The sequence below is a fragment of the Pseudomonas sp. YQ_5 genome, assembly GCF_043103305.1.
GTDB classification, from domain to species: Bacteria; Pseudomonadota; Gammaproteobacteria; order Pseudomonadales; family Pseudomonadaceae; genus Aquipseudomonas; species Aquipseudomonas putida_Y.
Window position 1 is genome coordinate 1 of record NZ_JBICJS010000029.1, and the last position, 46,190, is coordinate 46,190.

The 46,190-nt window shown below is 62.0% G+C and carries 42 protein-coding genes; 18 read left to right on the top strand and 24 right to left on the bottom strand.

All coding sequences use genetic code 11. From position 1 onward, the window contains the following. Positions 1–101: 101 nt before the first annotated feature. The 10 genes from ACF8EA_RS05200 to ACF8EA_RS05245 all read right to left on the bottom strand — a co-directional run bounded on the left by ACF8EA_RS05200 (position 102) and on the right by ACF8EA_RS05245 (position 9,842). The gene (locus ACF8EA_RS05200) at positions 102–590 is read right to left on the bottom strand and encodes an RDD family protein (protein ID WP_392521226.1); all 489 of its coding nucleotides are present in this window, start codon (positions 588–590) and stop codon (positions 102–104) included. An 89-nt stretch (positions 591–679) separates the two neighbouring features. Next, positions 680–889, bottom strand: coding sequence for a cold-shock protein (locus ACF8EA_RS05205; RefSeq protein WP_014589840.1), 210 nt, complete (start codon positions 887–889; stop codon positions 680–682). 357 nt (positions 890–1,246) lie between these two features. Beyond that, the gene (gene gcvT / locus ACF8EA_RS05210; RefSeq protein ID WP_392521227.1) at positions 1,247–2,368 is read right to left on the bottom strand and encodes a glycine cleavage system aminomethyltransferase GcvT; all 1,122 of its coding nucleotides are present in this window, start codon (positions 2,366–2,368) and stop codon (positions 1,247–1,249) included. A gap of 27 nt (positions 2,369–2,395) precedes the next feature. Continuing rightward, a complete protein-coding gene (locus ACF8EA_RS05215) occupies positions 2,396–3,772 on the bottom strand; it encodes an L-serine ammonia-lyase (protein WP_392521228.1) in 1,377 nt (458 codons plus the stop codon). Between the two features lie 149 nt (positions 3,773–3,921). Beyond that, positions 3,922–6,777: an aminomethyl-transferring glycine dehydrogenase gene (gene gcvP, locus ACF8EA_RS05220; protein WP_392521229.1), complete on the bottom strand. Its 2,856-nt coding sequence runs from the start codon at positions 6,775–6,777 to the stop codon at positions 3,922–3,924. 11 nt (positions 6,778–6,788) lie between these two features. After that, positions 6,789–7,172 carry a glycine cleavage system protein GcvH gene (gene gcvH / locus ACF8EA_RS05225; protein WP_003255087.1) on the bottom strand — a complete coding sequence of 128 codons (384 nt, stop codon included), beginning with the start codon at positions 7,170–7,172 and terminating at the stop codon, positions 6,789–6,791. 302 nt (positions 7,173–7,474) lie between these two features. Further along, complete coding sequence (locus ACF8EA_RS05230; RefSeq protein ID WP_392521230.1) at positions 7,475–7,942, bottom strand: DoxX family protein; 468 nt, start codon at positions 7,940–7,942, stop codon at positions 7,475–7,477. Continuing rightward, on the bottom strand, positions 7,935–8,708 hold the full coding sequence (locus ACF8EA_RS05235) for a DNA-binding domain-containing protein (RefSeq protein ID WP_028698092.1): 774 nt from the start codon (positions 8,706–8,708) through the stop codon (positions 7,935–7,937). The genes ACF8EA_RS05230 and ACF8EA_RS05235 overlap by 8 nt, the downstream gene beginning before the upstream one ends. Continuing rightward, a complete protein-coding gene (locus ACF8EA_RS05240; protein WP_181005337.1) occupies positions 8,705–9,538 on the bottom strand; it encodes a DUF692 domain-containing protein in 834 nt (277 codons plus the stop codon). The genes ACF8EA_RS05235 and ACF8EA_RS05240 overlap by 4 nt, the downstream gene beginning before the upstream one ends. A 16-nt stretch (positions 9,539–9,554) precedes the next feature. Continuing rightward, positions 9,555–9,842 carry a DUF2282 domain-containing protein gene (locus tag ACF8EA_RS05245; protein ID WP_021781885.1) on the bottom strand — a complete coding sequence of 96 codons (288 nt, stop codon included), beginning with the start codon at positions 9,840–9,842 and terminating at the stop codon, positions 9,555–9,557. Between the two features lie 224 nt (positions 9,843–10,066). Between ACF8EA_RS05245 and ACF8EA_RS05250 the strand changes: the two genes are divergently transcribed. Then, positions 10,067–10,651 carry a sigma-70 family RNA polymerase sigma factor gene (locus ACF8EA_RS05250; protein WP_021781886.1) on the top strand — a complete coding sequence of 195 codons (585 nt, stop codon included), beginning with the start codon at positions 10,067–10,069 and terminating at the stop codon, positions 10,649–10,651. Then, positions 10,641–11,282: a DUF1109 domain-containing protein gene (locus tag ACF8EA_RS05255; RefSeq protein WP_021781887.1), complete on the top strand. Its 642-nt coding sequence runs from the start codon at positions 10,641–10,643 to the stop codon at positions 11,280–11,282. Before ACF8EA_RS05250 ends, ACF8EA_RS05255 begins: the two co-directional genes overlap by 11 nt. 58 nt (positions 11,283–11,340) lie before the next feature. Here ACF8EA_RS05255 and gltS read toward each other — a convergent pair whose 3' ends face one another. From gltS to arcD (ACF8EA_RS05290), 7 genes are all read right to left on the bottom strand, one after another. Continuing rightward, the gene (gltS, locus tag ACF8EA_RS05260; RefSeq protein WP_021781888.1) at positions 11,341–12,546 is read right to left on the bottom strand and encodes a sodium/glutamate symporter; all 1,206 of its coding nucleotides are present in this window, start codon (positions 12,544–12,546) and stop codon (positions 11,341–11,343) included. Between the two features lie 127 nt (positions 12,547–12,673). Then, complete coding sequence (locus tag ACF8EA_RS05265) at positions 12,674–14,182, bottom strand: sigma-54-dependent transcriptional regulator (protein WP_003255078.1); 1,509 nt, start codon at positions 14,180–14,182, stop codon at positions 12,674–12,676. Positions 14,183–14,322: 140 nt separating this feature from the next. Then, the gene (locus ACF8EA_RS05270) at positions 14,323–14,691 is read right to left on the bottom strand and encodes a DUF5064 family protein (RefSeq protein ID WP_103470112.1); all 369 of its coding nucleotides are present in this window, start codon (positions 14,689–14,691) and stop codon (positions 14,323–14,325) included. A gap of 55 nt (positions 14,692–14,746) precedes the next feature. Next, a complete protein-coding gene (gene arcC, locus ACF8EA_RS05275) occupies positions 14,747–15,676 on the bottom strand; it encodes a carbamate kinase (protein ID WP_028698087.1) in 930 nt (309 codons plus the stop codon). A 164-nt stretch (positions 15,677–15,840) separates the two neighbouring features. Continuing rightward, the gene (locus ACF8EA_RS05280) at positions 15,841–16,851 is read right to left on the bottom strand and encodes an ornithine carbamoyltransferase (RefSeq protein ID WP_003255074.1); all 1,011 of its coding nucleotides are present in this window, start codon (positions 16,849–16,851) and stop codon (positions 15,841–15,843) included. Positions 16,852–16,920: 69 nt separating this feature from the next. Beyond that, entirely contained in the window at positions 16,921–18,174 is a 1,254-nt protein-coding gene (gene arcA / locus ACF8EA_RS05285) for an arginine deiminase (RefSeq protein ID WP_021781892.1), read from the bottom strand. Positions 18,175–18,207: 33 nt separating this feature from the next. Continuing rightward, on the bottom strand, positions 18,208–19,635 hold the full coding sequence (gene arcD / locus ACF8EA_RS05290) for an arginine-ornithine antiporter (protein ID WP_021781893.1): 1,428 nt from the start codon (positions 19,633–19,635) through the stop codon (positions 18,208–18,210). A 434-nt stretch (positions 19,636–20,069) separates the two neighbouring features. Here arcD (ACF8EA_RS05290) and arcD (ACF8EA_RS05295) point away from each other — a divergent pair, with 434 nt between their 5' ends. Further along, the gene (arcD, locus tag ACF8EA_RS05295) at positions 20,070–21,497 is read left to right on the top strand and encodes an arginine-ornithine antiporter (RefSeq protein ID WP_392521231.1); all 1,428 of its coding nucleotides are present in this window, start codon (positions 20,070–20,072) and stop codon (positions 21,495–21,497) included. Here the strand turns inward: arcD (ACF8EA_RS05295) and ACF8EA_RS05300 are convergent. From ACF8EA_RS05300 to gap, 6 genes are all read right to left on the bottom strand, one after another. Then, complete coding sequence (locus ACF8EA_RS05300; protein ID WP_021781895.1) at positions 21,477–21,890, bottom strand: YbaN family protein; 414 nt, start codon at positions 21,888–21,890, stop codon at positions 21,477–21,479. The two genes, arcD (ACF8EA_RS05295) and ACF8EA_RS05300, sit on opposite strands and share 21 nt — an antisense overlap. Before the next feature lie 54 nt (positions 21,891–21,944). Further along, a complete protein-coding gene (locus tag ACF8EA_RS05305) occupies positions 21,945–22,538 on the bottom strand; it encodes a biliverdin-producing heme oxygenase (RefSeq protein ID WP_392521232.1) in 594 nt (197 codons plus the stop codon). A gap of 349 nt (positions 22,539–22,887) precedes the next feature. Then, positions 22,888–25,476: a TonB-dependent receptor gene (locus ACF8EA_RS05310; RefSeq protein WP_392521233.1), complete on the bottom strand. Its 2,589-nt coding sequence runs from the start codon at positions 25,474–25,476 to the stop codon at positions 22,888–22,890. A gap of 125 nt (positions 25,477–25,601) precedes the next feature. Continuing rightward, entirely contained in the window at positions 25,602–26,564 is a 963-nt protein-coding gene (locus ACF8EA_RS05315; RefSeq protein WP_392521234.1) for a FecR family protein, read from the bottom strand. A gap of 89 nt (positions 26,565–26,653) precedes the next feature. Next, positions 26,654–27,166 (bottom strand): RNA polymerase sigma factor, encoded by a 513-nt coding sequence (locus ACF8EA_RS05320; protein ID WP_003255059.1) that lies wholly within the window; start codon positions 27,164–27,166, stop codon positions 26,654–26,656. Positions 27,167–27,549: 383 nt separating this feature from the next. Further along, entirely contained in the window at positions 27,550–28,551 is a 1,002-nt protein-coding gene (gap, locus tag ACF8EA_RS05325; protein ID WP_019750573.1) for a type I glyceraldehyde-3-phosphate dehydrogenase, read from the bottom strand. On the opposite strand from gap, the gene ACF8EA_RS05330 reads away from it, so the two are divergent. The 12 genes from ACF8EA_RS05330 to ACF8EA_RS05385 all read left to right on the top strand — a co-directional run bounded on the left by ACF8EA_RS05330 (position 28,550) and on the right by ACF8EA_RS05385 (position 42,101). Further along, a complete protein-coding gene (locus tag ACF8EA_RS05330; protein WP_392521235.1) occupies positions 28,550–28,744 on the top strand; it encodes a hypothetical protein in 195 nt (64 codons plus the stop codon). The genes gap and ACF8EA_RS05330 overlap by 2 nt on opposite strands. Before the next feature lie 71 nt (positions 28,745–28,815). Further along, positions 28,816–30,642 (top strand): phosphogluconate dehydratase, encoded by a 1,827-nt coding sequence (gene edd, locus ACF8EA_RS05335; RefSeq protein WP_103443545.1) that lies wholly within the window; start codon positions 28,816–28,818, stop codon positions 30,640–30,642. Further along, complete coding sequence (locus ACF8EA_RS05340; RefSeq protein WP_021781902.1) at positions 30,639–31,598, top strand: glucokinase; 960 nt, start codon at positions 30,639–30,641, stop codon at positions 31,596–31,598. The genes edd and ACF8EA_RS05340 overlap by 4 nt, the downstream gene beginning before the upstream one ends. Before the next feature lie 78 nt (positions 31,599–31,676). After that, positions 31,677–32,402 (top strand): two-component system response regulator GltR, encoded by a 726-nt coding sequence (gene gltR, locus ACF8EA_RS05345; protein ID WP_392521236.1) that lies wholly within the window; start codon positions 31,677–31,679, stop codon positions 32,400–32,402. Then, positions 32,383–33,837 (top strand): ATP-binding protein, encoded by a 1,455-nt coding sequence (locus tag ACF8EA_RS05350; RefSeq protein ID WP_392521237.1) that lies wholly within the window; start codon positions 32,383–32,385, stop codon positions 33,835–33,837. Before gltR ends, ACF8EA_RS05350 begins: the two co-directional genes overlap by 20 nt. Before the next feature lie 228 nt (positions 33,838–34,065). Next, positions 34,066–35,316 carry an AGE family epimerase/isomerase gene (locus ACF8EA_RS05355; RefSeq protein WP_392521238.1) on the top strand — a complete coding sequence of 417 codons (1,251 nt, stop codon included), beginning with the start codon at positions 34,066–34,068 and terminating at the stop codon, positions 35,314–35,316. Between the two features lie 104 nt (positions 35,317–35,420). Beyond that, positions 35,421–36,707 carry an ABC transporter substrate-binding protein gene (locus ACF8EA_RS05360; RefSeq protein WP_392471394.1) on the top strand — a complete coding sequence of 429 codons (1,287 nt, stop codon included), beginning with the start codon at positions 35,421–35,423 and terminating at the stop codon, positions 36,705–36,707. A 133-nt stretch (positions 36,708–36,840) separates the two neighbouring features. Continuing rightward, positions 36,841–37,749 (top strand): carbohydrate ABC transporter permease, encoded by a 909-nt coding sequence (locus tag ACF8EA_RS05365; RefSeq protein WP_021781907.1) that lies wholly within the window; start codon positions 36,841–36,843, stop codon positions 37,747–37,749. Continuing rightward, positions 37,742–38,587: a carbohydrate ABC transporter permease gene (locus ACF8EA_RS05370; RefSeq protein WP_021781908.1), complete on the top strand. Its 846-nt coding sequence runs from the start codon at positions 37,742–37,744 to the stop codon at positions 38,585–38,587. The genes ACF8EA_RS05365 and ACF8EA_RS05370 overlap by 8 nt, the downstream gene beginning before the upstream one ends. A 3-nt stretch (positions 38,588–38,590) precedes the next feature. Then, on the top strand, positions 38,591–39,745 hold the full coding sequence (locus ACF8EA_RS05375; RefSeq protein WP_103463203.1) for an ABC transporter ATP-binding protein: 1,155 nt from the start codon (positions 38,591–38,593) through the stop codon (positions 39,743–39,745). 40 nt (positions 39,746–39,785) lie between these two features. Then, on the top strand, positions 39,786–41,129 hold the full coding sequence (locus ACF8EA_RS05380) for a carbohydrate porin (RefSeq protein ID WP_021781910.1): 1,344 nt from the start codon (positions 39,786–39,788) through the stop codon (positions 41,127–41,129). 117 nt (positions 41,130–41,246) lie between these two features. Further along, positions 41,247–42,101, top strand: a complete 855-nt coding sequence (locus ACF8EA_RS05385; RefSeq protein WP_103463202.1) for a D-hexose-6-phosphate mutarotase — start codon at positions 41,247–41,249, stop codon at positions 42,099–42,101. Here ACF8EA_RS05385 and hexR read toward each other — a convergent pair. Next, positions 42,094–42,957 carry a DNA-binding transcriptional regulator HexR gene (hexR, locus tag ACF8EA_RS05390; RefSeq protein ID WP_169774905.1) on the bottom strand — a complete coding sequence of 288 codons (864 nt, stop codon included), beginning with the start codon at positions 42,955–42,957 and terminating at the stop codon, positions 42,094–42,096. The genes ACF8EA_RS05385 and hexR overlap by 8 nt on opposite strands. Before the next feature lie 211 nt (positions 42,958–43,168). On the opposite strand from hexR, the gene zwf reads away from it, so the two are divergent. Genes zwf through ACF8EA_RS05405 form a run of 3 tightly spaced genes read left to right on the top strand, consistent with a single transcriptional unit; the run spans position 43,169 to position 46,036 of the window. Next, positions 43,169–44,638: a glucose-6-phosphate dehydrogenase gene (gene zwf / locus ACF8EA_RS05395; protein WP_392521239.1), complete on the top strand. Its 1,470-nt coding sequence runs from the start codon at positions 43,169–43,171 to the stop codon at positions 44,636–44,638. After that, positions 44,625–45,338 (top strand): 6-phosphogluconolactonase, encoded by a 714-nt coding sequence (gene pgl, locus ACF8EA_RS05400; protein ID WP_392521240.1) that lies wholly within the window; start codon positions 44,625–44,627, stop codon positions 45,336–45,338. Before zwf ends, pgl begins: the two co-directional genes overlap by 14 nt. Positions 45,339–45,355: 17 nt before the next feature. Continuing rightward, positions 45,356–46,036, top strand: a complete 681-nt coding sequence (locus ACF8EA_RS05405) for a bifunctional 4-hydroxy-2-oxoglutarate aldolase/2-dehydro-3-deoxy-phosphogluconate aldolase (protein ID WP_003255037.1) — start codon at positions 45,356–45,358, stop codon at positions 46,034–46,036. Positions 46,037–46,190: the final 154 nt, after the last annotated feature.

Below are 46,190 nucleotides of genomic sequence, written 5' to 3' on the forward strand. Positions count from 1 at the left end.
CCACCGTGGCACTGTGATGCCTCGGCGGGGGCGAGTCCATCGATTACAGGTACCGCGCAGGCATCAAGAAAGGGCCGAACCGGCAACGCCAAGCTTGTGGCTTATTTTTTCTGTTTAGGCACCCGCACCAGCTGGCTTTCCGAATAGATGTCATGCCAACCACGCTTGCGATTGTCGATCAGCACCCAGAAAAAACCCAACCCCAGGCACAGCCACGAGGCGATCGACACGACGAACCGCAACAGCGCCTGCCACAGGCTGATGGCCGAGCCATCGGCATTCTGCACCCGGACGCCCCACACCTGCATACCTAGCGTCTGCCCGCCGTGGGTCCAGAACTTGGCAAAGAAGCCGAACAGGGCAAACAGCAATACCGTAGACAGCAGTGGGTCGCCATCCAGTGCGCCGGCCTCGGTCAGCTCGCGCATACGTGCTTCGCCGATGATCGACATCTGAATCATCTTGTAGGCGCCAGCGGTAACGATCAGCAGTGCGGTACACAGCAAAAAGTCATAGAACATTGCAGCCAGGCGCCGGCCCAGGCTGACCGGCGGAAAATCACCCTGGGGTGTGAGTAGAGGCTTGGACATGCAGGACGCTCCAAAAGACGATCCCGCTATTCTACGGGCAAAAAAAAACCCCTGCACTTGGCAGGGGCTTTTCAAAGTCTGGCGCTGGATCAGACAGGTTGAACCTTGTCAGCCTGCATGCCCTTCTGGCCCTGGACTGCTTCGAAGGTGACTTGCTGGCCTTCTTTCAGGCTCTTGAAGCCGTTGCCTTCGATAGCGCGGAAGTGCACGAAGAGATCCGGACCGCTTTCTGGGGTAATGAAGCCGTAACCTTTTTCGTCATTGAACCACTTGACGGTACCCTTCTGACGCTCAGCCATTGTCTTATTTCCTATGAAACTTAAATTTTGATGACAGTTTCTTTCGCACTTTTTTGTAAGCGAAAGACTACTGGGCTGGGTTGCAGGAAGTAAGAGACGTCGAACGGGTTGTAGCAAATCTCGGCTACTGGCCCAGGTCACGAACTGTTGCGACCCATGCAAACACAGTGCAGTGACTCTACGCCAACTCCCGAGCGAAAAACAAGCCCTTGGTCGTATGGAAAACTGGCCGCTTGCCGATAACCGACCGATTTGTCGGAAACGGCATGGCGCCTGGCCTGGCGCCATGTTCAAAAGTTATTGGGCAGGTTCGAAAACGAATATGTCGACGCTGCCCAAAACCTTCACAAAGCCGTTTCAGCCACGGTAGTAACGTGGTGTCACGAAAGGCATTTTGCTGACTTTCAAGGCCACCTTCTTTCCACGCACCACGGCAAACAGTGCAGTGTCGAGTGCAGCATGTTCACTATCGATATAACCCATTGCGACAGGTGCAGCGAGTGTCGGACCAAAGCCTCCGCTGCATACTTTACCCACCGGTTTATCGTTTGCGTCGACAATGTCAGCGCCTTCGCGTACTGGCGTACGCTCCTGAGGCAACAAGCCTACGCGCTTGCGCGCGACCCCGTCGCGCACGTGGGCGAAGATCGCCTCGGCACCAGGGAAGCCGGCAGCACGTGCACCCTCGGCACGGCGCACCTTGGAAATCGCCCACAGCAGGCTGGCTTCGATCGGCGTAGTCTCGCTGTTCATGTCATGGCCATACAGGCACAAGCCAGCTTCCAGGCGCAGCGAGTCGCGTGCGCCCAGGCCGATCGGCTGTACTTCCGGCTCGGCCAGCAGGCGGCGGGCCAGGGCGTCGGCAGCGTTGACCGGTACCGAGATCTCGTAGCCGTCTTCGCCGGTGTAGCCCGAGCGGCTGACGAAGCAGTCCACGTCCAGCAGCTTTACCCGGCGCAACTGCATGAAGATCATGCCGGCCACTTCTGGGGCCAGGCGTTCCAGCACTTTGACCGCAGCCGGGCCTTGTAGGGCGAGCAGGGCACGCTCCTCGAACAGCGGCTGCACCTCGCAGCGGCTGCCGATGTGCGCTTGCAGGTGAGCCAGGTCCTGCGCCTTGCAGGCCGCGTTGACTACCAGGAACAGAGTGTCGTCGCCCAGGTTGGCAACCATCAGGTCGTCAAGAATGCCGCCTTGCTCATTGGTGAACATGGCATAGCGCTGCATGCCCACCGGCAGGTCGATGATATCCACCGGTACCAGGCTTTCCAGCGCCTTGGCGGCGTCAGCACCACGCAGAATGATCTGGCCCATGTGCGAGACGTCGAACAGGCCGGCCTGCTCGCGGGTGTGCAGGTGTTCCTTGAGCACACCCAGCGGGTACTGCACCGGCATGTCGTAGCCGGCGAACGGCACCATGCGCGCACCCAGTTCCAGGTGCAGGGCATGCAGTGGGGTCTTGAGCAGTGTTTCGGACATCGATGACTCCTTGCTGTCATTGTCGGGTCAACATTCAATGATGTTGACGGCCAGGCCGCCACGGGCGGTCTCTTTATATTTGCTTTTCATGTCGGCGCCGGTCTGGCGCATGGTGCGGATGACCTTGTCCAGCGACACGTAGTGCTGCCCGTCGCCGCGCAGGGCCATGCGTACCGCGTTGATGGCCTTCACCGAGCCCATCGCATTGCGCTCGATACAGGGCACCTGCACGAGGCCGCCGATCGGGTCGCAGGTCAGGCCCAGGTTGTGTTCCATGCCTATTTCGGCGGCGTTCTCCACCTGCTGCACGCTGCCGCCCATCACTTCGCACAGCGCCCCGGCGGCCATCGAGCAGGCCACGCCGACCTCGCCCTGGCAGCCCACTTCGGCACCGGAGATGGAGGCGTTTTCCTTGTACAGGATGCCGATGGCTGCAGCGGTGAGCAGAAAGCGCACCACCCCGTCCTCGCTGGCACCCGGCACGAAGCGCATGTAGTAGTGAAGGACTGCCGGGACGATGCCCGCTGCGCCGTTGGTAGGGGCGGTAACCACACGACCGCCGTAGGCGTTTTCCTCGTTTACCGCCAAGGCGTAGAGGTTGACCCAGTCGAGCACCGACAGGGCGTCACGCAGGCTGGCCTCCGGGTGGCCGCTCAGTTGGCGGTACAGGGCCGGCGCACGGCGTTTGACCTTGAGCCCTCCCGGTAATATGCCCTCATGCTGGCAGCCAGCAGCGACACAATCTTGCATCACCTGCCAGATGCGCAGCAGCCCGGCTCGGGTTTCTGCTTCTGGGCGCCAGGCGGCCTCGTTGGCCAGCATCACCTGGCTCACCGACAGGTCATGCGCGGTACAGTGGCCGAGCAGCTCCTTGGCGGTCTTGAACGGATAGGCCAGCACCGTGGTGTCCTCGACGATGCGGTCGTGGCCGGCAGCGTCCTCGTCGACCACGAAACCACCGCCTACCGAGTAATACTCGCGGCTTCGGATTTGCAGGCCTGCGTCGTCGAACGCGCGGAAGATCATGCCGTTGGGGTGGTAGTCCAACGGCTTGCGGATCATCGCCAGGTGCTGCTTTTCGATGAACGCAATGCTGTGCTCGCCCAGCAGGTTGATGCGTCCGCTGTCGCGGATGGCTTGCAGGCGAGCGGGAATGCTGTCGGTGTCGATAATGTCCGGGTGTTCGCCTTCAAGGCCCAGCAGCACGGCTTTGTCACTGCCGTGGCCTTTGCCTGTGGCGCCCAGTGAGCCATACAGCTCGGCTTTGACGCTGGCGGTGCGGGCCAGCAGGCCGTCACGGCGCAGCCCTTCGGCAAACCGCGCAGCGGCGCGCATCGGGCCGACCGTGTGGGAGCTGGAGGGGCCGATGCCGATCTTGAACAGGTCGAAGACGCTCAGTGACATGTGGACCTCCTGCCAGGTTTTTGGGTGGACATTGAGCCCTGTAGGAGCGGGTTTACCCGCGAATGCGGCGGTATAGCCCCATCGCATTCGCGGGTAAACCCGCTCCTACACAGAGCCCGCCACCCAAGCCAAGTGGCGGGGAGGGGCTATCAGGCGTCCTGATAGCTCTCGATCGACGGGCAGGCGCACACCAGGTTGCGGTCGCCGAACACGTTGTCGACCCGGCCGACCGGCGGCCAGTACTTGCCCTCCACCAGACTCGCCAGCGGGTATACCGCCTGCTCGCGGCTGTAGCCATGGGTCCATTCGCCAACCAGCTCAGCCGCAGTGTGCGGGGCGTTTTTCAGCGGGTTGTCGTCCTTGTCCAGGCTACCGTCCTCCACCGCGCGGATTTCTTCGCGGATCTGGATCATCGCGTTGCAGAAGCGGTCCAGTTCTTCTTTGGACTCGCTTTCGGTCGGTTCGATCATCAGCGTGCCAGCCACCGGGAAGGACATGGTCGGGGCGTGGAAGCCGAAGTCGATCAACCGTTTGGCCACGTCGTCGACACTGATGCCGCTGGTGTCCTTCAGTGGGCGCAGGTCGAGAATGCACTCGTGAGCCACCAGGCCGTTACCGCCTGTATACAGAACAGGATAGTGCTCTTCCAGGCGGCGGGCGATGTAGTTGGCGTTGAGGATTGCCATTTGCGAGGCACGTTTGAGGCCGGCACCGCCCATCATGCGGATATACATCCATGTGATTGGCAGGATGCTGGCGCTACCGAACGGCGCAGCGCATACCGCGCCCTGGGTGTTTTCCAGCTGTGCATGGCCTGGCAGGAACGGCGCCAGGTGCGACTTGACGCCAATCGGGCCAACGCCCGGGCCACCACCACCGTGCGGGATGCAGAAGGTCTTATGCAGGTTCAGGTGGGAAACGTCGCCGCCGAACTTGCCTGGCGCGCACAGTCCGACCATGGCATTCATATTGGCGCCGTCGATGTACACCTGGCCACCGTTGTCGTGGATGATCGCGCAGATTTCGCCGATCGCTTCCTCGAACACGCCGTGGGTCGACGGGTAGGTGATCATGATTGCAGCCAGGCGCTCGCGGTGCTCGATGGCTTTGGCGCGCAGGTCCTCGACATCGACGTTGCCACGGGCGTCACAGGCGGTAACCACGACACGCATGCCAGCCATATGTGCAGTGGCCGGGTTGGTGCCATGGGCCGACGACGGGATCAGGCAGATATCGCGGTGGCCTTCACCACGGCTGCGGTGGTAGGCGCGGATCGCCAACAGCCCGGCGTATTCGCCCTGCGAGCCGGCGTTGGGCTGCAGCGACACGGCATCATAGCCAGTGGCCGCGCATAGCATGGCCTCCAGTTCGGTGGTCATCTGCAGGTAGCCCTGGCTCTGCTCGGCCGGGGCGAACGGGTGCAGGTTGCCGAACTCGGCCCAGGTGACCGGGATCATTTCGCTGGCGGCGTTCAGCTTCATGGTGCACGAGCCCAGCGGGATCATGCTGCGGTCCAGCGCCAGGTCCTTGTCGGCCAGGCGGCGCAGGTAGCGCATCAGCTCGGTTTCGCTGTGGTAGCGGTTGAACACCGGGTGTTCCAGGATGGCCGACTGGCGCAGCAGGGCGGCAGGCAGCAGGGAACCGGTGCTGGCGGCCAGTGCGGCGAAGTCAGGCTGTGCCTGCTCGCTACCCAGCAGCTGCCACAGCGACTCGACGTCAGCCTGAGTGCTGGTTTCGTCCAGAGACAGGCCCACATGGGCGGCATCGATCTGGCGCAGGTTGATGCCCTGGGCGCGTGCCTTGTCATGCAGGCTGGCGGTGGCAGTGCCGGTGGCCAGGGTCAGGGTATCGAAGGCGCTGGCGCCCACCACTTGTACGCCCAGCGCCTTCAGGCCGGCGGCAAGGATCGCGGTCAGGGCATGGGTGCGCTCGGCAATGCGCTTTAGGCCGGCAGGGCCGTGGTAGACGGCGAACATGCTGGCGATGTTGGCCAGCAGCACTTGGGCGGTGCAGATGTTGCTGGTGGCCTTTTCGCGGCGGATGTGCTGCTCGCGGGTCTGCATGGCCAGACGCAGGGCGGTTTTGCCGAAGCGGTCGATCGACACGCCGACCAGGCGGCCAGGCATGTCGCGCTTGAACGCATCGCGGGTGGCGAAGTAAGCCGCGTGCGGGCCACCGAAGCCCAGTGGCACGCCGAAGCGTTGGGCGCTGCCGATGGCCACGTCAGCCTCGAATTCGCCCGGTGGGGTCAGCAGGGTCAGGGCCAGCAGGTCTGCTGCTACGGCGACCAGAGCGTTGGCTGCATGGAAACGCTGTACGACCTCGCGGTAGTCGAACACTTCACCGTTGCTGGCCGGGTATTGCAGCAGGGCGCCGAAGAAGGCGCTGACATCGCCCAGCTCGCGCTCGTCGCCAACCACAACTTCGATACCCAGCGGCTCGGCACGGGTGCGCAGCACGTCGAGGGTTTGCGGGTGGCAGTGTACCGAGGCGAAGAAGGTGTGGCTGGCCTTGTTCTTCGACAGGCGCTTGCAGAAGGTCATGGCCTCGGCCGCAGCCGTGGCTTCGTCAAGCAAGGAGGCGTTGGCGATCGGCAGGCCGGTGAGGTCGCTGATCAGGGTCTGGAAGTTCAGCAGCGCTTCCAGGCGGCCTTGGGAAATTTCTGGCTGATACGGGGTGTAGGCGGTGTACCAGGCCGGGTTTTCCAGCAGGTTGCGCAGAATCGGCGCCGGAGTGTGGGTGTTGTAGTAGCCCTGGCCGATGTAGCTTTTGAACAGCTGGTTCTTGCCGGCGATGGCCTTGAGTGCGGCCAGCGCATCCGCTTCACTTTGGCCGTCATGCGAGCCAAGCACGCTGGTGCCCTTGATGCTGTCGGGGATGACCGCAGCGGTCATGGCGTCCAGCGAGTCGAAGCCCAGTGCAGTGAGCATGGCCTGTTCGTCAGCGGCGCGCGGGCCAATGTGACGGGCGATGAATTCGTTGGCGGTGCCGAGGTTGATGGTCATGGCGGGTGTCCTCAGGCGTCGTCGTTGGCTTTGAGCAGGCGGTCGTAGGCATCCTGGTCGAGCAGAGCGGTCACGGCTTCTGCATCGGCAGGGATGAAGCGGAAGAACCAGCCTTCGCCCATCGGGTCTTCGTTGACCAGTTCCGGGCTGTCTTCGAGCTGGCCGTTGACTTCGACCACTTCACCCGTCAGTGGCATGTACACGCCGCTGGCGGCCTTGACCGATTCGACGGTCGACGCTTCGCTGCCTTTCTCATACTGCTGCAACTCTGGCAGTTGCACGAAAACCACGTCACCCAGGGCATTCTGGGCGTAGGCGGTGATGCCCACGGTGACGCTGCCATCGGCTTCGACGCGCAGCCATTCGTGATCTTCAGTGAAACGCAACTCGCTCATGGGAAATCCTCGGGAAGCAGGGCGTGGGGCGCGGTGGCGCCGCGCTCTTAGGGTAGGATTCCCTTAGCAATAATGCGGCCAATATAAGAAATTTCTTATTTATCAATGGTTTATGTGAATGTGGCAGGAAACCCTATTTTTTGTATGGAATGATATCGTTACAGGTGCTCATGGGAGAAAAAGGGTTTGAGCATCAAACCCTTGTGCACTCACGTCGAGGCGGGCTCGTATCGTTTTCGCTACAGCGTAGCGAAAACGATACGATTGCTGCGTGAACAGGGCAGGTGCCAATTGGCCTTCGGTCATTTCACTTTCAGCAGATGATCCAGCGAAAACGCGCCGGCGCCCCGTGCGACCAGGAGCAGCAAGAGCCCTGCCCAAGTCAGGTGTGTGGGCCACGCATCGGGGTAGACGAACACTTCTATCACCAGGGTCATGCCCAGCAGTGCCAGCGCAGATAGCCTGGTCATCAGGCCGAGCACCAGCAATAGCGGGAACAAGTGCTCAGCGTAGGTTGCCAGGTGTGCTGCAAGCCAGGGCGAAAGGAGCGGCAGCGCGTACTCGGTGCGGAACAGCTCGTAGGTGCCGGGTGTGAGGGTGAGGAAACCTTCCACTTTGGTGCGCCCGGAAAGAAAGAATATCGAGGCGATCCCGAGCCGGGCGACCAGGCACAACAGGTCATCGCTCAACCGGCGCTCGATGCTCTGCGCAACGTGGTTCCAGGCGCGCCGCAAGCTGCTGGCCGGGGGCGTGAAATCGACACTAGCCATGGTGGTGTTCTCCTGTGAAGGCGAGTGGGCGAAAAGCCTGGGCTGTCATCAGGCGCCCGAGCATCTCGGTGAAGTCCAGGTCGGTTTCTGCGTGTCGTGCCAGGTCTGAGGCCTGCATCAGCGAGTGTCCGGCCGCACAGGCCTTGAGAAACTCATGGCCACCTTTCCCCAGCGGCTGATGGCATACGCCATCAGCGGTCCCGACAAACAGTACCCCTTCGCCCACCCATGGCTGGTCATGGGGCCAGGCAAGCTGTTCGCGGGCGCAGCGCCACAGGGTGTACACAGGATGCGCTTCGCACCAGTACCAACGGGCACTGGCACGGGGGGCCAGGCAACCGTGATCCAGATCGCTGGGGGTCATGCCTGCCAGCTCGACAAGGTTCAGGCACGGTTCGTTCGGCGCGCTGAAGGCTTCTGTCCAACGCAGGTCCAGGCGCGCGACATCCGCCAGATACGGCACAGCATGCTGTGACTGAATGTCTTCGAGGAAATCCGGAAAGGTTGCGCCGTAGCAGATCAGCCGGGGATCGCTGGGGGGAAATTGCCGCGCATAGACTGCCGCGGTCTCATCCATCCAGGCGCGCCCGACGAGTGTGCACACGCTCGGAAAGTTTGCGCGCAGCGCATCCACGCAGCCGGCCAGCACCGTGTTGCGATAAACCGCGAATGCCGCTTGTTCGGTCACTCCCGAAAGCTGGGGAGCAGGGCGGGAATAGAGTGCCTCGATGAATGCGTGCTGGAACTGACCAAGGGAAAGGTTCATGGCAATACACCTGGGCAAGTCATGATCGACTGTGCGATGGACCGTTCAGCAAGCAGTTCGGTGAACGGGGGAAGCTTGTCGTCACGTTCAATGAGTGTCGGGCGCGGGCCGACACGGGAAACCAGTTGGCGGTACAGCGCCCACACAGGCTCGGCCACCTGCGCATCATGGGAGTCGATCAACAGGTTGCCTTGGTCATCATCGCTGTGCCCGGCCAGGTGAATTTCTGTGATGGCTTGCGCTGGAAAGCGGTCCAGGTAGGCAGTTGCCGAGAACCCCAGATTGTGAGCACTCACATAGACGTTGTTGATGTCCAGCAGCAGGCCACAACCCGTGCGACGTGTCAGTTCGCCAAGAAAGTCGATCTCGTCCCAGTCATGGCCCTGCAGCTGCAGGTAATGACTGGGGTTTTCGATGGATATACGCCGGCCCAATACCTCCTGGCATCGCTGGATGTTTTCAGCGATGCGCTGCAGGGCTTCGTTGCTGCGGGGAAATGGCAGCAGGTCTGGATGGTAGTGCCCCTGCCAGGTGGACCAGGCCAGGTGCTCTGATACAAGTACCGGTTCGGTCTGATCGCACAGTGCGCGCAGACGCTGCAAGTGGTCCTGATCGGGGGCTGCATCAGCCGCCAGCGAAAGTGCCACACCATGCAATGAGACCGGGTGCCGCTCTGCGATGCGGTTCAGCCAGGCAAGGCGAGGGCCACCGACCATGTAGTTCTCCGGGTGAACTTCAAACCAGAGCCCTTCGAGATTGCACGCCAGCGCCTGGTCGTAGTGCTCGGCCTTCAGGCTGATTCCGGCGCCCATTCGTGCGTCTGCGTTCATGGTCGGTTTCCCCTGATCAAGACTTGTGAGGTGTCAGCGAACCCATGCCGGCAGGTGTCTTGATCGAAGTGCAGGTGCCGGCGGGGACGTTTTTCCAGTGCATGCCGTCGTAGTCTTTCTTCGCACTGCCTGCGCAGCTGGTACCGGCGCCGGCCTTGCAATCGTTCTTTCCTGCCATGGCGACGCCGTAGCATTTTTCCATGGCAGCGCCACTGCCTGCGGGTTGCGTGCTGTCGGCCGCCATGGCAACGCCTGCAAGCGAGGCGAGAGCAAGTGCTGCAGTGGTGAGGGCGAGGGTTTTCATGGGTGAATCTCCTGAGAGTGTGGCCGTGGTCTTTACCGGCGGCTCATGGAGTAATTCGTGCCTCGCGTAAAAAGGGTTACAGCCGTGGGAGAATTTTTTTCAGGGCATGTCTTAACAAGCTGATGTTGAAGCCAAGGGCATGGCATATTTGCAGCACCTGCGTGCCACACGCCGGGAGCGGATGAATCAAGTCAATTGTATTCAGGGTGTAACCCAGGCGGCCCATGCAGCGAACTAACTCACAGGATGAGCTCGAGGCTCGCGAGGCCCGGTTGAAAGCACTGTTGCTTCGAGGGCTGACAGGCGACCAGCTGGCCTATCAGGATTTTCTTGGCACGCTTGCGCTGCATGTGCGTGCGTTTCTGCGCAGCCGTCTGAGCAGGCGCCCGGCCGAGATAGAGGACATGGTGCAGGATGTGCTGCTGGCGGTGCATAACGCGCGTCACACTTACCAGGCACAGCAGCCTTTGACGGCTTGGGTGCATGCGATCGCCCGTTACAAACTGGCGGATCATCTGCGAAGTGTTTCACGTCGCGAAGCCCGGCATGATGTTCTGGACGATGATGCGCAATTGTTTGCTATTTCGGAGGTTGAATCAGCCGAGGCCAGCCGAGACCTGACCAAGCTGCTCAAGCAACTGCCAGAGCGGCAACGACTGCCGATTGTTCATGTCAAGCTGGAGGGGTTGTCTGTCGAAGAGACGGCACAACTTACCGGGCTTTCCAGTTCAGCGGTAAAGGTTGGGATACATCGAGGACTGAAAGCGCTATCCAGGCTGATTGGAGGAGCCAATAACCATGAAGACTGACGACTTGATTGCCTTGCTGGCCGCAGGCGAAGGGCCAGTGCCGCGCCACGCCGTTTGCAGGCGGATGGCGGTTGCTGTGCTGGGTGGGCTGACCGCAGCACTGCTGCTGACAGTTGCCCTTTACGGTGTACGTAGTGATATCACAGAGGTTGCACAAACCCCGTTGTTCTGGGGCAAAGTCGCCTTTCCAACCAGCTTGGCGTTGATCGGGCTGTGGTTGACAAGCCGCTTGGCCAGGCCAGGTGGGAAGGGCGCTGCAGGCTGGAAGATGCTTGGCTTGCCACTGCTGCTGGTCTGGTGCGGGGCGGCCGTGAGTATCGCCGGGGCGCCTGTGGATGCTCGCGCCGACCTGTTGTTCGGGCGCACATGGCGTACCTGCGCACTGAATATCACGTTGCTGTCGGTGCCGGCTTTTGTCACCGTGTTCTGGGCGCTGAAAGGCCTGGCGCCCACCCGGTTACGGCAAGCGGGCGCTGCCGGTGGCCTGCTGGCGGGCTCGACCGCAACGGTGGCCTACTGCCTGCATTGTCCGGAAATGGGCGTACCGTTCTGGGGTGTGTGGTATGTCCTTGGCATGCTTGTTCCGACGGCGTTCGGTGCCTGGTGGGGCCCCCGCATGCTGCGTTGGTAGGCAACTCAGAGCGGCTTTCTGGTTGCCGGTCCTGTGCTTTAAGGGGGCCTGAAAGCGCTTAACCAGTAATGAACAAGGGCAATGCCAGGTACAGCTTGATCACGATGACATTGATGATGTCGATGAAGAACGCCCCCACCATCGGCACCACCAGGAAGGCAAGGTGCGAGGCGCCATAGCGTTGTGTCACCGCTTGCATGTTGGCGATGGCTGTCGGTGTAGCACCCAGGCCGAAGCCACAGTGGCCGGCAGCCAGGACTGCAGCATCGTAGTTGCGCCCCATTACCTTGAACGTCACGAAGATTGCGAACAGCGCCATGACCAGTGTCTGCGCGGCCAACAAGGTAAAGAAGGGTAAAGCCAGGGCTGCCAGGTCCCACAACTTGAGCGACATCAAGGCAATGGCCAGGAACAGGGACAAACTTACATTGCCCAGTACCGACACTTCCCGTTCGAATACTTTGTAAAAGCCGAAAGCCCGAAGCCCATTGCGCAACAGTACGCCGACGAAGAGTACGCAAACGAATGTCGGTAGTTCGAATGCTGTACCTTTCAGCAAGCTGTTAAGTAATGTGCCAGTCAATAAGCTGACAGCAATAAGTGCCAAGGTTTCTATAAATGAAAACGATGTGATCAGGCGCTCTCTGTCCGGTTGTTCAAAGCCCTTGGGTAACTGCGGCGTTTCTTCTTGCACCCCTGGTGTCTTGACCCGTTTGATCAGCAACCGGGCGACTGGGCCACCAATCAAACCGCCCAACACCAGGCCGAAAGTGGCAGAGGCCATTGCCAGTTCCGACGCCGAAGCCAGGCCAAACCTCTCAGTGAAGGTCGCGCCCCAGGCAACACCTGTACCGTGGCCACCCGACAAGCTGATCGAACCGGCCAGCAGGCCCATCAGCGGGTCGAGCCCCAACGCTGTCGCCAGACCGATACCCATGGCGTTCTGAACCACCAGCAAACCCGTCACCACCAGGAGGAATACGGCGACCACGCGTCCACCTTTCTTCAGGCTCGCGAAGTCTGCACTCAAGCCGATGGTAGCGAAGAATGCCAGCATCAACGGTGTTTGCAACGAGGTATCAAATTGGACGTGTACATCGAAACTGCGCAATGCCAGAAGTGACAAGGCAACGACCAGGCCGCCTGCAACAGGCTCAGGGATATTGTATGCGCGCAGGAAACCAATACGTGCGACCAGGCCGCGTCCCAATAGCAGTACCAAAGAGGCGGCTACAAGTGTCCCGTAAAAATCGAGTTCAAACATCAGGGTGCTCTTAGTTCAAGGTGACATGCAAAATTACAATGTCACCATTCTACGGGGAGCACTCCAGTCAAATACGGCTGGGCAGCTAGGAAAAGTCTGATTCAATTATGGGTTTTTACCACGGGCGTCATGGTTTCCCGGGTATTCCATATTTACGCAGCCGCTGGGCGATAGCCGTGTGCGAAGTTTGCAAGCGCCCGGCCAGTTGTCGTGTTGACGGATAGCTGGCATACAGGCGCTGTAACAGCTCGCGCTCGAAATCACCCACGGCCTGTTCCAGGCTGGCCACTTCGCCATCTTGCCCGCGTGCCACCGAGGTGCCGGCGATGTCCAGGTCGCCGATATCCACCAGGTTGCCCTCGCAGATAGCCGCGGCGCGGAAGATCACGTTCTGCAACTGGCGCACATTGCCCGGCCAAGGGTTGGCCAGCAGTGCCGAATGGGTGGAGGGGGTTAGTCGACAGGCTGGGCGCTGGATCTGCGTGCACGCCTGCTGCATGAAGAAGTGCGCCAGCATCAGGATGTCCTGGCCACGGTCGCGCAGCGGCGGTACCTCCAGGTTAAGCACGTTCAGACGGTAGAACAGGTCTTCGCGGAAGCTGCCTTCGGCGACCATGCGTTCCAGATCGCGGTGGGTGGCGCTGATGATGCGCACATCCACCTTCACTTCGCGGTCGCCACCCACCCGGCGGAAGCTGCCGTCGCTGAGAAAACGCAGCAGTTTGGCCTGCAGGTATGGCGACATCTCACCAATTTCATCAAGGAATACGGTGCCCTGGTTGGCCAGTTCCATCAGCCCAGGCTTGCCACCTCGTTGCGCGCCGGTAAAGGCCCCGGGCGCGTAGCCGAACAGTTCGCTTTCGGCCAGGCTCTCCGGCAGTGCTGCGCAGTTCAAGGCCAGGAACGGGGCCGCGTGGCGGCTGCTGACGGCATGGCAGGCGCGGGCTACCAGTTCTTTGCCGGTGCCGGTCTCGCCATGCACCAGCAGCGGCGCATCGAGCGCAGCCACGCGTAAGGCACGGGCTTTGAGGGTGCGAATGGCCGGCGACTCGCCCAGCAAGGCATCGAAGCCTTCGGCGTGGTCGTGGTGCAGGGCCGACAGGCGTTCGCCCATGCGCGAGGGTGGGTACAGCGTCAGCAGGCCGCCGGCGTTGGTGATCGGCATGGCGTCCAGCAGCAGGCTATGGCCGTTCAGCTGCATCTCGCGCATGGGCAGGTGGAAGTTGTTGTCCAGCAGCGCTTGCAGCAGTGCGGGGTCGCCAAACAGTTCACCCACCGAGCGCCCGGCAGATTCGCGACCGCACAGTTCGATCAGCGCCGGGTTGGCCAACAGCACCAGGCCTGCGCTGTCCACCGCCAGCACCGGGTCGCTCATGGCGGCCAGCAGGGCATCGAGTTGCAGGTGGCGGCGCTGGCCTGGGAGGATGTCGACCACGTCCACCGATTGCACGCCGTGTACTTCGAACAGCGCGTCGTGCAGTTCTTCGAGTACGGCGGGGCTGAGGGTAGGGGCGTCGATGTAGACGTTCGGCGGGACCATCTCCACGGCGTCCAGGTTGAGGTTGCGGGCACCGAGCAGGGCGAGGACTTCCTGGGTGATGCCGACGCGGTCGATGAAGCTGACGTGGATGCGCATGGGGTTCGAACAGTTGGCAACGGAGGCCGCCAGTATGCCCTGAGACGGGGGTCAGGCCCAAGGTTGGCGGTGGCGTATTCGCGGGCGCGCCCGCTCCCACAGGATTGCTGCTGTAGGGGCGGGCTTGCTCGCGAAAAGGGTCACTCCAGATGTTCAGGTTTGATCGGGTCGCCCGATTTCACATCGAGCTTTTCGCGAATGTCCGCAAACATATGGTCATAGAGCTTGTGCGGCGAACTCAGGGTCTCGAATTTTTTCGGCGGCTTCAGATATGACTGCGCCTTGCGGGTCAGTAGCATGAGGAAGCTGGGCAAGACCTGGTCCTTTGCCAGGAAGAACTTTTCTTCCACCGTCTTGCCTTCGATGCTGCCATGCATGTGGAACTGAATACCTCTGCCTTCCTTGGGGTCCGACACAGCCTCGTACTCGATGCTCAGGTCATAGCTGTGGTCGGCGTTGTTCAGCGCAGTGCGCTCGATGTGTACATGACCGGAGTGATACTGGGCCATGGCTATCTCCTTTGGAAGGTCAAAAATGGCGGGCCGAGTAAGCCCGCCGACTGCATCAACGGTAGCTGATCCCCGGCTTCTCGGTGGAAACCCGAGTGCCGGCCGTGCCTTTGACGATGCCTTCGATGTTCTCCAGCGAACTGATCACCGCCACCTTGCCGGTGTTGCGGGCAAAGTCGCAGGCGGCCTGCACCTTCGGCCCCATGGAGCCGGCGGCAAACCCCAGCGTTTCCAACGCGTCCGGGTGGGCCTGGGCGATGGCCTTCTGCGTCGGTTTGCCCCAGTCAATGTAGGCTGCATCGACGTCGGTGGCGATAATCAGAAGGTCGGCTTCCAATTGCTCGGCCAGCAGCGCCGAGCACAGGTCTTTGTCGATCACCGCCTCGATGCCTTTGAGCTTGCCGTTTTCATCGTACATGGTGGGGATGCCGCCACCGCCTGCGCAAATCACGATGCTGCTTTTTTCCAGCAGCCACTTGATCGGGCGAATTTCGAAGATGCGCTTGGGTTTCGGGCTGGCTACCACGCGGCGGTACTTGTCGCCGTCGGCCTTGACCACCCAGCCCTTTTCCTTGGCCAGGCGCTCGGCCTCATCCTTGCTGTAAACCGGGCCGATGAATTTGGTCGGATCCTTGAAGGCCGGGTCGTTGGCGTCCACTTCCACTTGGGTGAGCAAGGTGGCGAAGGGCACCTCGAAGGCTAGCAGGTTGCCCAGTTCCTGTTCGATCATGTAACCGATCATGCCCTCGGTCTCTGCACCCAGCACGTCCAGCGGGTAGGCCTCGTCTGGCTTGTACGACAGGGCCTGAAGCGACAGCAGACCCACTTGCGGGCCGTTGCCGTGGGCAATGACCAGTTCGTTGCCAGGGTGAATCTTGGCGATCTGTTCGGTGGCGGTGCGGATATTGGCGCGCTGGTTGTCAGCGGTCATGGGCTCGCCGCGACGAAGCAGGGCGTTGCCGCCCAATGCAACAACGATACGCATGTGGAATGTCCTTTAGCGAAAGAATGAATGGACTGTCGCTGCACGGAGGCTGCGGAGTTCGCTGTGGGAGCGGGCATGCCCGCGAAGAGGCCAGACCTGACATCATCGATGATGTGGCTGACGCCTTCGCGGGCACGCCCGCTCCCACAGGGACTGCGGGCTACTTATAGATCCGCCAGGGTCGATACCAGGATCGCCTTGATCGTGTGCATGCGGTTTTCCGCCTGCTCGAAGGCGATGCACGCTGGCGACTCGAACACGTCATCGGTCACTTCGATGCCGTTTGCCAGGTCCGGGTATTGTTCGGCGATCTGCTTGCCTACCTTGGTGTCGGAGTTGTGGAATGCCGGCAGGCAGTGCATGAACTTGGTCCGCGGGTTGCCGGTGGACTTCATCAGTTCGGCATTCACCTGATAAGGCTTGAGCTGCTTGATGCGCTCACCCCAGGCTTCGATCGGCTCGCCCATCGATACCCACACGTCGGTATGGACAAAGTCGACACCCTTGACCGCGGCTTTCGGGTCTTCGGTGAGGGTAATGCGTGCGCCGCTTTCTTCAGCGTACTGTTTGCAGCGTTCGACCAGGTCGTCATGCGGCCACAGTGCCTTGGGCGCGGCGATGCGCACATCCATGCCCAGCTTGGCGCCGATCAGCAGCAGCGAGTTGCCCATGTTGTTGCGGGCATCGCCCAGGTAGGCGTAGCTGATGTCGTGCAGCGGCTTGTCGCTGTGCTCACGCATGGTCAGCACGTCGGCGATCATCTGGGTTGGGTGGTATTCGTCGGTCAGGCCGTTGAACACCGGTACGCCGGCGAACTTGGCCAGCTCTTCGACGATTTCCTGCTTGAAGCCACGGTACTCGATGGCGTCATACATGCGCCCGAGCACCCGGGCGGTGTCCTTCATGCTCTCCTTGTGGCCGATCTGCGAGGAGTTGGGGTCGATGTAGGTGACGTTGGCGCCTTGGTCATAGGCTGCCACTTCGAAGGCGCAACGGGTACGGGTGGAGGTTTTTTCGAAGATCAGGGCAATGTTGTTGCCCTTCAGATGCTGCTGCTCGGTGCCGGTGTACTTGGCGCGCTTGAGGTCGCGGGAAAGGTCCAGCAGGTAGCGCAACTCACGGGTGGTGTGGTGTTCCAGGCTGAGCAAGTTGCGGTTGTGAATGTTGAACGCCATGACAGTTTCTCCTTGAGTTCGGTGATGTCCCGGCCGCCACTTCATGGGTGCGGCCGGGCGTGATGGTCGTTAGTAGTCGATCGGGTCGCGCACGATCGGGCAGGTCATGCAGTGGCCGCCGCCACGGCCTCGGCCCAGTTCGCCGGCGCTGATGGTGATGACCTCGATGCCGGCCTTGCGCAGCAGGGTGTTGGTGTAGGTGTTGCGGTCATAGCCAATGACTACGCCCGGCTCGATGGCCACCACGTTGTTACCGTCATCCCACTGTTCGCGCTCGGCGGCGAAGCTGTTGCCGCCGGTCTCGACCACGCGCAACTGGACGCCCAGTTGCTCGCCCACCACTTCGATGAACGACTTGTTGATGCGGCGTACATCCATGCCGTAAGGCTTGCTTTCGTCCGGGCGGATGATGAATGGCACAATCTCTTTCACCACTTCCGGGAAGACCGTGACCAGATCGCGGTCGCAGAAGCTGAAGACAGTGTCCAGGTGCATGGCGGCGCGGGATTTTGGCAGGCCGGCGACGATCACTTCCTTGACGGCGCCCTTGGCGAACAGGTTTTGCGCCAGCTGGCCGATGGCCTGGCGCGAAGTGCGCTCGCCCATGCCGATCAGCACGATGCCATTGCCGATCGGCATCACATCACCGCCTTCGAGCGTGGCATTGCCATGGTCCTTGTCCGGGTCGCCATACCACACCTGGAAGTCGGCCTCGGTGAACTCCTTGTGGAACTTGTAGATGGCGGTGGTCAACAGGGTTTCCTGGCGACGCGCCGGCCAGTACATCGGGTTCAGCGTCACGCCGCCGTAGATCCAGCAAGTAGTGTCGCGGGTGAACTGGGTGTTGGGCAGTGGTGGCAGGATGAAGCTGGAGTGGCCCAGGTAGTCGTTGTACATCTTCACGACTTCGGCGCCTTCGCTCTGCGGCAGGTCCTGGCCTGCCACACCGCCGATCAGGAATTCGGCCAGGTGGCGTGGCTCAAGGCCTTCGAGCCAGCTACGCACTTCGTTGGTCAGGCCTACGCCGACGGTGTCAGGGGTGATCTTGCGGTCGAGGATCCACTTCAGGGCCTCTTTGTTTTGCACGATATCGGTCAGCAGGTTGTGCATCTCCAGCACATCCACGCCACGCTCGCGCATCTTGGTAACGAAGTCGAAATGGTCACGCTTGGCCTGGTCGACCCAGATCACGTCGTCGAACAGCAGTTCGTCACAGTTGCTCGGCGTCAGGCGCTTGTGCGCCAGGCCCGGGGCGCAAACCATCACTTTGCGCAGTTTGCCGGCTTCGGAGTGGACACCGTACTTCTGTTTTTCAGCGGACATGGTTTCATTCCTCCAATTGAGCGAAGACGTGGGTCAAAGGGTCAGGAAGCCGTCATACAGGCCATAGGCTGCCACCAAGGCGCCAATGACCACGGCTGCGAAGATCAGTTTTTCCACGTTGGTGAAGACCGGTTTGCCCACCTCACGCTTGGCTTTGGCGAACAGGATGGCGCCAGGTGCGTAGAGCAGGGCCGAGAGCAGCAGGTATTTCACGCCGCCGGCGTACAGCAGCCAGACGGCGTACAACAGGGCGATACCACCGATGATCAGGTCCTTCTTGCGTTCGGCCAGGGCCTGTTCGTAGGTTTCGCTGCGCAGTGCCAGCAAGAACGCATAGGCTGCCGACCACAGGTAGGGCACCAGGATCATCGAGGTGGCGAGGTAGATCAGGGACAGGTAGGTGCTGCTTGAGAACAGCGTGATGACCAGAAAGATCTGCACCATGGCGTTGGTCAGCCACAGGGCGTTGGCCGGTACCTGTTTGGCGTTCTCGCGGCGCAGGAACTCCGGCATGGTGTGGTCCTTGGCTGCGGCGAACATGATCTCGGCGCACAGCAGCACCCACGACAGCAGCGCCCCGAGCAGCGAGATGACCAGGCCGACGCTGATCAGTACCGCCCCCCAGTGGCCGACCACATGCTCCAGCACGGCAGCCATCGACGGGTTCTGCAGCTTGGCCAGTTCCGGTTGAGTCATGATGCCCAGCGACAGCACGTTGACCAACACCAGGAACAGCAGCACGGTCACGAAGCCGATCACCGTTGCCTTGCCCACGTCGGTGCGTTTTTCCGCCCGCGCCGAGAAGATGCTTGCGCCCTCGATGCCGATGAACACCCACACGGTGACCAGCATCATGTTGCGCACCTGGTTCATGACACTGCCAAGCTCTGGCGTGCCCACCGCCCAGATATCGGCGGTGAAGATGTCGAGCCTGAAGGCGAACAGGCAGATCAGGGCGAACAGCACCAGCGGTACCACTTTGGCCACAGTGGTGACCAGGTTGATGAACGCCGCTTCCTTGATGCCGCGCAGTACCAGGAAGTGCACCGCCCACAACAGGATCGATGCGCCAATGATGGCGGCTGGGGTATTGCCTTCACCAAAGATCGGGAAGAAGTAGCCCAGAGTGCTGAACAACAACACGAAGTAGCCGACGTTGCCCAGCCAGGCACTGATCCAGTAGCCCCAGGCCGAGGAAAAGCCCATGTAGTCGCCGAAGCCGGCCTTGGCATAGGCATACACCCCACCATCCAGATCAGGCTTTCGGTTGGCCAGGGTCTGGAACACGAAGGCCAGGGTCAGCATGCCGACTGCGGTGATCGCCCAGCCGATCAGCACGGCCCCAACCCCTGCGCTGGCGGCCATGTTTTGCGGCAGCGAGAAGATACCGCCGCCAATCATCGAGCCGACGACAAGTGCAACTAACGCGCCGAGCTTTAGTTTTCCGGATGAATCAGACATTTAACAACTCCTGCCAGGAGAAAGTTGACGACAGAATAGATCCGACGCCGCTGCCTTGAGCTGACTTGCGTCAGTTTAAGGCGCCGTAAAGGTAGGAAATTTCCTTCACGGGTGCTCCTGGAGAGTGCCGACAGCTTGGGCTGCAGGCCTTGAATGCTGGCACCTCCATGTACTTCTAGAGCAAACGCTCTGTTCAGCCTGCGATGCTTGAAATTAGCCGCTTTTGCCGCTTTAGCAAATTTTTCACAAGAAATTCGAGTTTTATCAGTTTCTTTTCCAGTTGCCGGACTGCTGCTAGTTTTGAGAGAGCAGGTACATAGACAAAGCAGTTATGAGTGATATAGGTTGAACCCACAGCTTCAGTATAAGTAATGATATTTATATAGCCCGCAAGGCTGTTTCAAACGCATGACAGGGTTTGAAGAAGGAGGCTCATGAGTGAACCGGGACAGAAGCTGCGCCTGGGCGCGCTGATCGCGCTGGTGGTCGGGTCGATGATTGGTGGCGGGATCTTCTCGCTGCCGCAGAACATGGCCGCGCGTGCCGATGTGGCCGCAGTGCTGATCGGCTGGGCGATCACCGCAGTCGGCATGCTGGCCTTGGCCTTCGTGTTCCAGACCTTGGCCAACCGCAAGCCGGAACTGGACTCGGGGGTGTATGCCTACGCCAAGGCCGGCTTTGGCGAGTACATGGGCTTTTCCTCGGCCTGGGGCTACTGGATCAGCGCCTGGCTGGGTAACGTCGGCTACTTCGTACTGCTGTTCAGCACCCTGGGTTTCTACTTCCCGGTGTTCGGCGAAGGCAACACACCCATCGCCATCGGTTGTGCCTCGCTGCTGTTGTGGTCGGTGCATTTTCTGGTATTGCGCGGCATCAAGGAGGCGGCTTTCATCAACCAGGTCACTACCGTGGCCAAGGTGGTGCCGTTGCTGATTTTTGTGGTGATCGCTGCATTTGCCTTCCGCGCCGACATCTTCACCCGGGATATCTGGGGCTTGAGCAACCCACAATTCGGCAGCGTGCTGGAGCAGGTGCGCAATATGATGCTGGTGACCGTATTCGTGTTCATCGGCATAGAGGGCGCCAGCGTGTATTCCGGGCGCGCCCAGCGTCGGTCAGACGTGGGCAAGGCTACCGTCATCGGTTTTCTTGGTGTGCTGGCGTTGCTGGTGCTGGTCAACGTGTTGTCGCTGGGCATCATGACCCAACCGGAACTGGCCGGGCTGCAGAACCCCTCACTTGCCTCGGTGCTGGAGCATATCGTTGGCCCCTGGGGCGCCTTGCTGATCAGCCTCGGCCTGGCGGTCTCGTTGCTTGGCGCTTTGCTGTCCTGGGCGCTGCTGTGTGCCGAGATCCTTTACGCTACGGCGCGGGACAAGACCATGCCGCGCTTTCTGGCCAAGGAAAACGCCAACCATGTGCCGGCTAACGCCCTGTGGCTGACCAACTGCATGATTCAGGGCTTCCTGCTGATCACGCTGTTTTCCGCCGGTACGTACACCAGTCTGATCTACCTGGCCTCGTCGATGATCCTGGTGCCCTACCTGTGGTCTGCGGCCTATGCCGTGCTGCTGGCGATGCGTGCAGAAACCTATGCCGGGCAGCCGAGGTTGCGGCGCAAGGACTTGCTGGTGGCGCTGGTTGCCCTGCTGTATGCCGTGTGGCTGCTGTATGCCGGCGGGCTCAAGTACCTGCTGCTTTCGGCGCTGCTGTACGCCCCCGGCGTCATCTTGTTCGCGAGGGCCAAGCATGAGCAGGGGCAGATGTTGTTCACGGCCTGGGAAAAGCTGATTTTCGCCGCCGTGCTGGTGGGTGCCGCGCTGGCGGCCTATGCCCTGTATTCAGGGCTGCTGAGCTTGTGACGGGGCAGGGCAGGCGTGCTCCGGGCGTGACCAGATCCACAGGTTGCCCAGGGTCATGCCGGCGATTGCCAGGAACACCGGCCAGTGGTGTTCCAGAAAGGTCAGCATCAGGCCCGCGCACAGCAGCATGCTGATGGTTGCGCTGACCTTGGCCCGGCGCTGGATAACCTTGCCGTTGCGCCAGTTATGCAGAATTGGCCCGAACAAACGGTGGTTCTCCAGCCATGCCGACAGGCGCGGTGAGCTGCGTGTGGCGGCCCAGGCGGCCAGCAGGATGAACTCGGTGGTCGGCAAACCAGGAATCACAATGGCGACCAGGCCCACCCCGAGGCTCACGTAGGCCAGGATTCCATACAACAGGCGGGCGAGTTTCGAGCGGGCTGGTTGGGTCATGTTCTCACTGCATAAAACGGTTCGGCCACCGGAGGGGTGGCCGGCTACGGCGTATCAGACCAGCGCGGCATCCGCAGCGTAGGCGTGCTTGAGCAGCTCGGTGAAACGCTCGAAAGCGGCCACTGCACCGCGTTCGGCAGCCGCTTCCTCTTCAGGCGAGAGCGCCAGGCCATCGAGGATGCGGGTGAACTGCTTCCAGCCTTCGGCACGGCCACCGGCGGGCTCGCCCAAGTGACGGGCACCGAAGCTGTCGGACAGCTGCAGGGCCACGGCACGCTTGATCAGAAACGCAGCGCCCAGTTTGGAGCCTTCGGAGACGAAGATCCAGCCCATTGCCTCGCCCAGGCTCGGCTTGCCTACGGCGCCCGGCACGGCGGCCGGTACTTCGGTGTCGAGGTCGGCGAGGTCCAGGCGGGCCTGGTCGGCACGGCAGCGCTCAGCCAGGTCAGGGACGATGGCGATCAGTTGAGGGTCGTTGTACAGGGCCTGCAGCTCGGACTGGAACAGGTATTGCGCGACGACGAAGCGGGCGAAACTTTCGCGGCTGTCGAAAGGCGCGTGGGATTTGACCAGGGCATCCAGCTCGGCGTGCGGGGTGTGGGTGATCTGGTTCAGGCGTTGGGAGCGCAGGGCTGGGCGTTCGGTCATGGGGCAGTCCTTGGAGAGGGGGCGTCTAGATACAAGACGAAACAGCGGGGGCGGGACAGTAAAAAAAGGGTGTTTTCAGATTGGTTATTGCAGCGCCTGAGAGATCGAGCGCCGCCCGCGCGGCGCATCGCGAGCGAAGCTCGCTCCTACATCTGTTTCGGGCCAATAACACCTGTGACCGCGCGCGCGACCGCCTTGTTGGTTCGACACAATACAGAGTCGGACACCAAGGGGCCGCGCGCATAAGGCGCAGGAATAACTGGCCCGAAACAGATGTAGGAGCGAGCTTCGCTCGCGATGCGCCGCGCGGGCGGCGCTCGATCTCACAACCAATGCACATTTAAAGCGATCAGATATCCCAAACCACATTGATACCGAAGTTGCGCCCCGGCATGGTCAGGCGGTCGATGTTGGCGGGCTGGGTCACAGCCGCTTCACCCTGGCCGTCGTAGCTGCGCACCGAATCCCACTGCCAGTATTTCTTGTCGGTAAGGTTGTACAGCCCGGCATTGATGGTGACGTCGTCGGTGACCTTGTAGTAGCCGGTCAGGTCCAGCACGCCGTAGCCCGGGGTACGGAACTTCGAGGTGGAACCGTCAGGCGAATAGAAGGTACTGTCGTCGACACGGGTCTTGCGCTTGACCAGCGTCCAGCTCAGCAAGCCGCCGTAGTTCTGCTGCTCGTAGCCCAGGCCGAATACGCCCTTGAGCGGGTTGACACTGTTCAACGGTTGACCGGTGTCATCGTTACGACCATAGGTGTAGGCAATCGAGCTTTGGGCATAGAGGCCCTGCGCTGCGCCGAAGTGGTCGAGGTTCAGGCGGCCCTTGAATTCGGCACCCTTGATCGTGGCGTGCTTGATGTTGTTGGCCTGGAAGGTCTGTTCCAGGTTGGCGCTTTGCACGGCATCTTCGTCGATGAAATCACGGTACTTGTTGTAGAACACTGCCACGTCGAAGTTGCCGGCGTCGAAGTTGCCACGCAGGCCGGTTTCGTAGCTTTTGCTCTTTTCAGGCTCAAGGTTCGGGTTGCCCTCCACGCGGTAGCCTTGGTCCAGGTTCTGGAAGCGGCCATACATGGCTTTGGCGGTCGGCGTGCGGAAGCCTTCTGCATACTGGCCGTACCAGGTGTAGTTGTCGTTGAAGGCGTAGGTCAGGCCGAACTTGGGCGAGACGCGGTGCCACTTCTTGTTCGAATCGTCCTGGGCGGTAGGCGCCGTACCGCTGGACTCCAGACCACGCAGGAATTCCTCCGTGAATTTGGGTTCCATGCGGGTGTAGTCGTAGCGCGCGCCGGGCATGAAGGTCCAGTTGTTCCAGCGGATTTCATCCTGCGCGAACAGGCTGTAGGTATTCACGGTCGGGTCCGGGAAGTCGCTGACCAAGGCCTGTCCGTCACGCGCGCTGTCCTGTCCGATGGCGGTACAGGTCCCACCGATATTCAGGCAAGTGCCGGTGCCGCTACGTGAACCCGTGACTTTCTCCTGTTTGAGTGTGGTGCCGTAGGTGAGCAGGTGGTCGGTTTGGCCGATGCTGAAGGCCTTGTCGAATTGGGCGTCGAATACCCACTGGCGATCCTTGTAGGTCGTCTGCCGGTCCCGAAACACTTGGCGTCCCGAGGCGACATACAGCTCATCGGTGCGTTGGTCGGTCTTCGCGATCTGGTAGTTGAGGCTCCATTTGACGTGATCTGCGACCACGCTATCGAGGTCGAATTCATGATTGAGGCCGAAGCGTTCACGGGTGATCGTGTCGTTGCCCTGGCGCATGCGGTACGAGTTCATGCCACCGAAGCCCGGAATGAACGGCCCACCCACCGCGCTGAGGATGTTCTGGTCGCGGTCATCCTTGTAGCGCTCGTAGGTGAACGCCAGGCGCGCGTCGTCGGCGTAGTTCCAGCCCAGCTTGGCCAGCACGTTGGTGGTGCGCACGTCCATCGGGTTGGCTTCGGTGCGTGACAGGCCGTCGCCACTGTGGCTGCCGTGGGTTTCGGACTCGTGGCCGTTGCGCTGGCTCAGGTGCAGCAGGCCGTCGAAATCACCCTGGCGGCCGGCGACGGTGGCGGAGGTCAGCCAGCTTTCGTCGGCCGAGCTGTAGCCGGTTTTCAGGCGTGCACCCACGTCTTTGCCGGGCTTGATGATGTCGTCAGGATCGAGGGTGAAGTAGCTCACCGCACCGCCGATGGCGTTGCTGCCATACAACACCGAGGCCGGGCCGCGGAGGATTTCCACACGCTTGACGATTTCCGGGTCGACGTAGTTGCGTTGGGTCTGGGCGTAAGGGCCGTAGAAGAAGCTGTCGGGGATCGACACGCCGTCGACTTGGGTGAGGATCCGCTCGCCGTCGATACCACGGATGTTGTAGCCGTTCAGCCCGCTGCGCTGGCCGGTTCCGGATACCGATACGCCCGGCTCGTAGCGCACCAGATCCTGGATGTTGTTCACGTTCTGCCGGTCCAGTTGCTCACGGGTCTGCACGCTGACAGTGCTGGGCACCTGGCTGACGTCCTGCGCGCTACGGGTGGCGCTGACGGTCACCTGCTGCAGCGCGATCACGTTGCTTGCGGTTTGGCGCTCCAGTACCACATTGCCGTTGCCGATCTTGCGAAAACTCAGCCCGGTACCCCGCAGCAGGCGTTTGAGGGCAGCGTCTGGCAGCAGCGAACCTTGTACACCTGGCGACGCCACGCCGTCGGCCAGTTCGGCGCTGAAGCCGACTTGCCAGCCGGTGACCTGGCTGAAGGCATTGATCGCCGACACCAGCGGTTGCTGGCCGATGTTGAAGCGGTAGTCGCCCATGCGCGGGCTGCTGGCCTGGGCCGGCTCGGCGGCCAGCGCCGGCAGGCTGCAGGCACCGCTTGCGAGCAGGGCAAGGGTCAACAGGGACAGTTGTCCTGTACGGCGGGGAAGGTTGGACGAGCGGGTAGGACCAGTGGACATCGGAAGCGCTCCCAGACGCGCGGGCTGTTATAGGTGATGGCTGTTCTCGTTCTCAAACAAGAATCAGTTGCATTGGCTATAACGAGACGGGCGGCCGAGTGCGATCGCGTAAAAATAATTCAGGGTCAGTTCAGGATGACCAGCGCCGGGTACTCATGCAGCTGTGCCGAGGTGATGTGGGCCAGTGCGCGCAGGGTTTCCAGCGGCTGGTCGAGGCGGTAGTTACCGGTGACGGCAACATTCTCCAGCTGTGTATTGCGGTTGATGATCCAGCCCGGGTAGTACCGCTGCACTTCGGCCAGCACCTGGCTCAACGGGCAGTTCTCGAACACCAGGCGGCCGTCGATCCAGGCCAGGTCCTTATGCATGTCTGGGCGCTGGCGTTGGCCAAAGCCCCGGGGGCCGATGCTGATGCTGTCGCCGGCACTCAGGCGGATGCGCTGGTCGCGCCCACCCTGCAGGTCGACAGCGCCGCGTTGCACCCGCACCTGGGCTTCGCCGTCAAGGTAACGCACGGCAAAGTCGGTGTCGCGCACCTGTGCGCGCAAAGGCCCGGCTTTCACTTCCAGCGGCAGCTGCGCGCTGTCGGGAACCTGAAAATAAGCCTCGCCCTGCAGCAGGCGGGCGACCTGGCGGCCGTCCTGGCGTTCACTGGCAAATGCCGAATTGGTATTGAGCAGCACTTTTGCACCGTCTTCCAGTTGCAGGCGCTGGCGCTCGCCGACCACAGTCAGGTGGTCGGCCTGCAGGCGCATGGGCAGGTTACCGACGGTGAACAGCCCAACCAGCAGCAGCGCTGCGGTGGCCAGGGGTTTCCAGTGGCTGCGCAGGCGCCCGCGCCATGAGCGGCGTTGCTGCTGGTGCATCTGTGTGGCCACTTGATGCAACGGGGTACCGTTCCACAGTGCCTCGGCCTCGACATAGGCCTCGGCGTTTTCTGGCGCAGCGCTCAGCCAGGCTTCAAAGGCCTGGGTGTCTGCGGCATCTGCGCATTGCAGGCGCACCAGCCAGTCCAGCGCCTCGTCCATGGCACGAGCTCGGGCGCTAAGCCGGGCAGGTGACGGGCGAGGGGCAGGGCGGTCGGTCACGGTGAATCCTTGAATGGTTTTTTTGCGAATGATCAAGGCTAAGGCGGGGTGTGGCAAGGGCTTTGCGTTGCCGTTCGCCTGGGGTCAGCTTACTTGAGTCGTTCGGCAACACCCATGCAGATTGCCATGATCAGTTTCAGTTCCTTTTGTACCGTGCTGGGCGAAACACTCAGTTGTTCGGCGATTTCCAGATAGGTGGCGCCATGCAGGCGGCTAAGGATGAAAATGCGCTGTTGGCGTTCGCTCAGTTGATTGAGGCTGACGCTGAGGTGCTTGAGCAACTGCTCGGCGTGGGCGGCATCCTCGCTGCTGGTGGCGGGCGCGGCCACACTGTGCAGCACTTCGTCGGGCACGTCGTCGACCAGCATGCGTGCCTGCACCCGGCGTGCGCGCAGGTGGTCCAGCGCCAGGTTGCGCGCGGTCTGAAACACGAACGGCTCGATGTGCTCGATGGGCCGCTCGCCCAGCGCGCGGGACACCCGCAGGTAGGTTTCCTGCAGCAGGTCTTCGGCCGTGCTGGGGTTACCGACCATGCGCTGCAGGGTACGCAGCAGGGTTAAGCGCTGAACGAGGAAGACGGAGTTGAACCGGGACTGACTCACGGGGGGACCTGGCCGACGAAAGGTTAATGATAATGCTTATCATCCATGCGGCAGGTCAAGTGTGGAATTATCAGGAAAAGGTAAAGATTGTGAGTCTGCGGGCGCTTGGCGGTGGATTTTCTGTGTATTTGAAATCGAGCGCCGCCCGCGCGGCGCATCGCGAGCAAGCTCGCTCCTACATTTGTTTCGGGCCAATTATGCCTGTGGGATTTGCGCGCGAACGCCCTGGCGTATGGCTCGATATCGCGTCGTACAAACAAGGCGGTCGCGCGCGAGTGGCACAGGATGGACTGGCCCGAAACAAATGTAGGAGCGAGCGCAGCTCGCGATGCGCCGCGCGGGCGGCGCTCGATTTCATAGGCGCCGAAAATGCCTTGTCATGCTCAGCCAGCCCGGTGCAGCGCCAAACAGTTATCCAGCATCCGGTTGCTGAACCCCCATTCGTTGTCATACCAGGCCAGCACCTTGAGCATCCGCCCGTTGGCGCGGGTATGGTTGGCATCGAAGATCGACGACAGCGGGTTGTGGTTGAAATCGCAGGAAACCAATGGCAGGGCGTTATAGCCCAATACCTTGGAATGCTTGCTGGCCTCGAGGAACAACTGGTTGACCTGCTCCGCCGTAGCTTCGCGCTTGAGGTTGACAGTGAGGTCTACCAGCGACACGTTGATGACGGGCACCCGCACCGCCATGCCGGTCAGCTTGCCGGCCAGTTCCGGCAGCACCAGGCCCACGGCCTCGGCGGCACCGGTCTTGCTCGGGATCATCGACTGGGTCGCTGAACGCGCGCGGTACGGGTCGCTGTGGTACACGTCAGTCAGCACCTGGTCGTTGGTGTAGGCGTGGATGGTGGTCATCAGGCCTTGCTCGATGCCGAACTCCCGGTGCAGCACCTGGGCGATCGGCGCCAGGCAGTTGGTGGTGCAGGAGGCATTGGAAATGACCTGGTGCGAGGCGCGCAGGATGTCGTGGTTGACCCCGTATACCACGGTGGCATCGGCACCCTTGGCCGGTGCCGAGACAATCACCTTGCCCGCCCCGGCGGCCAGGTGCGCAGCAGCCTTGGCCCGGTCGGTGAACAGCCCGGTGCATTCGAACACCACGTCGATCGCCTCGGCCTTCCAGGGCAGTTCGGCCGGATTGCGGATGGCACTGACCGCGATACGGTCACCGTTGACCGTCAGGCTTTCGTGGTCGGCCTCGACGGTTGCGTCAAAGATGCCGTGGACACTGTCGTACTTGAGCAGGTGGGCATTCATGGCGCTGTCGCCCAGGTCGTTGATGGCGACGACCTGCAGGTCCTGGCGATAGCCTTGGGTATACAGTGCGCGCAGGACATTGCGCCCGATTCGGCCGAATCCATTGATGGCGATACGAAGGGTCATGGCAGTACCTCTGGCAGTTCGAGTGAAACCTGTGGCACAAAGGAGCTTCACTGAAACGGTTTTGTTGTTGGAATTACAAGATTATTCACTGGCTGATAGAAAACAAGCCTTTTTAGTGGCAGTATTTTGTTTAAATATACAACGAGTGGTTGGGCGACGTGCCTCCACCGATGCAGCGGGCTCCTACCCATGAGCCTAGGCCGCAATCGTTTGGAGGGGAAATGCCCGGTAAACCGCCCTTACAATTAGCCTGGAGTCCAGTACATGCATCCGCGCATCCTTGAGGTCACCCAGCGGCTGGTCGAACGCAGCCGAGCCACCCGCGAACGCTACCTGCAGCTGATTCGTGGCGCGGCCAGTGACGGCCCCATGCGTGCCAGCCTGCAGTGCGCCAACTTCGCCCACGGCGTGGCCGGTTGCGGCAGCGAAGACAAGCAGACTCTGCGCCTGATGAACGCGGCCAACGTGGCCATCGTCTCGGCCTACAACGACATGTTGTCTGCCCACCAGCCGTACCTGCATTTCCCCGAGCAGATCAAGCAGGCCTTGCGCGAGGTCGGTTCGGTCGGCCAGTTTGCCGGTGGCGTGCCGGCCATGTGCGACGGTGTGACCCAGGGCGAGCCGGGCATGGAGTTGGCTATCGCCAGCCGTGAAGTGATCGCGATGTCCACGGCGGTAGCGCTGTCGCACAACATGTTCGACGCAGCACTGATGCTGGGCATCTGCGACAAGATCGTCCCCGGCCTGATGATGGGCGCGCTGCGCTTCGGCCACCTGCCGACCATCTTCGTCCCGGGCGGACCGATGGTTTCCGGCATCTCCAACAAGCAGAAGGCCGATGTGCGCCAGCGCTATGCCGAAGGCAAGGCCAGCCGCGAAGAGCTGCTGGAGTCCGAGATGAATTCCTACCACAGCCCCGGCACCTGCACCTTCTATGGCACCGCCAACACCAACCAGTTGGTGATGGAAGTGATGGGGCTGCACCTGCCGGGCGCCTCGTTCGTCAACCCGTACACGCCGCTGCGCGACGCACTCACCGCCGAGGCCGCGCAGCAGGTGACGCGCATGACCAAGGCCAGCGGCAGCTTCATGCCGCTGGGCGAAATCGTCGACGAGAAGGCGCTGGTCAACTCCATCGTCGCGCTGCACGCTACCGGCGGCTCGACCAACCACACCCTGCACATCCCGGCGATTGCCCAGGCTGCGGGTATCCAGCTGACCTGGCAGGACATGGCCGACCTCTCCGAAGTGGTGCCGACCCTGTCGCACGTGTACCCCAACGGCAAGGCCGACATCAACCACTTCCAGGCTGCCGGCGGCATGGCCTTCCTGATTCGTGAACTGCTCGACGCCGGCCTGCTGCACGAAGATGTCAACACCGTAGCCGGCCATGGGCTGCGCCGCTACACCCAGGAACCCTTCCTCGACGATGGCAAGCTGGTGTGGCGCGAAGGGCCGCAACAGAGCCTGGACGAAAGCATCCTGCGCCCGGTGTCGCGGCCATTCTCGGCCGAAGGCGGCCTGCGGGTGATGGAAGGCAACCTGGGTCGTGGCGTGATGAAAGTGTCTGCCGTCGCCCCTGAGCACCAGGTGGTCGAGGCCCCCGCACGGGTGTTCCAGGACCAGCAATCGCTGGCCGACGCGTTCAAGGCCGGCGAGCTGGAGCGTGACTTTGTCGCGGTGGTGCGCTTCCAGGGCCCGCGTTGCAATGGCATGCCGGAACTGCACAAGCTCACCCCGTTCCTCGGTGTGTTGCAGGACCGTGGCTACAAAGTTGCGCTGGTTACCGACGGGCGCATGTCCGGTGCCTCGGGCAAGATCCCCGCGGCCATCCACGTTTGCCCGGAGGCTTACGACGGCGGCCCGCTGGCGCGGGTGCGCGATGGTGATATCGTGCGAGTCGACGGTGTCGAAGGCACGTTGCGGATCATGGTGTCGGCAGAAGAACTGGCCAGCCGTGAGCTGCCGCCGGCGCCCCAGGGCAACGACCTGGGGTGTGGGCGCGAGCTGTTCGGCTTCATGCGCATGGCGTTCAGCCCGGCAGAGCAGGGCGCCAGTGCCTTTACCTCGGCCCTGGAGCACCTCAAATGAAGCACCTGCTGGTTGGTGATATTGGCGGCACCAATGCCCGTTTTGCGTTGTGGCGTGACAACCAGTTGCATGAGGTAAAAATTTTCGCCACCGCGGACTACACCAACCCCGAGCAGGCCATCGAGGCCTATCTGGAAAGCCAGGGTATCGCCCGTGGCGGCCTGGCGGCGGTGTGCCTGGCGGTGGCCGGCCCGGTCGATGGCGATGAATTCCGCTTCACCAACAACCACTGGCGCCTGAGCCGCACGGCATTTTGCAAGACCTTGCAGGTCGAGCGACTGTTGCTGATCAATGATTTCACCGCGATGGCGCTGGGCATGACCCGTCTGCGCGAAGGGGAGTTCCGCGAGGTGTGCCCCGGCCAGGCCGACCCCTCGAGGCCGGCACTGGTGATCGGCCCAGGTACTGGCCTGGGGGTGGGCTCGTTGCTGCGTCTGGGCGAACAGCACTGGAAGGCCCTGCCGGGTGAAGGCGGGCATGTTGACCTGCCGGTAGGCAATGCTCGCGAAGCGGCAATCCACCAGCAGATCCACAGTCAGATCGGCCATGTCAGCGCCGAGGCCGTGCTCAGTGGTGGTGGCCTGGTGCGGCTGTACCAGGCGATCTGTGCGCTGGACGGCGACACGCCCAGGCACAAGACCCCGGCGCATATCACCGATGCCGCACTGGGCGGTGAGCCGCGGGCGCTGGCGGTGGTTGAGCAGTTCTGCCGTTTCCTTGGGCGAGTGGCGGGTAACAATGTGCTGACGCTGGGTGCACGAGGCGGGGTCTATATTGTTGGCGGTGTGATTCCGCGCTTTGCCGAGCTGTTCTTGCGTAGCGGGTTTGCCGCGAGTTTTGCCGACAAGGGGTGTATGAGTGGCTATTTTGCCGGGGTGCCGGTGTGGCTGGTGACGGCGGAGTTTTCCGGGTTGGAGGGGGCCGGTGTAGCGTTGCAGCAGGCGTTGGATCACTGATGGGGCCACTTGGCGGCCCCGATGGCAATACCCGACAGCAGGCAAAAAGACCTGCAATCAACAAGAGGAAGGACCACCTTGAGCACTGCCGGCAAATCGATCCTGATGGTCGACGACGACCAGGAAATCCGTGAACTGCTGCAAACCTACCTGAGCCGCTCCGGCTTCCAGGTGCATGCCGAGGCTGACGGCAAGGGCTTTCGCCGTGCGCTGGAAACCACGCCCTGCGACCTGGTCATTCTTGACGTCATGTTGCCCGACGAAGACGGCTTCAGCTTGTGCCGCTGGGTACGCCAGCACCCACGCCAGGCGCGCGTACCTATCATCATGCTCACCGCCAGCTCCGACGAGGCTGACCGGGTCATTGGCCTGGAACTGGGCGCTGACGATTATCTGGGCAAGCCGTTCAGCCCCCGTGAACTGCAAGCGCGAATCAAGGCCCTGCTGCGCCGCGCTGAATTCGGCCATGCCGCACCGGGCAGTGCGGTGCTGGCCTTCGACGACTGGCGCCTGGACACGGTCAGCCACCGCCTGTTCCACCGTGATGGAGAGGAGGTGATCCTCTCCGGCGCCGACTTTGCCCTGCTCAAACTGTTCCTCGATCACCCGCAGCAAATCCTCGACCGCGACACCATCGGCAACGCCACCCGTGGCCGCGAACCGATGCCGCTGGACCGTATCGTCGACATGGCGGTCAGCCGTCTGCGCCAGCGCCTGCGCGATACCGACAAACCTCCCCGGCTGATCCGCACCGTGCGAGGCAGTGGTTACTTGTTGGCGGCGCATGTCTGCTGTGCACCCTGAGCGGCGCTGGCGCCTGCTGCCGCGCTCCTTGCTGGGGCGCATGCTGCTGCTGACCTTGCTGGTTGTCCTGCTGGCCCAGGGGTTGTCCAGCATTATCTGGGTATCTCAGCTGCGCGCCAGCCAGCTTCAGGGGCTGCGTGCCAGCGCCAGCAGCCTGGCCCATTCCATGAGTGCCAGCGTCAGTTACTTCCGCTCGCTGCCGGTGGCCTACCGGCCGCTGGTGCTCGACCAATTGCGCAGCATGGGCGGCACGCGTTTCTTCGTGTCGCTTAACGCCACGCCGCTGGACATGCAGGCACTGCCCATCACCCCTCGCAAGCAGGCGGTGATCGATGTGTTCCAGCAGGTGCTGCACGAGCGCCTGGGTTCACAGATGGAAATTTTCGTAGCGTTCGTCGCCCCCGACGACCTGCGTATCTTCAACAGTGGCCTGAAGCTCGACGAGCTACCGCGCTCCTGGGCGCATTACTCGTTGACCCTGGAACCACTCAACCCGCCGGTGCTGGTAACGCAGATCCGTCTGGGTGAGGGGGAGTGGTTGTATATCGCCTCGTTGCTGCCTGAACCCTATACCAGCCTGGAGGCCGAACGCCTGCCTCGGCAGCAGATCGGTTTCATCGTGCTCACCACAACCTTGCTGCTGCTGTTCATCGGCCTGCTGGTGCACTGGCAAAGTTGGCCGCTCAAACGGCTGGCGCGGGCTGCGCGGGAAATGTCGTTGGGCGCCGATGTGGCGCCGTTGGCTGAAGCGGGCGGCAGTGAAGTGGTCGAGGTTAGTCGGGCGTTCAACAGCATGCGTGAGCGAATAAGCCGCTACCTGACCGAACGCAGCCAGTTGTTCAGCGCCATTTCCCACGACCTGCGCACGCCAATCACCCGCTTGCGCCTGCGTGTCGAACTGCTGGAGGACGAGCGCCTGCAGGCCAAGTTCAGCCAGGACCTGGACGAGCTGGAGTTGCTGGTCAAAGGCGCCTTGCAGTGCGTAAAGGACACCGACATCCACGAAAACATCGAGCCGGTCGACCTCAACCAGGTGCTGGAGATTCTGGCCGAGCCTTACCTGGGCGATGGTCGCATCACCGTCGAGGGCCAGGCGCTGGCGCCTTACCCGGGCAAGCCGCTGGCATTGCGTCGTTGCATCGGCAACCTGATCGACAACGCCATCAAGTACGGCGAACGGGCGCGGCTGCGCATCATCGACGGGGCAGAAGGCTTTGTGCTGCAGGTGGATGACCAGGGGCCCGGGGTGCCGCAGCAGCAGCTGGAACAGGTGTTCGAGCCGCATTTCCGTCTGGCCGGGCAGCAGCAGGGGTATGGGCTGGGGTTGGGCATTGCGCGCAACATCGCCCATAGCCATGGGGGCGAGGTGAGCTTGCTGAACCTGCGCGAGGGCGGGCTGCGGGTGACTCTGTATCTGCCACGGGGTATGGATTGATTTTTTGGGGGGCCTGTGTGGGCCTCTTCGCGGGCAAGCCCGCTCCCACAGGTACAGCGTAAACTTGGAAGGCTGTGTGGTCTTTGTGGGAGCGGGCGCGCCCGCGAAGAGGCCAATACAGGCAGGCGAAATGTCACTGACCGGTGACAATCCCGCCGTCCTTCGTGACATCCGCCATGACCCCGCTGGCTAGAATTCGCAAATGACTGGCAAGGATCAAGCTGGCCCATGACCTCCCTCAACCTGTCCGCTGACAGCTGGCTCAATGCCCCGGCCCACAATGCCTGGCGCTTGGCCGAAGCACAGCGCCTGCTGGCCTTTGCCAAGGCCGCGAAACTACCCGACGGTTTCGGCAATCTGGATGCCAACGGGCAACTCGCTCCTGGTGCCCGTGCCGAAACCATGAACACCGCCCGCATGACCCATTGCTTCGCCTTGGCCCATCTGCAGGGCATCCCTGGCAGCCTGGCCTATGCCGAGCACGGTGTGGCAGCACTGCGCGGAGCCATGCAGGATGCCGACCACGGCGGCTGGTTCGCTCACCCCGACGGCCACGTCGATAGCGGCAAGGCGGCCTACCTGCATGCCTTCGTCGCCCTGGCTGCCAGCTCGGCGGTTGTGGCGGGCGCTGTCGACGCTGGCACGCTGTTGGCAGACGCAATCCAGGTGATCGAAGCGCATTTCTGGAGCGAAGAAGAAGGTGCCCTGCGGGAAGCCTTCTCCCGCGCCTGGCAGCTCCCCGAGCCGTACCGGGGCGCCAACAGCAACATGCACGCGACCGAGGCCTTTCTGGCCTTGGCAGATGCCACCGGCAACGGCCTGTGGCTGCAACGCGCCCTGCGAATCGCCGAACGCATCATCCATGGCCATGCTACCGCCAACGGTTATCGGGTGATCGAACATTTCGATGCCCATTGGCAACCGCTGCCGGATTACAACCTCGAACACCCCGCCGACCCCTTCCGGCCTTATGGCACTACACCCGGGCATGCCCTGGAGTGGGCGCGGTTGCTGTTGCACCTGGAAGCCAGCCTTGAACGGGCCGGCTTGTACGCCCCGCAATGGCTGCCGGACAGTGCCCGCGCATTGTTCGACACCGCCTGCCAGCAGGCCTGGAACATCGATGGCGAACCGGGTTTCGTCTATACGCTGGACTGGGCTGATCGCCCGGTGGTGCATGCACGACTGCACTGGGTGCACGCCGAGGCCTGCGCCGCTGCGGCAGCCCTGTTGCAACGCACCGGCGAGACGCATTACGAACAGTGGTACCGCTGCTGCTGGGGCTTTATCGCCAATCATTTCATCGACCCCATCGGCGGCAGCTGGCACCACGAACTCGATGCACACAACCAGCCGGCCGGCACCCTCTGGCCGGGCAAGCCCGACCTCTATCACGCCTACCAGGTGCTGCTGTTGCCAGGCTTGCCCCTGGCACCCAGCCTGGCCAGCAACCTGGGCGGCAATGTAACCAAACGATGACATTCACGCATCGCTTCGTTACCTGACGAGGCAAGCGCGCTGTTTAGACTTCATGCAACGCAAGCGATCGACTTGCACGGCATAACAACAAGAAAGGTGCCTCGATGAATTCCACGCTCCGTTTCGCTGCCGCAATTTCCTTTGCCTCCTTGATCCCCCTGGGTGCCCAGGCTGCTGACGCCAAAGGCAGCGTCGAAGTGGTGCACTGGTGGACCTCCGGTGGTGAAAAAGCCGCGGTCGATGTGCTCAAGGCCCAGGTCGAAAAAGATGGCTTCATCTGGAAGGACGGCGCCGTTGCCGGCGGCGGCGGTGCCACGGCCATGACCGTGCTCAAGAGCCGCGCGGTGGCCGGCAACCCGCCTGGCGTCGCGCAAATCAAGGGCCCGGACATCCAGGACTGGGCGGCCACCGGCCTGCTGGACGCCGATGTGCTCAAGGATGTGGCCAAGGAAGAAAAGTGGGACTCCCTGCTGGACAAGAAAGTCGCTGACACCGTGAAGTACGACGGTGATTATGTTGCCGTGCCGGTGAATATCCACCGTATCAACTGGCTGTGGATCAACCCCGAAGTATTCAAGAAGGCCGGCATCGACAAGGCGCCCACCACCCTCGACGAATTCTACGCCGCCGCTGACAAGCTCAAGGCGGCTGGCTTCATCCCGCTGGCCCATGGTGGCCAACCCTGGCAGGACAGCACCGTGTTCGAAAGCGTGGTGTTGTCGGTAATGGGCGTCGACGGCTACAAGAAGGCCTTGGTCGACCTCGACAACACCGCCCTGACCGGCCCGGACATGGTCAAGGCGCTGACCGAGCTGAAGAAGGTCGCCACCTACATGGACCCGGACGGCAAGGGCCAGGACTGGAACCTGGAAGCCGCCAAGGTCATCAACGGCAAGGCCGGCATGCAGATCATGGGCGACTGGGCCAAGAGCGAATGGACCCTGGCGAAGAAAACCGCCGGCAAGGATTACCAGTGCGTGCCATTCCCCGGCACCGACAAGGCGTTCCTGTACAACATCGACTCGCTGGTGGTGTTCAAGCAGAACAACGCTGGCACCTCTGCTGGCCAGCAGGATATCGCCCGCAAGGTGCTGGGTGAGGACTTCCAGAAGGTCTTCAGCATCAACAAGGGCTCGATCCCGGTACGCAACGACATGCTTGCCGACATGGGCAAGTATGGTTTCGATGCCTGTGCTCAAACCTCCGCCAAGGACTTCCTGGCCGACGCCAAAACGGGCGGCCTGCAACCGAGCATGGCGCACAACATGGCCACCACGCTGGCCGTGCAGGGCGCGTTCTTCGATGTGGTGACCAACTACATCAACGACCCCAAGGCCGACCCGGCCGATGCGGCGAAGAAGCTGGCGGCGGCTATCAAGGCTGCCCGGTAACGGCTGTTCGCGGGCACGCCCGCTCCCACATGGGCCCTGCTCACCACAGTTCCTGGTCATGACGCCGGACCTGTGGGGGCGGGCTTGCCCGCGAAGCGGTGCGCAGCACCGCCACTACCTCGGGATTCAATACATGAGCACTACCACCGCCCAACTGCGGGCCTCACCCCTGGACGCGCTTCAGCGCTGGCTGCCCAAGCTGGTGCTGGCACCCAGCATGTTCATCGTCCTGGTGGGCTTCTACGGCTACATCCTCTGGACCTTCGTGCTGTCCTTCACCACCTCGACCTTTCTGCCCACCTACAAGTGGGCGGGCCTTGCGCAATACGCCCGTCTGTTCGACAACGACCGCTGGTGGGTGGCAAGCAAGAACCTGCTTCTGTTCGGCGGCCTGTTCATTGCCATCAGCCTGGCCATCGGTGTGTTGCTGGCGGTGCTGCTGGACCAGCGCATCCGCCGTGAGGGCTTCATTCGCACCATTTACCTGTACCCCATGGCGTTGTCGATGATCGTCACCGGCACCGCGTGGAAATGGCTGCTCAACCCCGGCATGGGCCTGGACAAGCTGTTGCGTGACTGGGGCTGGGAGGGTTTTCGCCTGGACTGGCTGATCGACCCTGACCGGGTCGTGTACTGCCTGGTGATCGCCGCCGTGTGGCAGGCCTCGGGCTTTATCATGGCGATGTTCCTCGCCGGCCTGCGCGGCGTTGACCAATCGATCATCCGCGCCGCACAGATCGACGGTGCCAGCTTGCCGCGCATCTACTGGACTGTAGTGCTGCCCAGCCTGCGCCCAGTGTTCTTCAGCGCGCTGATGATCCTTTCGCACATTGCCATCAAGAGCTTCGACCTGGTGGCGGCAATGACGGCCGGCGGCCCGGGTTACTCGTCCGACCTGCCTGCAATGTTCATGTATTCGTTCACCTTCAGCCGCGGCCAGATGGGCATAGGCTCGGCCAGCGCCATCCTCATGCTCGGGGCGATCCTGGCGATCCTCGTGCCTTACCTGTACTCGGAGCTGCGGAGCAAACGCCATGCATAGTCCTGTCGACAAGCCGGTGCTCAGCTTCAGCCGTATGGCCATCCATACCGTGTTGCTGATCGCCGTGCTGCTGTATCTGGTGCCGCTGGTGGTGATGCTGCTGACCAGCTTCAAGACCCCCGAAGACATCAGCACCGGCAACCTGCTGAGCTGGCCTGCGGTGATTACCGGCATAGGCTGGGCCAAGGCCTGGGCAGCGGTCAGCGGTTACTTCTGGAACTCGATCATGATCACCGTGCCAGCGGTGCTGATCTCCACCGCTATTGGTGCACTGAACGGCTATGTGCTGTCGATGTGGCGCTTTCGGGGTTCGCAACTGTTCTTCGGCCTGCTGCTGTTCGGCTGCTTCCTGCCGTTCCAGACCGTGCTGCTGCCGGCCTCGTTCACCCTCGGCAAGCTTGGCCTGGCCAGCACCACCAGCGGCCTGGTGCTGGTGCATGTGGTCTACGGCCTGGCCTTCACCACGCTGTTCTTCCGCAACTTCTACGTGAGCATCCCCGACGCGCTGGTCAAAGCCGCACGGTTGGACGGTGCCGGGTTCTTCACCATCTTCCGCCGCATCATTCTGCCGATGTCCACGCCGATCATCATGGTCTGCCTGATCTGGCAGTTCACCCAGATCTGGAACGACTTCCTGTTCGGCGTGGTGTTCTCCAGCGGCGATTCGCAACCGATCACCGTAGCCCTGAACAATCTGGTCAATACCAGCACCGGGGCCAAGGAATACAACGTCGACATGGCGGCAGCGATGATCGCTGGCCTGCCAACCCTGCTGGTCTACGTGGTGGCAGGCAAATATTTCGTGCGCGGGCTGACGGCCGGCGCGGTCAAGGGGTAAGCCATGGCAACGCTCGAACTTCGCAATGTGAACAAAACCTACGGCAGCGGCCTGCCGGACACCCTCAAGGACATTCAGCTGTCGATCAAGGATGGCGAGTTCCTGATCCTGGTGGGGCCGTCGGGCTGCGGCAAGTCGACCTTGATGAACTGTATCGCCGGCCTGGAGCAGATTACCGGCGGCGCCATACTCATCGACGAGCAGGACGTCAGTGGCATGAGCCCCAAGGACCGCGATATCGCCATGGTGTTCCAGTCCTATGCGCTGTACCCCACCATGAGCGTGCGTGAGAACATCGAGTTCGGCCTGAAGATCCGCAAGCTGCCCCAGGCCGCCATCGACGAGGAAGTGGCGCGGGTGGCCAAGTTGCTGCAGATCGAACACTTGCTGGCGCGCAAGCCGGCGCAGCTGTCCGGTGGCCAACAGCAGCGCGTGGCCATGGGCCGGGCGCTGGCGCGGCGACCCAAGATCTACCTGTTCGATGAACCCCTGTCCAACCTCGACGCCAAGCTGCGGGTCGAAATGCGCACCGAAATGAAGTTGATGCACCAGCGCCTGAAGACCACCACGGTGTACGTCACCCATGACCAGATCGAGGCCATGACCCTGGGCGACAAGGTGGCGGTGATGAAGGACGGCATCATCCAGCAGTTCGGCACCCCGCAGCAGATCTACAACGACCCGGCCAACCAGTTCGTAGCCAGCTTCATCGGTTCGCCGCCGATGAACTTCATTCCGGTGCGTCTGGCCAGGCACGATGGCCGCTTGCTGGCGCTGCTCGACAGCGGCCAGGCGCGCTGCGAGCTGCCTTTGGGGCTGGCTGCTGACGAGCTGGAGGGGCGCGAGATCATCCTCGGCATCCGCCCTGAGCAGATCGCCCTGGGCGCTGCTGACGGTAATGGTTTGCCGGGTATCCGCGCCGAGGTGCAGGTCACAGAGCCCACCGGGCCGGACCTGCTGGTGTTCGTCACGCTCAACCAGACAAAAGTGTGCTGCCGCCTTGCACCGGATGTGGTGTGCCGGGTGGGTGACACCCTCAACCTGCAATTCGACCCGGCCCGGGTGCTGCTGTTCGACGCCGACAATGGCGAGCGCCTGCACCTGGCCAGCACTGGCGCAACTGCAAAGGACAACGTGGCTCACTTCAAAGGCCGTTGACTCGTCTACACCATCAATAAGAAAAAGAGGACGCAAAGGGATGGAACAGCGCAAACGCATCAAGACACTGGGATCGTTGGCCTTGCTTGCACTTGTAGGCAGCAGCGGTACCCAGGCTGCCGAGGCTTTTTCCAGCGAATCAAAATGGATGACCGGCGATTGGGGCGGCACCCGGACCGAGCTGCTGGACAAGGGCTATGACTTCACCCTCGACTATGTGGGCGAGGTGGCTGGCAACCTGCATGGCGGCTACAACGACGACAAGACCGCACGCTACAGCGACCAGTTCGCCCTCGGCGCGCATCTGGACTTGCAGAAGATACTGGGCTGGCATGATGCCGAGTTCAAGCTGGCAATCACCGAGCGAAGCGGTCGCAACCTGTCCAACGACCGCATCAGCGACCCGCGCGCCGGGCAGTTCAGCTCGGTGCAGGAGGTGTGGGGCCGTGGCCAGACCTGGCGCCTGACCCAGATGTGGATCAAGCAGAAGTACTTCGACGGCGCACTGGACGTGAAATTTGGCCGCTTTGGCGAAGGCGAGGACTTCAACAGCTTCCCTTGTGACTTCCAGAACCTGGCTTTCTGCGGCTCGCAGGTGGGCAACTGGGTGGGCGGCATCTGGTACAACTGGCCGGTCAGCCAGTGGGCGCTGCGGGTGAAGTACAACATCACGCCGGAGTTCTTCGTACAGGTCGGGGCCTTCGAGCAGAACCCTTCCAACCTGGAAACCGGCAACGGCTTCAAGCTCAGCGGCAGTGGCACCAAGGGTGCGATCTTGCCGGTGGAAGCGGTGTGGTCGCCCAAGGTCAATGGCCTGCCGGGCGAGTACCGCCTGGGTTACTACTACAGCACGGCCAAGGCTGACGATGTGTTCGACGACGTCAACGGCAACCCGCAGGCGCTGACAGGTGAAGCCTTCAAGTCGCACTCCAGCAAGCACGGGTGGTGGGTGGTGGCGCAACAGCAGGTCACCGCCCACGGCGGCGACGTCAACCGTGGCCTCAGCCTGTTCGCCAACTTTACCGTGCACGACAAGGCCACCAACGTGGTCGATAACTACCAGCAGGTGGGGTTGGTCTACAAAGGTGCTTTCGACGCTCGGCCCAAAGATGACATCGGCTTCGGCGTGGCGCGAATTCATGTGAATGACGACGTGAAGAAGCGCGCCGAGTTGCTCAACGGCCAGAGCGGCATCAACGATTACGACAACCCTGGTTTCGTGCCGCTGCAGCGCACCGAGTACAACGCAGAGCTCTACTACGGCTTCCACGTTACCAACTGGCTGACCGTGCGGCCTAACCTGCAGTACATCAAGAGCCCTGGCGGGGTGGACGAGGTAGATAACGCGCTGGTCGCTGGCTTGAAGATTCAGTCGTCATTCTGAGGGCACTTGTTGTAAATTTACGCCAATCCATTATCGGTTCCTGGCACCCACTGGTCTGCAGTGGGTGTCGGGGATAGGCCGAGACAGCGCTATCTCGAACAACAAGAGCTCTGAACCATGCCCGAACATCCGCTCCATCGCTTCTTTTCCTCGCAGCGGCCACGGCCGACATTCGAATGGGAGCGTTACCAGCAGCGCGATGTCCTGATCATCGACCACCCCCGTTGCCAGGCGGTGTTCAGCCGCCAGGGCGCGCAGTTGCTGCACTTTCAACCGGCGGGTGAACGGCCGTGGCTGTGGTGCGCCGAACAGTGGCCGCAGGTGGGGGCGATCCGCGGTGGTGTACCGGTGTGCTGGCCCTGGTATGGCTGCCATCCCAGCGAAGACCTGTGGCCGGACCACGGCTGGGCGCGGCTGCTGGACTGGAAACTGGTGGACAGCCGTGAGGACGAGGAGGGCGTGACCCTGAAATGGCGGCTGGACCTGTGCGACTGGCAGGTCGACTTGCACGCCCGGCTAGGTAGCCGTATGGAACTGAGCCTGAGCACCGAACATCAGGACAGCGAACCCTGCCAGCTGAGCCATGCGCTGCTGGCGTACTGGCGCATCAGTGATGTGTCCGAGATAGCGCTGTCCGGTCTGGAAGACATTGAAGGCTACGACCGCCTCAACCGCCAGGCTTGCCGTGAAGATGGCGCGCTGAAGCTCAAGGGCGGCTGCCAGAAGGTCTACCCCGGTACGCCACGGGTGCAATTGCAGGACCCGGCCTGGCAGCGCGAGCTGTGCATCGACACCGGTGACAGCGACGACACCGTGGTCTGGCACCCTGGCAATCGCCCGCTGATGGGGGTGACTGGCCGCGAGTCGCAGCGTTTTGTCTGCGTCGAGGCGACCAGCGGCAGTGGCGAAGGCCTGAGCCTGGCGCCTGGGCAGCGTGCGCACCTGCGTTTGCAGGCGCACCGGCTCAATTGAGTTCGTCGTCCTCGATCGGGTAGCGGCTGGCGTTGAGGCTTTCCTTGATCTTGCGCAGGTGGGGCTGGAAGTCCACGCCGCGGCGCAGGGTCATGCCGGTGGCCAGCACATCGAGCACGGTCAGCTGGATGATCCGCGAGGTCATCGGCATGTAGATGTCGGTATCTTCCGGCAGCGGGATGTGCAGGCTCAGGCTGCAGGCATTGGCCAGTGGCGAGCCTGCGGCGGTCAGGCCCAGCACCGAAGCGCCGTTTTCACGTGCCAGGCGTGCCACTTCGACCAGTTCGCGGGTGCGTCCGGTGTAGGAAATGATCACGAACAGATCGCCGGTGTGGGCGACCGAGGCCAGCATGCGTTGCATCAGCACATCGGCGTGGGCCGACACGGCCAGGTTGAAGCGGAAGAACTTGTGCTGCGCATCCAGGGCCACTGGAGCCGAGGCTCCAAGGCCGAAGAAGTGGATCTGCCGGGCCTGGATCATCATGTCCACGGCGCGGCTGACCTGCTGCGGGTCCAGTTGCTGGCAGGCGCTGTCAAGCGAGGCGATGGCGCTGGCGAAGATCTTCTGGGTGTAGGCGGCCGGGTCATCGTCGGCCTCCACCGCGCGGCTGACATAGGCGGCACCACTGGCCAGGCTCTGCGCCAGTTGCAGCTTGAGTTCGGGGTAGCCGCTGACGCCGAACGAGCGGCAGAAGCGGTTGACGGTCGGTTCGCTGACCTTGGCCGCCTGGGCCAGCGCAGCGATGCTGAAACGGGTGGCTTGTTGCGGGTTGAGCAGGATGACTTCGGCGACTTTGCGTTCGGCCTTGTTCAGCTCGTCGAGGCGGCCCTGGATCTGTTCCAGGAGGTTTCGCACGCGGTCCATGGGTGTGTCCTTGGGTCGGGAAGACAGCCGGCTGTGGGAGCAGCAGGCTTTTTGCACGGTCGTCTATCGTACTGTCGGTGCGGTTGGCGTACCACTTGTCTGTAACACTTGTGTGTAATGTTGTGGTTTTTACTACATTATCCCTTGAAAACCGTGTGTGAAAGCGGTATTCCTAGACCAACTTTAGGAAAGAACCAACATCATGGCTGCAATCAGTGTCGAACCTTGCACCTTTGCCCTGTTTGGCGCCCTCGGCGACCTGGCACTGCGCAAGCTGTTTCCTGCGCTCTACCAGCTCGACCGGGCCAACCTGTTGCACCCGGACACCCGCCTGCTGGCCCTGGCTCGCGAGGCCGGCAGTGCGCAGGAGCACCTGGACAGTATCGAAGCCCACCTGCGCCGGCACGTGCCCGAGACAGACATCGAGCCTGCTGCGCTGGGGCGCTTCCTCGCCCGCCTGAGTTACCAGCACCTGGACTTCCTTCAGCCCGAGGGTTACCAGGCCCTTGCCGAGCAACTGCCTGGCGAGCTGCCGCTGATCGCCTACTTCGCCACGGCGGCGGCGGTGTATGGGGCCATCTGCGAAAACCTCGACAAGGTCGGGCTGGCTGCGCGCACCCGGGTAGTGCTCGAGAAACCTATTGGCCACGACCTGGAGTCGTCGCGCCGGGTCAACGATGCCGTGGCGCGGTTCTTCCCTGAAAGCCGGGTCTATCGCATCGACCACTACCTGGGCAAAGAGACGGTGCAGAACCTGATTGCCCTGCGTTTCGCCAATAGCCTGTTCGAAACCCAGTGGAACCAGAATTCCATCTCCCATGTGGAGATTACCGTGGCGGAAAAGGTCGGTATCGAGGGCCGTTGGGGCTATTTCGACAAGGCCGGCCAGCTACGCGACATGATCCAGAACCACCTGCTGCAGTTGCTGTGCCTGATCGCCATGGACCCGCCCAGCGAACTGTCCGCCGATGCCATCCGTGACGAGAAGGTGAAAGTGCTGAAGGCCCTCGCACCGATCACCGGCGACGGCCTGAGCACCAGTGTGGTGCGCGGCCAGTACATTGCTGGCTACAGCGAAGGCAAGCCGGTGCCTGGTTACCTGGAAGAAGACAACGCCAACGCCCAGAGCGACACCGAAACCTTCGTCGCCCTGCGCGCCGACATCCGTAACTGGCGCTGGTCGGGCGTGCCGTTCTACCTGCGAACCGGCAAGCGTATGCCGCAAAAACTGTCGCAGATCGTCATTCACTTCAAGGAAACGCCGCACTACATCTTCGCCCCGGAACAGCGTTTGCAGATCGGTAACAAGCTGATCATCCGCCTGCAACCGGACGAAGGCATTTCTTTACGGGTGATGACCAAGGAGCAGGGCCTGGACAAAGGCATGCAACTGCGCAGTGGCCCATTGCAGCTGAATTTTTCCGATGCCTGGCGCAGTGCAAGAATTCCGGATGCCTACGAGCGGCTGTTGCTCGAAGTGATGCGCGGCAACCAGAACCTGTTCGTGCGCAAGGACGAAATCGAGTATGCCTGGAAGTGGTGCGACCAGTTGATCGCCGGCTGGCGTAATGCGGGCGACGCGCCCAAGCCGTACGCTGCGGGCTCCTGGGGGCCAATGAGCTCGATTGCACTGATCACACGCGATGGGAGGGCGTGGTATGGGGATATCTGAACTGAAGCTGCCAGCGGCCGTGAAGGCTCATGAACTGGCGGATGCCAAGGCACTGTCCGTGTCCTTGGCTCATGATGTGGCTGAGCGCCTGCGCGCAGCGATTGCCGCCAAGGGGCAGGCCTGCTTGGTGTTGTCTGGCGGACGCAGCCCGGTGCCGTTCCTGGAGAAGCTGGCCAGCGAGAATCTGGACTGGGCCAAAGTCATCGTCAGCCTGGCTGATGAGCGCTGGGTGCCGGTAGAGCACGTCGACAGCAATGCCGGCCTGCTGGCCCGTCACCTGTTGAAGGGCGCAGCCGCCAAGGCCCGTTTCGTTGGCCTGTATCAGCAGGCGGAGAACCTCGATGCAGCTGCGCTCAAAGCTGACCAGGCCTTGGCTGAGCTACCGCCGATCGACGTGCTGGTGCTGGGCATGGGCGACGATGGCCATACCGCCTCGCTGTTCCCCGCCAGTCCCAACCTTGAAGCAGGCCTGGACCCGGCCGGCCCACGCCGCTGCCTGCCGTTGCTGGCGCCGAGCGTGCCGCACCAGCGCCTGTCGATGACCCGTTCGCTGCTGGCCAGTGCTGCCTTCATCGCGCTGTCTGTGCAAGGCCAGAGCAAACTCGCTACCCTGCGCGCCGCGCTGGCGGGCAACGACCTTACTGAAATGCCGATTCGCGCTTTTCTTCACGACCCCCTGGACATCTACTGGTGCCCATGAGCCAAGGATCCACAGTCATGACCACCCTTGAACGCCCGCAGCCCAAGCTCTCGATGGCTGATAAAGCCGCGCGGATCGACGCCATTTGCAAAAAGGCGCGCATCCTGCCGGTAATCACCATTGCTCGTGAGGAAGACATCCTGCCGCTGGCTGACGCCCTGGCCGCCGGCGGCATCCGTACCCTGGAAGTGACCCTGCGCTCACAGCATGGCCTCAAGGCCATTCAGGTGCTGCGTGAGCAGCGCCCGGAGCTGTGTGTCGGCGCTGGTACCGTGCTCGACCGCAGCATGTTCGCAGCGGTTGAGGCTGCGGGCGCGCAGTTCGTCGTTACCCCAGGCATTACCCAGGACATTCTCGAGGCGGGGGTGGACAGTGAAATCCCGCTGTTGCCGGGCATCAGTACGCCGTCTGAAATCATGATGGGCTATGCCCTGGGCTACCGCCGGTTCAAGTTGTTCCCGGCGGAGATCAGCGGCGGCGTAGCAGCGATCAAGGCCTTTGGTGGCCCATTCGGCGATATTCGTTTTTGTCCCACTGGCGGTGTAAACCCGGCCAACGTGCGCAACTACATGGCACTGCCAAACGTGATGTGCGTGGGGGGGACCTGGATGCTCGACAGCAGCTGGATCAAGAACGGTGACTGGGCGCGGATCGAAGCGTGCAGTGCCGAGGCGATGGCACTGCTGGACGCCAACTGAATCAGTTGTGTGCTTTACGGCTTATGGGGCGCTTGGTCGGCGCCCCTTTTTTTGCCTGGAGTATTTGCACTGGTTGTGCTGGCCTTTTCGCGGGTAAACCGATCTCCTACGCACTGATCTGCGGTGGACATACACCGGGGGGTGGGCACAGGCC

Coding starts and splice junctions, on each gene's coding strand:
- ACF8EA_RS05200 (WP_392521226.1), bottom strand. CDS start 590: ATGTCCAAGCCTCTACTCACACCCCAGGGTGATTTTCCGCCGGTCAGC.
- ACF8EA_RS05205 (WP_014589840.1), bottom strand. CDS start 889: ATGGCTGAGCGTCAGAAGGGTACCGTCAAGTGGTTCAATGACGAAAAA.
- gcvT (WP_392521227.1), bottom strand. CDS start 2,368: ATGTCCGAAACACTGCTCAAGACCCCACTGCATGCCCTGCACCTGGAA.
- ACF8EA_RS05215 (WP_392521228.1), bottom strand. CDS start 3,772: ATGTCACTGAGCGTCTTCGACCTGTTCAAGATCGGCATCGGCCCCTCC.
- gcvP (WP_392521229.1), bottom strand. CDS start 6,777: ATGACCATCAACCTCGGCACCGCCAACGAATTCATCGCCCGTCACATT.
- gcvH (WP_003255087.1), bottom strand. CDS start 7,172: ATGAGCGAGTTGCGTTTCACTGAAGATCACGAATGGCTGCGCGTCGAA.
- ACF8EA_RS05230 (WP_392521230.1), bottom strand. CDS start 7,942: ATGGCTAGTGTCGATTTCACGCCCCCGGCCAGCAGCTTGCGGCGCGCC.
- ACF8EA_RS05235 (WP_028698092.1), bottom strand. CDS start 8,708: ATGAACCTTTCCCTTGGTCAGTTCCAGCACGCATTCATCGAGGCACTC.
- ACF8EA_RS05240 (WP_181005337.1), bottom strand. CDS start 9,538: ATGAACGCAGACGCACGAATGGGCGCCGGAATCAGCCTGAAGGCCGAG.
- ACF8EA_RS05245 (WP_021781885.1), bottom strand. CDS start 9,842: ATGAAAACCCTCGCCCTCACCACTGCAGCACTTGCTCTCGCCTCGCTT.
- ACF8EA_RS05250 (WP_021781886.1), top strand. CDS start 10,067: ATGCAGCGAACTAACTCACAGGATGAGCTCGAGGCTCGCGAGGCCCGG.
- ACF8EA_RS05255 (WP_021781887.1), top strand. CDS start 10,641: ATGAAGACTGACGACTTGATTGCCTTGCTGGCCGCAGGCGAAGGGCCA.
- gltS (WP_021781888.1), bottom strand. CDS start 12,546: ATGTTTGAACTCGATTTTTACGGGACACTTGTAGCCGCCTCTTTGGTA.
- ACF8EA_RS05265 (WP_003255078.1), bottom strand. CDS start 14,182: ATGCGCATCCACGTCAGCTTCATCGACCGCGTCGGCATCACCCAGGAA.
- ACF8EA_RS05270 (WP_103470112.1), bottom strand. CDS start 14,691: ATGGCCCAGTATCACTCCGGTCATGTACACATCGAGCGCACTGCGCTG.
- arcC (WP_028698087.1), bottom strand. CDS start 15,676: ATGCGTATCGTTGTTGCATTGGGCGGCAACGCCCTGCTTCGTCGCGGC.
- ACF8EA_RS05280 (WP_003255074.1), bottom strand. CDS start 16,851: ATGGCGTTCAACATTCACAACCGCAACTTGCTCAGCCTGGAACACCAC.
- arcA (WP_021781892.1), bottom strand. CDS start 18,174: ATGTCCGCTGAAAAACAGAAGTACGGTGTCCACTCCGAAGCCGGCAAA.
- arcD (WP_021781893.1), bottom strand. CDS start 19,635: ATGTCTGATTCATCCGGAAAACTAAAGCTCGGCGCGTTAGTTGCACTT.
- arcD (WP_392521231.1), top strand. CDS start 20,070: ATGAGTGAACCGGGACAGAAGCTGCGCCTGGGCGCGCTGATCGCGCTG.
- ACF8EA_RS05300 (WP_021781895.1), bottom strand. CDS start 21,890: ATGACCCAACCAGCCCGCTCGAAACTCGCCCGCCTGTTGTATGGAATC.
- ACF8EA_RS05305 (WP_392521232.1), bottom strand. CDS start 22,538: ATGACCGAACGCCCAGCCCTGCGCTCCCAACGCCTGAACCAGATCACC.
- ACF8EA_RS05310 (WP_392521233.1), bottom strand. CDS start 25,476: ATGTCCACTGGTCCTACCCGCTCGTCCAACCTTCCCCGCCGTACAGGA.
- ACF8EA_RS05330 (WP_392521235.1), top strand. CDS start 28,550: ATGGCAGTACCTCTGGCAGTTCGAGTGAAACCTGTGGCACAAAGGAGC.
- gap (WP_019750573.1), bottom strand. CDS start 28,551: ATGACCCTTCGTATCGCCATCAATGGATTCGGCCGAATCGGGCGCAAT.
- edd (WP_103443545.1), top strand. CDS start 28,816: ATGCATCCGCGCATCCTTGAGGTCACCCAGCGGCTGGTCGAACGCAGC.
- ACF8EA_RS05340 (WP_021781902.1), top strand. CDS start 30,639: ATGAAGCACCTGCTGGTTGGTGATATTGGCGGCACCAATGCCCGTTTT.
- ACF8EA_RS05350 (WP_392521237.1), top strand. CDS start 32,383: ATGTCTGCTGTGCACCCTGAGCGGCGCTGGCGCCTGCTGCCGCGCTCC.
- ACF8EA_RS05355 (WP_392521238.1), top strand. CDS start 34,066: ATGACCTCCCTCAACCTGTCCGCTGACAGCTGGCTCAATGCCCCGGCC.
- ACF8EA_RS05360 (WP_392471394.1), top strand. CDS start 35,421: ATGAATTCCACGCTCCGTTTCGCTGCCGCAATTTCCTTTGCCTCCTTG.
- ACF8EA_RS05365 (WP_021781907.1), top strand. CDS start 36,841: ATGAGCACTACCACCGCCCAACTGCGGGCCTCACCCCTGGACGCGCTT.
- ACF8EA_RS05370 (WP_021781908.1), top strand. CDS start 37,742: ATGCATAGTCCTGTCGACAAGCCGGTGCTCAGCTTCAGCCGTATGGCC.
- ACF8EA_RS05375 (WP_103463203.1), top strand. CDS start 38,591: ATGGCAACGCTCGAACTTCGCAATGTGAACAAAACCTACGGCAGCGGC.
- ACF8EA_RS05380 (WP_021781910.1), top strand. CDS start 39,786: ATGGAACAGCGCAAACGCATCAAGACACTGGGATCGTTGGCCTTGCTT.
- ACF8EA_RS05385 (WP_103463202.1), top strand. CDS start 41,247: ATGCCCGAACATCCGCTCCATCGCTTCTTTTCCTCGCAGCGGCCACGG.
- zwf (WP_392521239.1), top strand. CDS start 43,169: ATGGCTGCAATCAGTGTCGAACCTTGCACCTTTGCCCTGTTTGGCGCC.
- pgl (WP_392521240.1), top strand. CDS start 44,625: ATGGGGATATCTGAACTGAAGCTGCCAGCGGCCGTGAAGGCTCATGAA.
- ACF8EA_RS05405 (WP_003255037.1), top strand. CDS start 45,356: ATGACCACCCTTGAACGCCCGCAGCCCAAGCTCTCGATGGCTGATAAA.